Origin of the sequence: Mycobacteroides sp. CBMA 271, assembly GCF_009729205.1 — a bacterium.
Classification (GTDB): Bacteria; Actinomycetota; Actinomycetes; order Mycobacteriales; family Mycobacteriaceae; genus Mycobacterium.
This window is the reverse complement of sequence record NZ_VTHB01000009.1, coordinates 112550-169415: the sequence shown is the minus strand read 5'-3', so window position 1 is coordinate 169415 and position 56866 is coordinate 112550. Positions and strand designations below refer to the sequence as shown.

Here is a 56866-nt window from a genome sequence, read left to right as displayed (position 1 = left end):
GATGCCCGGTCCACGGGCATGAGGCCGCAGCCGTCATAGGTCACTCCATTGTTCGCGTTCATTTTTATCTCTCGTCTGCTACTTGCACTAATCAGTTGAGCGGCCGAAACCACTGACAACGGGACCATCGGTCAGATTGATTTCCACTAGACCTCGTGCCGGGCAACGGAGACATGCGACGGATATGTCGTCGCAAACGGCGTGCGCTGCCGATTCGATGGAGAGGTCAAATACTTCCCGCCATGGCTCCTCCCGTTTCAAACGACCGCCAAATGAGGCTGGCGCCAAGGAAGCTCGTCGAGTAGGCGAACACCTCCCGCTGCCAGGTTTCCCTGCAGCCGGAAGGTTTCGTCAAAGCATGCCCTGACGGCAAGACGACTCTTGGGATCACCACGCCCTTCGACAATCTCTCTATGTTACTAATGTATCTGTATCAGTATCATTAGTCAATCATGGTTGGGACTACGGCCTCCCAACATGCACATATGCAGCGACCGGAAAGGGTTGGTTGCCGATGAGATCACCAGTCGACGAGGCGCGGTGCGGGCCAAGTGCGCACACATGCCTAACTGACTTCCTGCTTGATGCCCACGTCGCGGCAAACCCCGATGGGGTGGCTGTGAGATACGAGTCCAACGCCTGGACGTGGCGACAGTGGCATACGCGGATCGCTTGTCTTGCAGGTGGACTGGCGGAAATAGGTGTAGGCGCCGGCCATCGGATCGGGTTCCTCGACAAGAATCACCCTTCCTGCCTGGAGCTCGTTTTGGCCGCGGGATCGCTGGGCGCGGCCGTCACCATCGTGAACTGGAGACAGGCCGATGATGAGATCTGTCATGTCATCTCGGATAGCAAAATTCGTGTCCTATTCGTGGGCAGCGAATTTCGCGGGTGCACTGATCAGCTTGATTCCATCAGTGCGCCCATGGACGCGATCATTACCGTCGGCGGCGCGGATGACACCTACGAGATGTTCATCGCGTGCTCGGAGCCACGGCCGCGCACTGCGCCAACTGATCCCGAATCGATCGCGCTCATCATTTACAGCTCGGGCACTACCGGCCGACCTAAAGGCGTCATGCTGAGCCAGCGTGCTCTGATCTCACACACCCTCAATGTCGAACCTGCTATGGGATTTTCGGAAAATGACGTCAACCTTGCTGCCATGCCGCTGTTCCACGTTGGCGGGATTTGCCACGCGTTCATGGGAATTCATGCCGGAGCCGTAACCACTATAGTTCGAGACGCACGTCCGCAGCAGCTGTGTGAAATCATCGCCAGCGGAGTTACCCACGCATTTCTCGTGCCGCCGGTTATCGCAGCACTTCTCAATGACGGCCCGCGCGGCGTCGAGTCGATTGGCCGCTTGCGGCGTCTGGTCTACGGGGCAGCGCCCGCACCCCAGCGGTTACTGGTGAAAGCACTGGCAACCTGGCCCGATCTCGACCTCGTCCAGGTATATGGGCAAACGGAACTCTCAGGGGCAATCACCGTACTCTCACCAGCTGATCACCGCGACGACCGGCGACCTGATCTGTTGCGTTCGGTTGGGAAAGCCGTTGCTGGGTGCGAAATCAGGGTCGTGAACCCAGAATCGGGCGAGCAATGTCCCTGTGGGCAGGCCGGTGAGATCCTGGCCCGAACCAGTCAACACCTAACCGGCTATCTCAACCAACCTCAGGCGACACAAGGAACAATCACTGGCGACGGATGGGTGCGTACAGGCGATATCGGACGAATCGACAACGACGGGTACCTCTTTATCGAGGACCGAATCAAGGACATGATCATCACAGGCGGCGAGAACGTCTACAGCGCCGAAGTCGAACGGGTACTTCTCGAACATCCCCAGGTCCTCGAGGCAGCGGTAGTTGGCCTGCCGCATAACCATTGGGGCGAGACAGTCAAGGCATTCGTCATAGCACAACCAAGCATCACCGCTGAAAACATCATTGCCTTCTGCCGATCAGCGCTCGCCGGGTACAAATGCCCAACCGTGGTCGAGTTCGTTAATGCCCTCCCTCGCAACGCCAGCGGAAAGGTCCTCAAAGACCAGCTTCGCCAGCACCTGCCGGCCGTCGCAGCCACGAAGCGCATCTGAGCGAGCGCCGTCCCGAATACCCCCCCACCAGAAATGTGGAAGAAGCCGAACATGACCGCGACAGAAGAAACCAAGCGCGCACAGCCTAAACAACTTTCAAACGCACAGATACAACACGCAACAGCCGCTCTCGTGGCTAACGGGCCACCGGTCGCGGTCATCGCACCCTTCACCGGAGAAGTGCTGACCGAGCTACCTACCTCGACGCAACAAGATGTACATACGGCCTTCGAGCGCGCACGCCAAGCACAAAGTAAGTGGCGGACAACGCCCGTGCGCGAACGGGCCCGTATCTTTCTGCGCTTCCATGACCTTGCGCTTCACAACACTGAACTGATGGACATCATCCAGGCCGAAAGCGGCAAGTCACGCAACAGCGCCTTCGAAGAAACGCTCGATGTGGCTGGGCTATCGCTCTACTACGGCAGGAATGCGCCGCGATACCTCGCCGCACGGCGTCGCAAGGGCGCGCTGCCTCTGGCCACCCGCGCGGTGGAGCTACGACATCCCAAGGGCGTCGTCGCAGTTGTGTCCCCATTCAATTACCCACTTTCCCTTGCTGTTTGCGATACAGTGCCAGCCCTCATCGCAGGCAACGCGGTCGTACACAAACCCGACAACCAAGCAGCACTGACAGCTCTGCGCGCACGAGCGCTCATGGTCCAAGCAGGACTACCAGAGGACCTGTGGCAGATCGTGATCGGCGATCCCCATACCCTTGGCGCCACATTGATCGACCTTGCCGACCAGATCAGCTTCACCGGTTCAACCCAGGCCGGCCGCAGACTCGCGCAAGCCGCAGCAACCAGGCTCATCGGGTGCACACTGGAACTCGGCGGAAAGAACCCAATGATCGTGCTAGACGACGCAGACCTCGACAAAGCGGCTAAAGGTGCTGCACGCGCCTGCTTCTCAACGACAGGTCAGCTGTGCTTGTCTATCGAAAGACTCTACGTCCACGAATCCGTGTACGATAGATTCCTTGACTTCCTGATCCGCCATACCTCAGAACTCAAGCTAGGCAATACGTTTGATTTCAGCTACGACATCGGAACACTAAGCACCCAACGCCAGCTTGATAAAACTCGACAACACGTGGATCAAGCCGTTGCCGCCGGCGCAATCGTTCGGGCAGGCGGCAAACCGAGACCAGACCTGGGACCCTACTTCTACGAACCGACCATCCTTACCGGTGTGACACCCGAGATGGCCGTGCATTCAGAAGAAACATTCGGACCGGTCGTATCCGTGTACCCGTTCACGTCCGACGACGCCGTGATCGAGATGGCCAACAACAGCCAATACGGCCTCAACGCCAGTATCTGGAGCCGAAACCTATCTCGCGCCCGCCACATCGGAGCCCAAATCTCCGCTGGCACAGTCAACATCAACGAAGGACTCGCATCGGCCTACACCTCCAACGACGCACCCATGGGCGGAATGAAAGCATCCGGACTCGGACGACGACACGGAGAGCACGGCCTACTCCAATACTGTGAACTACAAACCATCGCGAGCCAGCACCTGATCGGGTTCGACCCACTCCCCGGAATATCGACAGAACAAAACGCCTCGCTCCTCACACAGCTCTACCGCCTCATGAAACTGATAAGGATCAAATGAACGGGCCACTCAAGCCCGTGCTTGTGGGAAGCCGAGAAACTTGCGAAGTTCGCCCATGACAAGCAGGAAGTCGCCGCTACCTCCAATCCCTAAGGCCCTAGATGCATTTTGGCGTTGTTGACGGTTAGCCATTGCGAATCCGTTTGCTGCGCAACAGCAGATCTCTGAATCCCTCAAGCATGAGCTGAAGTCAAATCGCTTCCGGCACACAACAACCTCTGCCCTAGCATCTGAACCGTCCAGGCATGTCGGGGGACTGCCTTACGCGGCCCGTCTCGCGCCCTCACAAACTCCGCGAGAGCCAGCGAGGGGCGATACTGCGGTTAGGCAGTGGTCGAGATCTTCATCGCACGCCGCGCAGAACCCTCGGCCAACCGCCGAGGTTCATCGGCGCCAATCACTCCCGCACCGGCCACGTAAGCGGACTTATCATCGACCCCGGCAAGCGTCTACTCTTGCGCGACAACATGAACGAGCACCAGAACGTCCGGACCTCGCCCCACAGCCGGATATACATCGCCGCCACATGCACAGGCCATCGCGTCCTTGCCCAGCGACAGCGACCCCAGAGCATCGGCGGACCGCCTGTTGCGCCGCGCCACCCTGGAGCTCGGCGACCAGCTGCACCAGCTGACCGCTCGTCATCCGCTCCAGTTTTTACAACACACAGTCGATTCTCTCGAGTCGCGCCAGCCTCCACAGGCGACTAAATCTATCATTACTGATACGATCGTCATGTGTTTGATAGTAAATCTCGCCGGGTGTGGACCGCGGCAGTATGTGCAGTGGCCCTGGTCTTGAGCGTCGGCGGCTGGGTCATCTACGCCAACGACTTCGCGATCCGGCAGGAACGGTTGACGATTCCCGGCTCGACGCAGCCATTGCACGCGACACTTGCACTGCCCAAACACGGCAAGGGACCGTTCGGTTTGGTGGTGTTCGTACACGGTGACGGAGCGGCGAACGCCACGCGGGACGGCTTCTACGAGCCGATCTGGGAGTCGTTCGCGAAGGCGGGATATGCCTCGCTGTCCTGGAACAAGCCGGGAATCGATGGTGCCCCAGGCAATTGGCTGAATCAAAGCATGCATGACCGCGCCGCCGAGGCCGAGGCGGCGATCGACTGGGCGCGCCAACGGGCCGATATCGATCCACAACGGATCGGCATGTGGGGCATCAGCCAAGGCGGATGGGTAGTGCCGGAGGTCGCGGCACATCGACCCGATCTGCAGTTCGTGATTCTCGTTGGCGCGGCGGTGAATTGGCAACGGCAGGGGAAGTTCAACCTACTCGCCGAGCTACGGCATCGCGGGGCCTCACCATCGGAGATTGAGGCAGCACTGGACCGCCGCAACGCCGGGTTACCTCTGCTGCGCGACAAAGCAACCTACGAACATTACTTAGCGGCCCAGCAGGATTCGGATCCTATGTCGGCTGATCGCTGGAACTTCGTACTCAAGAACTACCAGTCCGACGTCACCGAGATGCTGCCGCAGGTCAAGGTTCCGATTCTCCTTGCCCTTGGCGACGAGGATCTCAATGTTGACGTCGACGAGACCGAACAGGTCTACCGCCAGATACTTCCGTCGCAGCAGTTGACGGTGCAGCGATATCCGAACGCATCACACAACATCGTGAAGGCAGATCTCGACAACAACCAAAACTGGCGCTCGATGCTTGTCGCGGTGTTCTCCCCTCGCTCGCTATATGCCCCTGGGTATTTGGATAATCTCCGACAGTACGTCGCAGGGCAACCAGTGCGCTGAGCATGCACATCGCGCGACGTTTGGTCGTCTACGAAGCGGTGGGTGCCGTGATGGTGGCCGCGGCCACCGTGCCATTTTCGAAGCCGTGGGCGGGCACCCCGCCGCTGTGGGTGCAGCTGCTCGGCCTAACATTCCTGCTCGCCTCGATCGGCGCCAACCTGCTTGTCTTACATAGAATTCGCAACGCGGTGACGCTTGTACGCCTCAACGACGTGCTGCGCCTGCGAATCGCGATTGTCCTGTACTCGACGGCGGCGTTCGTGCTGTTTCCGCTGCCGCCGTCGTGGGGTTGGTTCTGGTTCGCACTGACGATTCTTGGCGCCACTCTGGGCCTTGTTCAGACGATCCGATTGATCACCTCGGCGTACCAGCGGAAGAGGCGGATCGGCTGATCAGCTTCGGTTTTCAGGAATTCAGCCCAGCACGCGGCGACCGCAGCGCGGGCGGCCGTGCCTACCCATGGCTGCGGGAGCAGCTGCGGCGGCAGCAGCGGATCGGGTTCAACCGCCTGAGTGAACTCTGCCGCTAGCGCGACGGCCAGGGTGAGACGTTCGATCCGTGTCGCGGTACGCAGCGCGAGAAGCGTTTCTTCTGCCACCGTGAGGAGCCGCCGATGGCGGTCGGCGATGGCGTCAATCGGCCACAATCGTTCGGCGAGCTGGCGCGCGCCACCCTTGCCGCCAATCGCAATATTGGCGGTCGTGAACGTTGTGACATGATCGGCCACACCGAGTTGTGTTGCCGTCGAATCGATCCGATCCTCCCAGGGATTGGCGCTGGCATACAGGCCGCCTTGGATCGGCGCTCCCCCTAGCCGCAGGATCGCATCGCGCATCGCGTCGCGGGCGGGGCGAGCAGACTCGGGTACCGCGAACGCCACCAGATGCCATCGGCCATCCCACGGCGCAAGGCCGCGATCCTGTTCGTACATGAAGCGTACGAACTCCAGATCAGGTTCGAGCGTCCTCGCCATCGTCTCGGTCGCACGCAGTATCGCCTTGCGCCCCCGCCCGTCCTGCACAAAGCGACCTTCCGCGACAAGACGTTTGATACACAGCCGGACTTGTTGATCGCTCATGCCAAGGAGGTTGGCGACGTCGTAGAGCTCGCCGGCGTCAATGGTCGCGTCCTCGCGAATCATGCTCTCGACCACACTGCGAGTGGAGACCTCGGCGTTCATGCTCAACAATCCTACGTTCGGTTGACTGGTGATCGAATCAAGGCAGCGATTCCTCCTCAACCAGGTATGGCGAAACACCGCTAGCACACCCGAGCGCCACGCCAAGGTCTGCGAAGAATCGTCCGGGGTCAATGACGGCCTCGGGCGGGTGAACCCCTGGGCGGCATGCCGTTCCGTCGATTACTTGCGCCATGCCCAGCGCTAGTGGCACACCCGTGATGAGCGCCATGTCGAACAGCGCGCTGTCCATCGGTTTCGATTGCGGACCAATCAGATTCAGCCGCGCGAGCACTACCCGTCGATCCCCACCCATCTCGCCGGTGACCGCGGCGAAGAACGGAGGAAGCGAGCCGGGCCCCCGCAAGCGCAACACGGAGGGCATGGAGCGCGCTATGCGCCCTAGCCCGGGGGAGGCGAATGCCCTCGCCGCTTGTTCCCGGGTAAGGCGACCAGCATCGATATCGCGGCGCAGCGTATCCAGGTATGCCACTGTCCACGGCTTGATGACCATGAGATTCAGCGCATCGCCGGTCGGTTTCAGGGTGCGCTGCAACGTAATCGGCTCCGGATGCCCTATCGAGTAGGCGGTACCCCCGCGCCCTCCCGGCAGTTTCAGCACAACCGGGTTCAACGGGCGCTGCTCGGCGAGTCGCCCGGCGCTCACGGCGGTGATCATGCCGCTGGCCTGTTCCATCCAGTGCACCGCCGCCGCAGTTGGGTGTCCGTCGGGGCCCAGCAACTGCGCTTCTCCCCCGGCGTCCTCTCCATCGTTGCCGACATCCACCGGCCACGCCGTGTAGACGTCCTGAACCGAATCGAGCCTCGCGGCGGCGACGGTGGCAAGCATGTTGCTGATCCCCGGGCTCGCGCCCATGCCGATCACCGCGCAGACTCCGCGTTTCCGTGCGGCCTCATCGAGTCCGAGCATCTGCAGGGTCGGCTCCCAGTCGTCGCAGATGTCGAGGTAGTGGGTCTTGGTCTCGATCGCCGCACGCAGCACTGCCAGTCCGAAACGGAAGTACGGCCCAACGGTGTTCAGGACCAGGTCTACCGGTTCGAGCACCCCACGCAGCGCCGCCTCGTCAGTGACATCGACCTCAAGTGCTCGGACCGGAAGACGGCCCTCACCCAACCGCCGCGCAAGATCTTCGGCGGCGCCGAGATCACGATCGGCGATGACGATTTCCTCAACGCCCGGCACGTCCAGCGCGGTCCGTACAGCGACAGCGCCCATGGCGCCCGCCCCGCCCAAAGCAAGAACCCTCATCATCACTCCTCACATTATCTATCATCTCAATTACGATCGTATAGTAATTGATAGCTTCGTGGATGGCGGGTAACTTGAGCGAGGTGACAGAACCGCCCGAAAATCACGAGGTCGACTACCGCTTCACGCTGGCCAACGAGCGCACGTTTCTGTCCTGGATCCGTACCGCGCTGGGACTACTGGCCGGCGGTGTCGCGGTGCAGACCCTGGTCCAACCGTTTCACCATTCCGGGGTCCGCCATGTGCTTGCCGCCTCCTGCCTGGCATTGGCTGTCGTGGTCTCGATAGGCGCCTATCTGCATTGGCGCGATATCAAGGAACGCATGGACCGAGACCAGCCGCTCAAAGGCACGATGCTGGTACCGCTCCTTGCTGTGAGCATCGGGCTGATCGCGATCCTCGCGTCCATCGCGGTCTTCTACCGATGAAAGCGGCACCCGAGACCCATGCCGTCGAGCGCACCGCACTGGCCTGGCGCCGTACCGGGCTGGCCGCCGCCGCAACTGCCGCGGTGTTCATAACTCACGCGCTCATCAACAAGCAGACCGCGGGGGCATCGCTGATTGCGACCGCGGTCGTGCTCGGCATCGTCGCGATCAGCACGGTGCGCCACTATTCATTGGCCCGCGGACACTGGAACGGCGGCGGCCGAGTCATCGCGTGGACCAGCGTCACAGTGGTCGCGGTGGCCCTACTGTCGGCCGGTATCGACATCGCAAATCTGGTCACATAGGTATATCTGCAATTCCCCAGACCACAGCCGGTCGCCACCCCATACTTTGTCCTGTTCTGCTCCACCCCTCATCACACAAAGGAGAACGCTATGAAGCGTGGGCTTGTGGTCGCCATTGGCGGCGCGGCGGTTATCGCCGCAGGTTTGGTCGGCTGCTCGAGCGATAAGGACAAGTCAGATACCAAGGGCACCACCGTTAGTGGCAACGCCGGCTCTGTCGCCACCAACAGCACTGCCAAGGTGACCATCGACGGCAAGGAACAAAAAGTCGAAGGTTCTATCGCCTGCAGCGCGGCCGGCGGCAAGATGAGCATCGGGATCGGCAGCGGGATGCAGGCCATCGCGGCCGTGCTCTCCGACGGCGACTCCCCGTCCGTGACCTCAGTAGGCCTCGGCAACATCAACGGCGTCACGCTCGGCTATACCGAGGGCGCGCCAGGCGGGAAGGCCACTGCCAAGAAGGACGGCAAGAAGTACACCATCTCCGGCACCGCCACCGGCGTCGACATGGCCAACCCCATGCAACCGGTCGAGAAGCCATTCGACATCGAAGTCAGCTGCCCCTGAGACACCTCACCGATCTAGCCGGGCAGCACAATGTGTTGCCCGGCTAGCCTGTTTGGGACAGCAAGGGGGACAAGGTGAAACACGCAACCATCACCATCGCACTGGTCGTCGCCGGACTCACCGCGTGCTCTACCAACACTGGCATCACAAAGGTCACGGGCACCTCCCCGCCCACCACTTCCCGGGCAACCAACACCGGGACGTCCACCATGCCAGTCGCCACCACAACGAGCACAAGTACACCTACTGCGACCGCCAGACCGAAGGACGGCACCACCTCGATCACCCTTGACAGGAAGCCGGTGGTGACAGGGGCTGTAACTACGTGCACGACGGGCCCCCGCGGCCGGACATTCATCAAGTACGGGCAAGACCCTGGCCATCGCGAAGTGATCCTCATCGGCGACCCCCCGACCACCGTCGAAGGCGCTGATCTGGGCGTCGTCGATGGCGGCACGTACATCTACCTCGACATGGTCAAGAAGAAGGGGGAGAGCGCCGCCGTCACCAAGGACGGCAAGCGCTACACCGTCACCGGAGCCGTCTGGGGAAACGCACCGGGCGGGGGCGCGATCAAGCCCTTCGTGTTCGACGCCGTATGCCCCTGACGGCAAACAACACCTGCCACTTGCGTCACATAGCGTGAAGTGCCCACAAAAGCAAGTAGCCCATACCCCCGCGTGTCACCGCGGAATGGCCTTCTACCTGCACTAAGGTCCCCAAGAACTGGGTCATCCAGTCCAGGGCGAGGAGGGCATCGTGCGCGAACTGAAAGTCATCGGTCTGTCAGCCGACGGCAAGCGAGTGATCTGCCAGGACGCCAACAGCGCCGACAAGTTCGCACTCGATGCCGACGACCGACTCCGTGCGGCCGCGCGGGGTGATCTGTCCCGCCTTGGACAGATTCAGATCGAAATGGAGAGTTCGTTGCGACCCCGGGAAATCCAGTCGCGCATCCGTGCCGGCGCCACCGTCGAACAAGTAGCGGCCTCCGCCGGAGTTGATGTCTCCCGGATTGAACGATTCGCTCATCCCGTGCTGCTGGAAAGGCAGCGCGCCGCCGAAATGGCCACCGCTGCCCACCCCGTCCGCAACGATGGCCCCACGGTCAGCACACTCGCCGACACCGTCGCCACCGCGATGTTCGCGCGCGGGCTCGACCCCGACGCCATCGAGTGGGACGCGTGGAAGGTCGAGGACGGTCGGTGGACCGTCCAGCTGCAATGGCGGGCCGGCCGGTCCGACAACAAAGCCCACTTTCGGTACACACCGGGAGCCCACGGCGGCACCGTAACCGTGCTCGACGATTCCGCTCGCGAGCTGATCGATCCGGCGTTCACTCGCAGCCTGCGCCCCCTCGCCCCGGTGGCGCCCCTACTGCCCGACTCCGAGCCGGAGTTGTTCGACGAGCACCCCGCGCCGCGGCCTGAGCCCGAACCGATCCAGGCACCGGAACCTGCCGCTGACGAGCAGGCCGATGCTCAGCCGGTTTCCGCTCCGCGGCGCTCGCGCCGAAACAAGCCTGCGGTACCCGCCTGGGAAGACGTCCTGCTGGGAATTCGGTCCAGCGGCCAAAATTAAGTGGCCGACGCCTCCGACTCGATCGATCTCACTCTCGACGAAATCCGGCAGGTAACCGCATGGTCAGTTGCGTGCGCGCAGCCCTCGCTCGGGATCTTTGAGCGCATCCGGCCCGACGACCCGCGGGCACGCCACGCGATGGACGTGGCGGTCGCTTTCGCCGCAGGGGCCAAGCGGACAAAGCCAATCCGCGATGCCGCATGGGATGCGCACCGCGCGGCGCAAGAAGCGCGCGACGCCCAGCAGCCGGCCGTGTACCACGCCGCACGAGCGGCCGGTCACACCGCCGGTGCGGCGTTCCTGCACCCCTTGGCCAAAGCCACTCAGGTGCACCACATCCTGGGCTCCGCCGCGGAAACCGCACGCGCCCTCGAAATCGACGGCAGCACCGCGGCGGGCGCGGCCTTCATCGATACCGCGATCAACGATGTGCCGCGGGTTGTGGTCGATGTCTTGCGGCGCTATCCGGTCGCACCGCCCGGCGGCGGACCCGTCGGTGACATCACGCGCACCCTGGATGCAGCGCTGCGCCTCAGGTAGCCGGCTAGGTGATAAGCCCCGTCACGACGGTAGCCACCCATCCGGCGGCGATTCCAATCGCGATACCCAGCACGAACCACCGCAACACCGGGCGTTCCCGCCACCCCCACAGCGTCGGCGAAAGTCCGCCCACCGCCACAATATTGAGCAGGACCGCCCAGACCGGGTGCACGTGCGCCAGGCCGAGGCTCAGCACCACCACACCCACCGCGACCACTACCGCCACGCACATCGCCGACACGATGCCCTCGGCCCACGGCGTCTCCGTGTCCGTCATGGCGCGAGCCTAGCGCGTTCGTAGAAGGCCAGCGCAGCGGCAGTGGCGACGTTCAACGAGTCGGTGCCGTTGGCCATCGGAATGCGCACCCGTACGTCGCTGGCCCGTAACGCAATATCGGTCAACCCCGGTCCCTCCGCGCCCACCATCAGTGCCACCTTCTCGTCCCGCAAGGGCGGTATGGCATCGGCCAATTCCTGCGAATCGCCAGCTGGTGTCATAGCCAACAATCGGAACCCGTTGTCCCGCAACCTGTACAACGACTTCGGCCATTCTGGAAGACGCGCGAACGGCACCAGCAGTGCGTGCCCCATCGACACCCGCACTGCCCTGCGGTACAGCGGGTCGGCACAACCGCTGCCGAAAAGCACCGCATCCACCCCCATACCGGCCGCGTTGCGGAAAATCGATCCCAGATTCTCGTGGTCGTTGACGCCCTCCAGCACCGCAACCGTGCGTGCGCTCTCCATCAGCTCGACCGCCGACAATTCCTCGGGACGGCGCGACGCCGCGAGCACTCCACGATTGAGGTGAAACCCGACGACCTGCGCCATCACCTCTGCACTTGCCCGGTAGTACGGCACCTCAACGGACGCGAGATCACTTGCCAGCTCGGCTAATCGACGGTCGGTGCCCAAAAGCGCGAAGGGTGCGAATCTAGAGGCCAGCATGCGCTGCGCGACCAGCACACCCTCCGCGATCACCAAACCCTTGCCGCTGGGCAAATCGGGCCGGCGATCGACGCTGTTGAGATCGCGGAAGCTGTCCAGCCGCGGGTCCGCCGCGTTGTCCACGTCAATGACCAGCATCTAGCGTCGCCTCGCCAGCGGGGTCGGCTCACACACCGGGGTCGCCGCGGGAGCAGGTGGCACCGGGCCGTTCAGCACGTCGTCAGTCCCCGAAATATCCTCGGCGACAACCAGACACGGATGACGGCGCAAATAGGTCGCACAGGCTAGCCCCGCCGCCACCGAAACAACTCCGCCGACCAACAGTGGCATCCGCCCACCATGCAGATCCGCCAGCCAACCGACCAACGGGCTGCCCAGCGGTGTGCCGCCCAGGAAAGCCACCATGTAAATCCCCATCACCCTTCCCCGCAGCTGCGAATCCACGGATAGCTGAATGATATTCATCGCCGCCGTAGTGAACGTCAACGCGAGCAGTCCCGTCGGCACCAGGGCGACCGCCACCGCGAAATAGGTCGGCATCACACTGACCACTGCCTCGGATATCCCGAAAGCTACTGCCGCGCCAAAGAACAAACGCATCCGCACCTGTTTAGTGCGACGGGCTGCCAGTGTCGCGCCGAGCAGCGTACCGAACGCCAAGCATGTGGACAGCATTCCGTAGGACGCGGCGCCGCGCCCGAAGGTTTCGCGTGCCAGCACCGCCAGCGTCAGCGAGAAGTTCAACCCGAACGTCGCCACCACAAATACCGTCAGCATGACCATGAACAGGTCGCGGCGATTCCACACGTACGAGAAGCCTTGACGTAATTGGCCCTTGGCGGCCGGAATCGGATCGCTGGGACGTAGTTCCGCCGGACGCATGCGCCACAACGCGACACCCACACCGACGAAACTGATGAAGTTCAGCAGGAAGACGCAGCCAGTACCGATCAGCCCGATCAGCACCCCGGAGATCGCCGGCCCGACGATGCCGGCCAGGTTGAACACCATCGAATTGATTCCGACGGCGTTGGGGAGGTGCTCCGGACCCACCATCTCGATGGTGAAGGACTGCCGAGTGGGGGCTTCGATCGCCGCCACACACCCCATCGCTAGGGCTATCGCCATAACATGCCAGATGCGAACCAACCCGGTGACCTGCAGAACGCCCACACTCAACGCACACAGCGCCATCAGCGCCTGGGTGACCATGAGCATGCGCCGCTTGTCATAGCGATCGGCCAACACCCCACCCCATGCCGACAACAGCAGGGTCGGCCCGAATTGCAGCGCCATCACCACGCCGAGCAGGAAAGCGTTGCCGTGTGAGAGGTCCAGCACCAGCCAGTCCTGCGCCACGCGCTGCATCCAGGTGCCGATGAGCGACACCATCTGGCCGCTGATCCAGAGCCGGTAGTTACGTGTGCGCAGCGATACGAAGATTCCGCCGCGATCAGCCACGGGATATTATTTTAGAGCCTAACTAGTTTGGTAGCTAACCGTTTTCATTGACCAGGGCCGACAGCAGGTTCGTTGCCTGCCGCAGCACCGTCCGTTGATCCGGCGTGAAATCGTCCAGGTGCTCGCGCAGCCACTCCTCACGGGCATTGCGATCCGCCTGCACGATGTCGGCGCCGGCCTCCGAAAGCGAGACAACCACCTGACGTCCATCGGTCGGATGCGCCGAGCGTTCCACCAACCCGAGCTCAGCCAGCGAGGCGATCACGCGCGTCATCGAGGGAGGCTGCACACGCTCGCGCGCGGCCAACGCACCCGGGGTCATTGCGCCCTCGTTGAGCAACGTGGCCAGCGCCGACAACTGCGTCAGGGAAACCGGCGAGTCCGCGCGACGGAACCGCAGATGCCGAGCCAGGCGGACGACAACGAGTGACAGATCGCTGGCTAACCGGGCATCGGGCTCGCTCACGGCCCAAACCTTACGGCACGTCCAGGGCTTACACAGGGAGCTAGCCCGGTCTAGTTCTCCCCACGTATGCTGCGGATCTAGTGGACACCCCCGCGCCCCAACCGCCCCCGCTCCCGGCCGCACTGCTCAATCCGTGGCCGGTCGTCGTGGCAGGCACCGTGCTGTGGCTGATCGCCAACGTCCTTACCTTCACCATTCCCGCGTTCGAAAGCGGGCGTCCCATCACGCTTGCCGGGCTCGGTACCGGCGCGCTGGGCACCGCAATCGTCCTGCTGCAAGTGCGCGCCGCCCGGCGCGGTTCACGCGGCGCCCAAACCGGCTTGTAACCCGACACGAACCCCGTAAGACCGACAACCAGAAGGAGTCCCCATGCCTAACGCGTCACTGCTGGAAACCGCCGTCGAGATCAACGCGCCCGTGGACAAGGTATGGGGGTTGCTCGCCGACCTCAACAACATGCCGAAGTGGAGCCCGCAGACCCGCAAGATGTTCATCCGCGGCCCCGTACAGGCGGGCACCAACGTCATCAACTACAACCGCAAGGGATGGAAGGTGTGGCCGACGCGAGCGGTGCTGACCGCCGTCGAGCCCAACAAGCGGCTGGCCTGGTACATCAAGGACAACTTGAGCGAATGGAGCTACGACCTGGAGCCCACCACTGCCGGTGGCACCCGGATCACCGAGCGCCGGGTGCTGGGCGACAAGCGGTCGGCGATCTCGACCAATCTGCAGAACCTGATGTTCGGCGGCACCGAGGTGTTCGACGAGGTGCTGCTTGAGGGAATGCGGACCTCGCTGTCCAAGATCAAGGCAGCCGCCGAAGGGGCCTAGTCCCCCGCAGGTGAGGCCTCGATGTCCAGGACGCCGTCGTCGAACGGCTCGTACAACGGCATCGAGGAATTGACCGGCTGCGGCGTATCCGAGTGAGCGCCGCAGCCGTAGTCAATGTGCACGACGCGCCCGTCGGCCGACATCGAATTGGCGCACGCACCAAATGTCACGCCCAATGATCCGGCCAGCGGTAGATAGAAACCGCAGGATCGACAGACCCGGCGGGTAGCACGCGCCATCTCGGTGTCCGGGCCCCAGTCTCCATCGAACCACCGCTGCGCGGCGTCGAGGCGGCCGTCAAGGCTCATGACCTGCTTGCGGCCCAACCCGATCTCGCCGGCAGTCTCAGTGACCTGCGCATCCCCGCTATCGGTGTACCCGGGCACCAGCCGCGGGTCATTGGGCGGCGGCGCGAGCAGATCGCCCGGCCCCAGATCTCCCGGGCGGATGCGCTCATCCCACGGCACCCAGCTCGGCGCGCGCAGCGCCTCGGCGCCCGGAACAAGCACCACCTCACTGATGGTGGCAGCGGTCGCGCCCGGTGAGGCGGCCATCACCACCTCCCAGTGCCAACCGCGGTACCCGGGCAGGTCGGCCTCGAAGCGGTGGGTCAACGCATGTAGATCGGTCTCGACGGACGAGGCCCCGAGGTACTTGCCCACGGTCTCGCCGCTGAACTCGATGATGGCCGTACGCGCCTGCTCAATACAGGTGTAAAGGGCGTCGTGGCCGGAGATAGTGATGTCCATCGCTGACCATCTTCTCACCGTGAGGGACAATCGATGCGTGCGGGACGACTACGCGCGGTTCGGGAACCGCCAAGGCAGTAGCGAGTCCCCCTCTCGTCGCCATGAGCAGGACCCGCGTGACGCCAACTCCCACCCGGGAATGGCCAACTATCCGACGGGCTCATCGAACCGCTACCTGCCGCCGCTCGGCGAGGAACGTCGGGAGCGGGTACGGCGACGGCCCCCGCCCGAGCAGGAGAACCCGTCGAAGCTGACAGTCACCCGGGTCGCTGCGATGCGCGGTCGCGAGATGGGCTCGCGCATGTACGGGCTGTTCCACAAGGCCGCTACCGCCGACGGTGCCGACAAGTCGGGACTGACGGCGCTCACCTATCCGGTTATGGCCAACTTCGCGGTGGACGCCGCCATGGCTGTGGCCCTCGCCAACACGCTGTTCTTCGCGGCCGCGACCGCCGAATCCAAGAGCAAGGTGGCGCTCTATCTCGTCATCACCATCGCGCCGTTCGCCGTGATCGCTCCCCTGATCGGTCCCGCATTGGACCGTCTGCAGCACGGACGCCGGGTCGCACTGGCCGCCTCGTTCGGGCTACGCATCCTGCTAGCCATCATCATGATCGCCAACTACGACGGCGCCACCGGCAGCTTTCCGCCGTGGGTGCTGTACCCATGCGCGCTGTCAATGCTGGTGCTCTCCAAGTCCTTTGGCGTGTTGCGCAGCGCCGTGACGCCACGAGTGCTGCCACCCACCATCGATCTGGTTCGGGTCAATTCGCGTCTCACCACCTTCGGACTGGTCGGCGGCACCATTGTGGGCGGCGCGATCGCCGGAGCCTTCGAGCTCGCGTTCACTCGGCTGCTCCATTTGCCCGGAGCGCTTTTTGCCGTCATGGCGGCCGCGGCAGTAGGCGCCTGGGCATCCATGCGCATCCCGAAGTGGGTCGAGGTGACCATGGGCGAGGTTCCGACCACCTTCGGCTATCACGGCGACGACGGCGAACACCCGACCGTCCTGCTGCGGCGCTCCGCTAAGCAGCAGGACAAGGTCCGGCAGCCGCTGGGCCGCAACATCATCACCGCGCTGTGGGGCAACAGCACCATCAAGGTGATGGTCGGGTTCCTCACCCTGTACCCGGCGTTCGTCGCGAAATCCCATGACGCGCACGGCTTCCAGCAGCTCGCGATATTGGGGATGATCGGCGCCGCCGCCGGCATCGGCAACTTCGCCGGGAATGCCACCAGCGCCCGGCTCAAGCTCGGCCGTCCCGCGCTGCTCGTGGTGCGCTGCGCCAGCGCGGTGACGGTGGTGGCATTGGCCGCGGCAATCGCCGGCGTCCTGGCGGTCGTGGTGTTCGCGACACTGGTGACGTCGGGTGTCAGCGCGATCGCGAAGGCATCCCTGGACGCTTCCCTGCAGGACGACCTACCCGAGGAATCCCGGGCATCGGCGTTCGGTCGGTCCGAGGCACTGCTGCAGCTGTCCTGGGTGCTGGGCGGCGCGATCGGCGTGATGATCTACACCGACCTATGGGTGGGGTTCACGGTGGTGTCGGCGGTACTCATTCTCGGCCTGGCCCAGACCTTGGCCAGCTTCCGCGGCGCCTCACTGATTCCGGGTCTGGGCGGTAATCGCCCGGTGATGGCCGAACAAGAAGGTGGGAAAGTAGCCGCGTGAAGGTGAAGTTGGCGGCGCTGGCCGCCGTCCTGGTACTGACCGCTGTCGGCATGGTCGGGTTCATTGCCTGGCAGCTGCGTGGACATGAGCAGGAACGACCGGAAGTCAGCGCATTCACCCATGGCAGGTTGGTGCGATTCGGCCCGGTGCTCTACTGCGACAGAACGCTCACCGAGTGCGACGCGCCCGGCAGTATCGCCGAGCTGCCCGTGAAAGACACTGCACCCGTTCAGCTTTCGATTGACAAGCAGATCACAATGGGACCGTTCGGGGTCAAGCCGGTGTACGCCGAACTAGCGAACCCGTCGGTGCAGTACGCCCACGGAGTCACCTACTTCGACCACCGCACGGCACTCACCGTTCCCACGGTCGACGAGTCGGGGAGAAAACTGGTGGGTATCGAGGTGTCCATACCGACAGTCGGCATCGACGAACTCGGCCAGCAGGATTTCCGGGCTCGCGCCGTCTGGTCGGTGGCCACGGTCTGGAACTCCTAGCGCCGGGAGCGGTATTCCGCGCGCACCTCGGCGTCCACATGTTCGGTGGCGTAGCTCAGCGCGGTCCGTCCCATCGCCGCGGCATGCGCGTCCAGATATCCGAGCAGTACCTCGGCGCCACAACGCTTTCCGGCCTCGCGCAGCATCCAGCCGTAGGCCTTCTGAATGAGATCACGACGGTCGTCGATCACCAAAGGTGCGACCTCAAGTAGCGGCCCCACATCCCCGCGTTTGGTGAAGGCGAAGGTGCCGATGATGCCCACCCGCCGCCGCCAGAGATCGTCTTCGGCGGCCAGCTTCCGCAGCAGCGAATAGTCCTGTCCGACAAGGAATTCACCGAGAATCTGCTCAGCGGACGAATCGACCAAATCCCAGTTGTTGATCCGCCCGGCGTGGACCTGTTCGAGGTAGGTGTCCACCCAGGCCTGCCGATCGGCGCCCGTCGCATGATCGAACTCCCAGCCCGCCAGGATCAGCGCCGTCAATCGATGCTCGTGCACCTCACTGGCCAGCAGCCGCACCACCTGGTCACGCCCGATGCCGCGGAACCCCCGCGCCAGCGTGCGCTGATCCGGCACGGACACGCCGACGAAGACATCGCCCTCGCCGTATTCACCGGGCCCGGTCTTAAAGAACCGCGCCGATTTCTTGGCGCGGTCGGGATCGCCGGCGGCATCGAGCGCCGCCATCACATCGTCGGCGCGAATCGCCGTCAGATCAGGCGTCCAGCTCGGCCGCGACCGCGCGTACAACCTCGGACACCTTGCGGGCGATCTTGCGGTCCGGGTAGCGCCCCTTGCGCAGCTCGCTCTGCACCGTGCCCTCCAGCAGGGTGATCATGTCCTCGATCATGCCGTGCAGCTCGTCGGTGGTGTGCTTGTGATTGACCGGTCCGCTGCTCTCGCGGCGCGGCTTGGACTGCACCGACGGCGGCGCGTCGATCAGCTTGAGGGTCAGCGCCTGCGGCCCACGACGGCCGGCGGCCATGCCGAACTCGACCTTCTGTCCGGCCTTGAGCCCTTCCACGCCAGCAGGCAGCGCCGAGGACCGGACGTACACGTCCTCGCCGTCCTCCTGCGACAGGAAGCCGAAGCCCTTTTCGGCGTCGTACCACTTGACCTTGCCGGTTGGCACTGCACTCACCTCACATGATTAACGCGCCCCAGATAGGACGCGGTGACTGGTCATCTTACGCGGGCGGCGCAAGCGGTCGCTACGCTGGCAGTATGGCGCCTCTCCTCGATTCTCACGGTCGGGTCGCCGCCGACTTACGGGTGTCGTTGACCGACCGATGCAATCTGCGGTGCACGTACTGCATGCCCGCCGAGGGACTCGACTGGCTGCGCAGCGACGCCCTGCTCACCACCGACGAATTCATCCGGCTCATCGCCATCGCGGTGACGCAGCTCGGGATCCGCAGCGTCCGATTCACCGGTGGGGAACCGTTGATATTTAAGGACATTCACCGGCTCGTCGCCGCCGTCGCAGCGCTCACGCCTCGGCCAAACATCGCGCTCACCACCAACGGCCTTGGTCTGGACCGGCACGCCTCCGCACTCCGGGAGGCCGGGCTGGATCGCATAAACGTGTCGCTGGACACGTTGGACGCGAGCCGCTTCACCGAAGTTACCCGCCGCGACCGACTGCCCGAAGTCCTCAAGGGACTTGAGGCCGCCACCGCAGCCGGGCTGGCCCCGATCAAGATCAACGCGGTTTTGACGCCCGAACAATACAAAGAGGACGCGGTCACGCTGCTGCGGTTCAGCCTGGACCACGGATACGAGCTGCGGATCATCGAGCAGATGCCGCTCGATGCCGGACACAGCTGGAACCGGGACCTGATGGTGACGGCCGACGAGGTTCATGCGGCGCTGAGCCGCCAGTTCTCATTGAGTGAGGATCCTGCACCACGCGGAAGTGCCCCAGCCCAACGCTGGCTGGTGGACGGCGGCCCCGCCACCGTTGGGATCATCGCGTCGGTGTCTCGCCCGTTCTGTGGAGACTGCGACCGCACCCGACTGACGGCTGACGGTCAGATCCGCAATTGCCTATTCGCCACCACGGAAACGGACCTGCGCGGGCTACTGCGTTCGGGCGCGGACGACGCCGCGGTCGCGTCGGCATGGCAGACGGCCATGTGGGGCAAGAAGCCGGGCCACGGCATCAACGACCCGTCCTTCCTGCAGCCGGACCGGCCCATGAGCGCAATCGGCGGCTAGATCTGCATGGTTGCGAGCATCACCGTCAGATACTTCGCCGCCGCTGCGTCCGCGGCCGGCATCCAGGAAGAGACCGTTGAACTCCCCGCGGGGGCGTCCTTCGACGATCTGACCCGTCACCTGGCCGCAAAAGGGGCGGAACTGGAACACGTTTTGGCGCGTTGTTCCTTCCTCTACGACGGCGTGGCCGTCCGCAACCGCTCTGAACGGCCCGAATCGGGGTCTGTGGTGGATGTTCTGCCTCCGTTCGCTGGCGGATAGAACCGCGCAGGCACACCCATTTCCTAAGGAAGCTCTAAGGCAATTCTGAGAGTCGCATATAGAGATGCCCACACAATTTCGTGATCTGCGACACACCTCGAAAGGTCACAGTAGGGTCACGGCGTGGACACGGGGCGGTGGAGCTGCGCATCAACCTGCGACAACCACACCTCGACGGGAATAAACGCATCCCATCGACGGCGAAACACCGACATGCGACCAACATGACGAGACGCACGGGGGCACGTACCGTCATCCAGAGTCCGTACCCGCGCACCGAGCTCCGTCCCTCGGGTATGGCACCCAGCTAGAACTATCTGGGTCGGTAAACCAAGGGACGGAGGCGGGGGACCCATCCGCCGGAGATCTGCCGATCTCCAGCACGAACCTTCATGGTTCTTGGGGTGAAGCCCGGGAAACCGGGCCGAGCGAACCTCTCGTTCGAACCCGACAGCTGACTTCGCAGGTGCGTCATAGAGAGGAACACGACGGACATATGAGTGGACGGCACAACAAGCCCACCAAAGTAGGCGCCAAGGCGGCCAAGGTCGCAGTAGCAGGCGCGGGCCTCGTCGGAGGCGGCCTCATGATGGCCGCGACGGCCAGCGCGGCCACCGACGGCGAGTGGGACCAGGTCGCACGTTGCGAGTCTGGTAACAACTGGGCCATCAACACCGGCAACGGGTACCAGGGCGGGCTGCAGTTCTCGCCCAGCACCTGGATCAGCAGCGGTGGCGGCCAGTACGCCCCGTCCGCTCACCTGGCCACCAAAGAGCAGCAGATCGCGGTCGCCGAGAAGGTGCTCGCGGGTCAAGGCCGTGGCGCCTGGCCGGTCTGCGGTCGTGGCCTGTCCGGCTCCACCCCGCGGACTGCCCCCGCAGCAGACATCACGCCCGCCGCTCACCACGAGCAGCAGGCCGCCGAGCCCGCACCGGCACCCGAACCCGCTCCGGCTCCAGAGGCCGACGAGCAGATCGTCGCCGAGGCCCCTGAGGCTCCCGTAGTCGAGGACATTCCCGCTCCCGAGGCACCTGTCGCCGAAGTAGCCCCGGCCCCCGAGGTCCAGGAGGTCGATTTCCAGTCCGGCCCCGCACCGGCCGAGCCCGCCCCGGCACCCGAGCCCGAGGCTCCTGTCGACGAAGCTCCTGCCCCCGAGATCATCGCCGCACCGGCACCTGAGGCGCCCGTCGTCGACGAGGCTCCCGCCCCGGAAGCTGCACCGGCTCCCGCGGACGAGGTTCAGCCGTACGAGTTCCAGTCGGGCCCGGTGCCCGCAGACCCAGCACCCGAGCCCGCTCCCGCCGCCGAGCTCCCACTTCCGGCCGGCGTCCCGGACACTGCGGACATCGGCTTCGCCGCCGGCAAGGCCGCCTATGAAGCCGGCCCGACGGCCTCCAACGGCCTGCCGACCAGCCCCGAGGCGATCTCGGACGTGGTTCGCCACCTGCCCGACCCGAACAACCTGCCTCCCGGCACCACCACCGAATCGAGTGGCGACAGTCGCGGAGTGTCCTACCTGAAGGACATCGTCTTCGCGATGCAGACGCAGGACGTCAAGGCCAGCGACGCGATCTTGGCCCTGGCTCAGCGCTAACTCACGTATTTCGTCAATCGCCCCGGTCAACACGACCGGGGCGATTGTCGTTGCGGGCAACTAGTCCGGCCAGCCCCCAGCCCCGCAAACGCATGCCGATCTCGCGTCCGGCGCCGAAGCTTCATGCGCGCACGCGAGATCGGCATGCGTTTGGCCAGGAGGCGCTGGCCACCGAGGTGCCAGCTCTCCAGAAACATTGCGGGGTAACCCTTTCAGCGGGCGGATCAAGGCGCCTTGTGCTTGTTGTCAATGGAGTTGACACCTCGGCTTCGAGGCGTACGTTGGTGACCATGACGGCATCGGCCACTCCCCCGGACGTACCAAGTCAAGAAACATTCGAAGCGGTCTACAACGGCCAACCCATGTTCGAGGGCGCCCCGGCCGCCGGCGTCCCCTGGGATATCAAAGACGCGCAGCCCAGGGTCAAAGAGCTCGCCGCATACGGTGCGCTGCGCGGCGACATCTTGGACATCGGCTGCGGCCTCGGCGAAAACTCCATCTACCTCGCCAAGCAAGGCCTGTCCGTCACCGGCCTGGACTTCTCACCGTCGGCCATCGCACAGGCCAAGCAGCGCGCCGCCGCGGCCGGAGTGAACGTCAATCTTGAGGTGGCCGACGCCACCACACTCGACGGGTGGGACGGAAGGTTCGACACCGTCCTCGACAGCGCCGTGTACCACTGTTTCGACCACGACGGCCATCAGCAATACGCCACCGCGCTGCATCGGGCCACCCGGCCGGGAGCGCGCTGGTTCATCGCATGCTTTGGCGATGGCACCGTCAACGGCATCGCGATGCCCTTCGGCGTGCAAGACCCCGAGGAAATCAATAGCGTGCTAGCAGAAGCCCGCTGGAACATCCAATACTTCGGTCGGACAACATATCTCGGATCCCGCGCGGCATTCGTCGGCGCCGCGCTCGCCGGCATCGACCCCGAGCAGATGCCCGCCGACATGCGTGAACGCTTCGAGCAGCCGGGCGTGGCCGAGCGGGCACAGCGGACCTTCGAACGTCTGCAACAACTCGACGACGACCTGATCCACATGCCGTTCTTCAACATCGTCGCGGAAAGAGGCTGATCGACATGACTGCACCCACTCAGAACATCTTCGAAGATCTCTATCGGGAGAGCCTCAAGGACGGCGGTCCCATCATCCCGTGGGACTCCAAGGACGCCAAGCCCCGCATCAAGGAACTGGCCCTGCTCGGCGCCGTCCGTGGCGATGTTCTCGACATCGGCTGCGGGCTCGGAGATAACGCCATCTACCTTGCCCAACAAGGCTTTACCGTCACCGGACTGGACTTCGCCCCCTCGGCAATCGACCAAGCCAAAGGCCGGGCAGCAGCGTCCGGTGTCACCATCGACTTCCAGGTCGCCGATGCCACCACACTCGACGGCTGGGACGACGCATTCGACACCGTCATCGACAGCGGTGTCTACCACTGCTTCGACGGCGACGGACACGGTCGGTACGCGAGTGCGCTGCGCCGCGCCACCCGCCCCGGAGCACGTTGGCACATCTGGTGTTTCGCCGAGGGCGGGGTGCATGGCATCCCGACCCCGTTCCAGAACGCGATGCGGAGAGAGGAGATCGAGCAGGTGCTGCCCGCTAACGGGTGGACGGTGCTGCAGCTGAACCCGACGACAATGAGTGCGCCAAAGGCCGAGTTTCTCAACGCGATTCGCGACAGCTACCGGGGAGACCCCGAGAACCTGGACCGTCTCGAACAGGATGTCGACGATCCGCTGCTCTACATCCCGATATACACGGTGATCGCCGAACGGGCCTAGGCCGAGCCCACCCATTCATCGCTGCCGTTGGCGAAAAACTGGTGCTTCCACACCGGCAGCGCCGCCTTCACATCGTCGACCAGGCGCTGACACGTCTCAAACGCCTCACGGCGGTGGTCGGCACTCACCGCGACGACAAAGGCCGCCTCGCCGACCGCCAGCGCGCCAACGCGATGACTCACCGCCACCGCACGCACACCCTGAGCCTCGGCCGCGATGCCTTCCACCACATCGGCGAGCACCTGCCCCGCCGACGGATGCGCCGAATACTCCAGTCGCAGTACCGTCTTGCCGCCGTCGTGGTCGCGCACGTTACCCACGAATCCGACTGTGGCCCCAGCCGATTCGTGATCGACAAGCTGCTCGTGCTCAATCAGCGAGATGCTCTCCTCGGTGAGCAGCGCGCGGGTCACCACATGGGATCCTCTTCGCGCAAGCGGCTCATCGGCGGCACTCACCGGTGATCACCGCCGACGATCTGGTCCAGTGCATGGTCCAGCACACCGTCGAGCACCGCCAGTCCGTCACGCACCCCGCCCGCGGATCCGGGAAGGTTGATCACCAGCGTGGGGCCTGCGACTCCACACACGCCGCGCGACAGGATGCTGGTGGGCACGGCGGGCAGTCCTGATCGCCTGATGGCATCCGCCAGGCCCGGAATCTCGTAATCCAACAACCCTGCGGTCTGTTGCGGGGTGACATCGGTGGGCGAGAGCCCGGTACCGCCCGTCGTGATGACGAGCGTTCCGCCCAAAGCGACACCGATCGCTTCCCCCACCGCGTCACCGTCGGGCACCACGATCGGTTCCCCGACGTGAAATCCATGTGCAACAAGCCATTCCGCAATCAACGGTCCGGTCTTGTCGGCATACTCACCGGTGGACGCCCGGGTGGAGGCCACGATCACCGAGGCCGTTCTCACGACCGCGTCCACGTTCCGGTCTTACCGCCCGCTTTGCGCAACACCCGGACGTCGTCGATACGCGACGCCGGGTCCACCGCCTTGACCATGTCGTGCAGAGTCAACCCGGCGACGGCCACCGCGGTCAGCGCTTCCATCTCGACGCCGGTGCGATCGTTGGTGCGGGCGATTGCGGTGATCTGAATCGCCCCCGCTACCGCATCAATCTCGAAATCCAAATCGATGCCGGTGAGCGGTATCTGATGGCACAGCGGGATCAGCTCGCTGGTGCGCTTGGCCGCCATGATGGCCGCCAGACGCGCCGTGGCGATGGCGTCGCCCTTGGGCAGCGTGCCGTCCGCTAGAAGTCCGATTACTTCGGAAGTGGTGACGAACCGTCCCGCCGCGACGGCCTCGCGTGCGGTGGCGTGTTTGGCCGACACGTCGACCATGTGCGCCGATCCGTGCTCGTCGATATGGGAGAGCCGGTCGGTCACACCGCGCTACTTGTTGATAACGGTGACGGGGTGCACGTAGGGCACCGACTCCACCGGGAACTCGATGTCACCGAACGGCGACAGCGCGCCGGTGCGATCGGTCGCGAGCTCGCTCACCGCGTGCTCACCATCCGCGTGCGCGGGCCAGCCGTTGTCGACGTACTGCTTCTTGTCAGCCACGAAGCCATTGTGGCAGGCCGGGGGGCCGACGGCGAACTCAACCCGCCTCTACGCTTGTCATCGATGAGTGATGACGCGGCGTTGGCCACCTGGCTTCGCCAACAGCCCGATGACAGCCTGGTCGCCTTGCTGCGTGCACGGCCCGATCTTGCCTCGCCGCCTCCCGGCTCGCTGGCGGCCCTGGCGGGTCGGGCGCTGTCACGTCAGTCGGTGCGCGCGGCCACCGACAACCTCGACTTCTTGACCCTGACGGTCCTGGACGCGCTGCTGGTGGCCCGCGCCGATATCACCGGTGCCCCGGTCTCCGATGTGCTGGCCCTGGTCGACGGTCGCGCCACAGAGCTGCAGGTGCGCGCCACCCTAGACCGGCTGCGTGGCCTCGCGCTGGCATGGGGCGAGGGCACCGTCCACGTGGCCGCTGAGACCCGGCTGGGTCTGCCCTGGGTGGTCGGGCAGGTGATCAGTGAGGAGACCCCCGACTCGTACGACGCGGCGCGCGCCGAACTGGCCGTGACCGACGAGCGCGGTATGGAGCTGCTGCGCGCGCTCATCGCGGGATCCCCCATTGGGCGCACCCGCGATGCGGCCCCTGATGCCCCACCGGACCGCCCGGTGCAGCGTCTCCTGGCGGCGGGCCTGCTGCAGCGCATCGACGACGAGACGGTGCTGCTGCCCCGGTTCGTCGCACAGCTGTTGCGTGACGAAGAACCGGACCGCCTGCAGCCTCCGGTCCCGGAGACGACGGCGGCGACCCAAGCTGCGGCCGATGCCGCGGCGGCGGGGGCGGCCCTGGATCTGGTGCGCGAGGTGGGTCTGCTGCTCGACGAGCTGGGCGTCAACCCGGCACCGCAGCTGCGCAGCGGCGGGCTGGGGGTGCGCGAGGTCAAGCGGCTCACCAAGGCGACCGGGATCGACGACTCCCGGATGGGTCTGCTCCTGGAGGTGCTGGCGGCCGCCGAGCTGATCGCGGTGGGCGATCCCGATGTGGAGACCGACGCCGACGGCTGGCACTGGGCTCCAACCGTGCAGACCGACCGATACACCGAACTGCCTACCGCGGTCCGCTGGTTCCGGCTGGTATCGGCTTGGCTGCTACTGGCGGCCCGCCCCGACCTGATCGGCAAGCGCACCAGCGAAGATAAACCGATTGCAGCCCTATCGGATTCGTTGCGATCGACGGCGGCACCGTATGACCGCAAGTTGCTGCTGGAAATCCTCGGCGAGCTGGATCCGGGCCACGGATTGACCGCGCCTGCCATGTCCCGGGTGATGCGGTGGCGCCGTCCCCGATGGGGCGCCCGGCTGGGGGCGGAACCGGTGGCGGCCCTGTTGTTCGAAGCGACCACGTTGGGGGTCATCGGTCGTGGCGCGTTGACCACGCATATCCGCACCTTCCTGGACTCTGCCGGCGATGAGACAGCGACGCTGGCGGCGATGGAGAAGGCGCTACCCGCGCCCATCGACCACTTCCTGGTGCAGGCCGATCTCACCGTCGTCGCCCCCGGACCGCCGACGCGCGAGCTGGAGCTAGATCTCATGGCGGTGGCCAACCTCGAATCTGCGGGAGCGGCCAGTGTCTTTCGGGTCAGCGAGGCAAGCATCCGCCGAGCTCTGGATTCGGGACGAACTGCCACCGGACTACACAGTTTCTTCGGGTCACGCTCGAAAACTCCTGTCCCCCAGTCATTGACGTATCTCATCGATGATGTGGCGCGCCGTCACGGCCAGCTGCGCGCCGGACTGGCCACCTCGTTCCTGCGCTGCGATGACGTGGCACTGCTGACACAGGTGATGGCGTCTCACCTGGCCGAAGACCTCAGCCTGCGACTGCTGGCCCCTACCGTTGCGGTATCGCTGGCACCGTTGGCGGAGCTCGTCGCCGGGTTGCGCGGCGCGGGGTTCGCCCCCGCGGCGGAGGACGCGTCGGGGACGATCGTGGAACTGCATGCTCGTCGGGCGCGGGTGACGCCGCAGCCGCACCGGACGGGGTGGACGCCGCCGGTACTCAGCGAGCCCGCGGCTACTGCCGTGATCAAGGCGCTGCGGGCCGCGGGCGACCGCTCAGATGGAGTTCGCATCGAGCCGTCGCTGGCGGTGGCGCTGCTGCAGCAGTCGGCAAAGGCGCAGACCAGCGTGCTGATCGGGTACGTCGATCCGGCCGGGGTGGCCTCTTCGCGGGTGGTCAATCCGATCAGCGTGCGCGGTGGGCAGTTGTCGGCCTTTGATACCGCCGCGGGGCGCATCCGAGACTTCGCGATCCACCGGATAACCGCGGTCTCACCCCCGGGGTGACACGTCAGCGGATGGGCTCGAACGGGTTCCAAGACTCGCTGTGCCGCACCCAATGCAGGTAGTACGCCCGATTCGCGGTGAAGGTGTACACCAGCGCAAACACCACTGAGACCGCCAATGTCCAGCCGCTCGATGCGTGAACGATGTACAGCACACCCATGGCCCCAGCCGCCATAAGCGCCAACGTTATCCCCTTGCGCCACATGCCCTTGACGAAGAAGTAGATCGGACCGAGAAAGAACGCCCACGCATTGGTGGTCATCCCCGACCGTGACAGGTATGCCAGCGCGCGATACAGACGGTTGCCACCGACAGGCCGCGCCTCAAGACGCTCGTCATAGAAAGCAAACCGCCGCTGCCAGACCTTCGGCAAGCTGACACGGCCTGGAGTAGTCACGGCGGCAACCGTAGCAAAGCAGCTCCGATGCCGGCAGCGCCAGTGTCGGCAGGGGTCACTATCCTGGATCGAATGACCGATGGACCGCTGATCGTCCAGTCCGATAAAACCGTGCTGCTGGAGGTCGATCATGACCAGGCCGACGCCGCGCGCCAGGCGATCGCCCCCTTCGCCGAGCTCGAACGCGCGCCCGAGCATGTGCACACCTACCGCATCACCCCGTTGGCGTTGTGGAATGCCCGTGCCGCCGGACACGATGCCGAACAGGTAGTCGACGCGCTCGTCACCTTTTCGCGGTACGCGGTGCCACAGCCCCTGCTGGTGGACATCGTCGACACCATGGCGAGATACGGGCGCCTGCAGCTGATCAAGCATCCCGCCCACGGGCTGACCCTGGTCAGCCTGGATCGCGCGGTGCTCGAAGAGGTGTTGCGGCACAAGAAGATCGCTCCGATGTTCGGCACCCGCATCGATGACGACACCATCCAGGTCCACCCCAGCGAACGCGGTCGCATCAAGCAGATGCTTCTCAAGATCGGCTGGCCCGCAGAGGATCTCGCAGGCTATGTGAATGGCGAGGCGCACCCGATCGAGCTGGCGCAGGATGGCTGGGAGCTGCGCGACTACCAGCAGATGGCGGCCGACTCGTTCTGGGCCGGCGGTTCCGGCGTGGTGGTGCTGCCCTGTGGTGCCGGTAAGACGCTGGTGGGCGCGGCCGCGATGGCGAAGGCGAAGGCGACCACCCTCATCCTGGTGACCAACACCGTCGCCGGACGGCAGTGGAAGCGTGAGCTCATCGCTCGAACCTCGTTGACCGAGGAAGAGATTGGTGAATACTCCGGTGAACGCAAGGAGATTCGGCCAGTCACCATTGCCACCTATCAGGTGATCACTCGGCGCACCAAGGGCGAGTACCGCCACCTTGAGCTGTTCGACAGCCGGGACTGGGGCCTGATCGTCTACGACGAGGTGCACCTGTTGCCCGCACCGGTCTTCCGGATGACGGCGGACCTGCAGTCACGGCGCCGCCTCGGACTCACCGCCACCCTGATCCGCGAGGATGGCCGCGAAGGCGACGTGTTCAGCCTCATCGGCCCCAAGCGGTACGACGCTCCGTGGAAAGACATTGAGGCACAAGGGTGGATCGCCCCCGCCGAGTGCATCGAGGTACGGGTCACGCTCACCGAGAACGAGCGGATGATCTACGCCACCGCGGAGGCCGAGGAGCGATACAAGCTGTGCTCGACGGCGCACACGAAGATCAATGTGGTGAAGTCCATCCTGGCCCGGCACCCGGGGGCTCCCACGCTGGTGATCGGCGCCTATCTGGATCAGCTCGATGAGCTGGGGACCGAGCTCGATGCCCCGGTGATCCAGGGCTCCACCAAGAACGCCGAACGCGAGGCGCTCTTCGATGCGTTCCGCCGCGGCGAAATCGCCACCCTGGTGGTCTCCAAGGTGGCCAACTTCTCCATCGACCTTCCAGAAGCCTCTGTTGCGGTGCAGGTTTCGGGAACATTCGGATCACGCCAAGAAGAAGCGCAGCGGCTGGGCAGACTGCTGCGGCCCAAGGCCGACGGCGGGCAGGCCTACTTCTACTCGGTGGTGTCCCGAGACACCCTGGACGCGGAGTACGCGGCGCACCGACAGCGGTTTCTGGCCGAGCAGGGCTACGGCTACCGAATCACCGACGCCGACGATCTGCTGGGGCCGACGATCGGTTAGACGGCGGGCGGCGCTACCTTCCGGCCGCCGCGAGTTTGGTGAGGTGCCGCTGGGTGCGCTTCATGCCGAGCCCGACGATGACGCGCACCACCGGCGCCACGTGGCGCACGAGCCCCGAACCGTCGATGGCCCACACCCAGGTGAACTCGGAGCCCTGCGGAGTCGGCGTCACCACATAGTCCTCGGCGAATGCCCGCAGCCCGGGCAGCGGAAGCGGGGGCTTCACCATGTAGAAGGCCTTGCGCCGCCCCTCCTCCCAGAGGAAGTACTTCTCGTGCGCCTTCGGTCCGACCACGGGCCCGATCCGGCGGACCGCACCGACACCGGCCCGCGGACTGCCCCAGATCACTCGAAGACCGGGGACCAACCACCGCAGCGTGGTGTCGTTAGTCAGCTCGCGCCACACCACATCGGCAGGCAGCGGAACCGAGATCGTTTCGCTGACCACGACGGGAGCGGTGGCCAGGAATGTTTCGTCGACGGACTCGAGTGCAGGCATAGCCTGTAACTTACGATACCAGGAACTTACGTAAACAAGAGGGTCCTGATCGAGTCAGGACAACGCCGAAACAACTTCGCGCACGAACAAATCAACTCCGGAGCGGTCGTAGGCGGCCTCCGGAAAATTGCATATCGCGTAGCCCAGACCGAGCCGGCGGAACTCGGCGAGACGTTCGGCGATCTGCTCGGGGGTACCGGCGGTCGCAGCCAGGTTCCCCACCATCACTTCGGCAACCTCATCTCCGAGGATCGGCACGAGCCGCGCCTTGATCGACGCCAACCGGTCGGCAACCTCGGCATCGTTCGCGCCGATGACGACGTTCACGTTGGTGCTACGAATAATCGCATCAAAGTCGGTGCCAATGTCTTTACAGTGCGCCGCAAGAATTTTCGATTTATGGTCGAATTCCTCAAGCGTTTGCCCAAAGTTGGTGTACTGGGCATAGCGTGCCGCGATTCGTAGCGTCACCTTCTCGCCGCCGCCGGCGATCCACATTGGAATCCCCTTGGGTTGCAACGGTTTGGGCGCCACGATGGCGTCGTCGACCTGGTAGTAGGTCCCGTCCAGGGTGACGCGGCCATCGCGCCAGGCGTCGCGCATGATGCGTACCCCTTCGCGCAGCCGGCCCAAGCGCTCGGCGGCATCGGGAAAGCCGTAGCCGTATGCGCGCCACTCGTGCTCGTACCAGCCACCGCCGATGCCCATCTGGGTGCGCCCGCCCGAGATGAGATCCACCGTCGCGGCGATCTTGGCCAGGTACACCGGGTTTCGGTATCCCATCGCCGTGCACATCTGTCCCAGTTTGATCCGCGAGGTGACGGCGGCGAATGCGGACATTAGCGTCCACGCCTCATGGGTCGCCTCATCGGTGGGCACCGGCACGGTGTGAAAGTGGTCGTACACCCACACTGAGTCCCAGGGACCATCCTCGGCGTACCGGACCAGATCGCGCATGACATCCCATTGACGCTCGGGCGCAATGCCTACCAGGTCCAGGCGCCAGCCTTGCGGAATGAAGACTCCGAACTGCAGTGTCTCGGCCACCCGGGTCACATTACGCCCGACGAGGTGATCCCACCCATCGGGTAAGCGCCTCGCGCAGGCCGTCATCGGAACCCTTGCCTACCCAGGCGACGTACCCGTCCGGTCGCACCAGGACCGCATCTGGAGCGGGCACCTCACCCAGGACCGGAAGTTCCCACACACCTGAACATTTGGCGTCAACTAGCTGAACCACGTCCGTCCAGCCGTCCAGGCCGAGGCTCCCCGGTTCACCGAAGTTCAACAGCACGGGACGGGCCTCGTGGAGGTAGGGGTAGATGCGCGACGGCCCCTGCGCGGTCACCACCTCGAGGTCGGGTATGCGACGGCCCAGCAGCGGGTGTCCTTCACCTAGCTCGTAGTGGATGTCGAGCCCGCTCATCATTCCGGCGATACGTTTGCGCGGCTCGTCCATGGCCAGCAGGTCGGCGAAGATGTCGCGCAACGCGTCCACGCGCGGGCCCGCATCGGACAACGGTGTCTGCGCCATGGTGTTGTGCAGCACGCGCTCGGCCACCGGATGCCGCTCGCTGTGATAGGTGTCCAACAACGCGTCCGGCGCCTGCCCCTTGAGTACCGCCGCGAGTTTCCATCCGAGGTTAACCGCATCCTGGACTCCGGTGTTGAGCCCTTGCCCACCGAACGGGAAGTGGATATGCGCGGAATCGCCGGCCAGGAACAGGCGCCGGTCGCGATACTGCGCGGCCTGTCGGGTGTTATCGGAGAAGCGGGACATCCACCGAGGATTGTGAATGCCGAAATCCGTTCCGGCGATGGCGATAAGCAGCTCCTTGGCCTCCGCCAAGGTCGGCTCGATGCCCAGCCGCGAGACGTCGCTGCTCATGACCAGGCGATACCACCCCTCCTCGAACGGCAGGATGCCGAGGAATGCTTGGCCTGGTTTGCGCAGCAACCCGAATTCGAGCGGATCCTCGGTGAGCTCGGCATCGACCAGGATCGCCGTGGTGGAGGCGGCGTGGCCGGGGAATCCGATCCCCGAAGCCTTACGGATTGCACTGCGCCCGCCGTCGCAGCCCACGAGATACTGCGCCCGCATGGTCTGCCCGTCGGCAAGCTCGACATCCACTCCGTCGTCATCCTGGCGGAAACCGACAGCCTCGGCGCCGTAGTAGATGGGCACACCGAGCTCGGCGATCCAGGCGGCGAGCGTCTTTTCGGTGTAATGCTGAAGCAGGCCCAGCGCATACGGGTGGCGGGTGGGAAAGTCTTCGATGCTCATGAACAGGCCCGAGAAATGCGTCACCTGCCCGGTGAAACCCTGCGAAAGGAATCGCTCGGCGATCCCGCGCTGATCGAATACTTCGATGGTGCGCGAATGAATCCCGGCCGCGCGGGAGCCCACTTCCTCGTGGCTAATGCGGCGTTCCAGGACGGCGACGTCGATGCCGGAGAGGGCCAGCTCACCGGCCAGCATCAGCCCCGTTGGTCCACCACCCGCGATGACCACAGCGTGCTCGGTCATGATTCTCCTTAACGTCGTTATCGGTATTACAACCACATTTACTTTAATGTTGTTAAGGTGTCAATGTGTCCCTTGATCGTGAGACCATCGCGCGCGCCGGCCTCGTCCTACTGGACCGCCACGGCGCCGAGAACCTGACCATGCGGTCTGTCGCGGCGGCCCTGGGCGTCCAGGCACCCGCGCTGTACTGGCATGTGAAGAACCGGCGCGATCTCGTCGACGCGATGGCCGACGAGATGTTCGGTGATGCCGTGAAGAACTTCGATCTCTCGACGCCTCAGTGGGATCAATTCCTCGCCGAGGGCGCGCGCGTGTTACGTCGCGAAATGCTGCGTTATCACCAAGGGGCACGGATTCTCGCCGGCACCGCCACCGCACGCGCCGCCGATATGACCGAGCCGATGCTCACAGTGATGACGAAGGCCGGCTTCACTCTGCGCGACGCCGCGCGGCTCTCACCCACGATCTTTCACTACACCATCGGATTTACCATCGAGCAGCAGACTCGCGACGGATTCGAGTATCCGGAATCGAATCCCTACAGCGAGGAGAACATGCGGGCGCACGTCGATATGAGCACGCATCCCACCGTGGCGCAAGCCTTTTCCGAGCTCTATGACCCCGACTTCGATGCCGACTTCGAAGACGGACTCCAGGTCATCATCGACGGCCTGCGAGCTCGACTTCCCGCGAAACGGAAGCCTGCGGGTCGTCCTCGATAGCTTCCCACTTCTGGTCGCATTCCGGTTCCAGGTTCTCCTCGACATCCGGCTTGGATTTCGAGAACCGTTGACGGAACCAAGATTCCACGCTCGCCGAAGGCCACCAGTTCGCCTGTCCACACAGCACGACCAGGGCGGGAATGGTGATGGTGCGTACCAGGAACGTATCCAACAACAGACCCATGCCGATGATGAAGCCCGCCTCGACCATCGACTGCAGGTTGCCGATGAGCAGACCGAACATCGATGCGGCGAAAATCACTCCCGCAGAGGTGATTACGCCACCGGTCGACTTGACCGTCTTGATAACACCGGAGCGGATACCATCCGGGGATTCGTCGCGAATACGCGAGATGAAGAGCAGGTTGTAGTCGGCTCCCACGGCAACCAGCACGATGAACGCCATCCCGGGCACACTCCAACTCAAGGGCTGCCCGCCGATGAATTGGAAGGCGATCACCCCGATGCCAACTGCCGAGGCATACGAAATAATCACCGAGCCAATGAGATACAGCGGTGCCACGATCGCCCGCAGTAGCGCGACGAGGATGAGCAGCACCACGATCACCGTCAACACAATGATGAATCGCAGATCCTGGGTGTAGTAGTTGCGGATGTCGTTGTACATCGCCGACAACCCGGCCATCGAGATGGACGCATCGGACAGCATGGTGTTGGGTTGCGCGCTGCGGGCTGCATCTTGAATGGCGCGGACCTGATCCATCGCCTCGGGGCTGAACGGGTTCAGATTACTCTGCACCAGGTAGCGCACCGCATGCCCATCGGCCGAAACAAATGCCGCCGCAGCAGTTTTGAACGAGTCTTGGGTGAGCACCTGCTGCGGGATGTAGAACCCGGACATCGAACCGGGTGCTGCATCGCGCTTGGCGGCCACCAGCAGCGTCGACGCATCGCCCAGCTGGCCGCCCATCTGCTTGGTCTGGTCCACCAGCATCTGCACACCCTCGGCGAGCTGCGCGCTGCCATCGGCAAGGGCGTTGACGCTGTTGAGAGCCTCGGAGAATTGCCGCGAAATGCTGCCGCTATCGGTAAGGCCGAGCCGCTGCATATGCGAGTCGATGGCGTTCAGCGCCGTACGCAGGCGCGCAATGGTTCCCGAGATCTGCTTATCGCCATCGGCTGCTTTCAATTCACGACCGAGTTCGACGATCCTGTCCCTGGTGCCATCCTGTTTGGTCTCCAGGAACTTGTTCATCTCCTCGCGTGAGGAGCGGCAGGCGGGGTCCATCTCGCAGGCCGGGTTGCCGACCAACACACGTGCAACGGGTTCGATCCAGCCGTACACCTCGCTGGCACTCTGGGCATTGGCCTCGATGGCATCACCCAGTTGGTGCATGCTCGCAATCAACTTGTCGACGGAAGCCAAGTCGGCCAGCGTGCCGGTCTTTCCATTACCCCGCAGCGTGGCCAACACGTCGACCAGTGCGCGCGCCGTCCCGAGATTGCCCTTCACCGCATCACGCACCTGACCGAGCTTGTCGGCCAAGGTATGTCCACCGGTGGCGAGCTTGTCTAAGTCTTGGGTTCGGGCGTCGATCAGACTAGAGGCATCGCCCAGCTTCCCGCCGACCTCACCGGCCTGGTAGGACAGCTTGGCTTCTTCGAGCGGTTCACCCGTGGGACGGGTAATGCCGCGAACTTTGTCGACACCGGGCACCTGGCTCACTCGTGCGGCCATCTGCTCCAGGTCGGCCAGCCCACGCGGGGTGCGCAGATCTTGGGGTGACTTGATGTAGAGATATTGCGGCAGCGTCGAATTCACCGGGAAGTGTTTCTCGATCGCGGCATAGCCGAGATTGCTGTCGGCCCAGGCCGGCAGGTTCTTGCGGTCGTCGTATCCGAATTTCACCATGGCGCCGCAGGTGGCGAGGATGATCAGGATAAGCAAGCTGACTGCCAGGTGCGCACCCGGACGTTTGACGATGTTGATGCCCGAACGGTGCCAAATCTTGTTGGCGTAGGCCTTTCTCGGCTTCACCCAGCCTCGACGTCCCACCAGCACCAGCACCGCGGGCAGGAAGGTCACCGAGGCCACGAAGGCGATCAGGATGGACACACTCAGCGCCGGACCGATGGTGGACAAAATGCCCAGCTTGGTGAAGCCCATGCCCAGGAAGGTCACCGCCACCGTCGCCGCGGACGCCGCAACCACCTTGCCGATCGATTCCAGCGCGGCGGCCACCGCACTGTCGGAATCCATGCCCTGCTTGACGTATTCGTGATATCGGCTGATGAGGAAGACCGCGTAATCGACACCCGCGCCCATCATCATCGCCGTCATGAATGTCAGCGTCTGATTCGAGATACTCAGGCCGAGCTGTGCCAATCCTCCGACGGCCGCCTGGGCGATGCCCAGCGAGACACCGACCACGACGAGAGGCAGCATCATCGTGACTGGGTTGCGATAGACGATCAGCAGAATGAGCAGAACCAATGCCGCGGTAGTGATCTCGACCTTGTGCAGGTCACGCTCCCCCACCACCGTCAGATCCCCGACGGTGGCAGTCGGCCCCGTCGTGAAGGCATTCAGGGCGGTACCCGCGGTGGCGTCCTTGATGATCTTCAGGGCCCCGACATACGCCTTACCGGATTCGGGGGTGGCGAGCTCACCCTGCAACCCCACCGGCAGATACCACGCCTTGCCATCGGTACTCGACATCATCTCGCGCAGCATCGGTTTGGTGACGAAGTCCTGCACCATGCTCACATCGCGGGTGTCTTCACGTAGACGGGCAGCGAGCACCCGATAGGTCTGTTCGTCGGCGGGGGTCAACCCGTTCTCGTTGGTGAGGACGATGAGCAGGATGTTCTGCGCACCCGATTCCTGGAACGACTCGACCATCTGCCGGGTGGTCTCCATGACGGGAGCGTCCTTGGGCAGCAGATCGACGGGATGGTCCTCGATGGCCTTCTGCAGCGACGGCGCGGTGAGAGCCAAGATCGCCGCCAGCCCGATCCAGAATCCGATGACGACGACAGGGGCCTTCCGGACGATCCGAGCGATCAGTCCGTAGATACCACCTGTGTTGTCCGCCATGTCTACTCGATCACGGCGTGCAGGCCGAAGTCGTCAAGCGTCTCGGTCAGCATGTTGGTCAGGTCGCTACGTGACTCGATCACGCCGGGTTGGTATCCGACGACCGCCAGAAAGATCTTGTCGTTGATCCGCCCGGAGGCAACGAAGAGCTGGCCGTAGGTGCTCAGCACCTTGTCGGGCCGGACCCGCTGCTCGGCCAGTTTGCAGAACACGTAGTCGGCGGGCGTCCCGTCGGGACGGTTCACCTCTGGATCCAGCGGCCCGACATTCGAACAGCCCACGGGATAGTCGTTGTATTCCAGTGCCACATTGGCCAATCGGCGTGCCGCCGCCTTCGGGATGAAAGGGGTCAGCGGTAGCAGGGCCCACTTTTCGTCGGGTGTGTCCCGCAGGTCCGATAACACCTTCTTGGTGGCGCCGCGGATTCCGCCCAGGTCGGTGGTCAGCTCTACCGGATCGATCGCGAACATCACTGAGGTCATCGCGTTGGCGCGGACGTCTCCCTCAGTGCGCTCGTTGACGGGCATGGACAGCGTCACCTTGCCGTCCGGGCCCAGCCGGCCAGCCTTGGCGGCAAGCCGCGCTGCGAAGGCGCCGACCAGCGAGTTACTGGTGCCGCCGCGGCTGTGTGCGTTGGTGTCCCACTCGGTTTCGTTCAGATAGACGGTCACCGACGGGATCTGGTCGATGTGCGCCTCGGTCGCGGGCATGCCCGCATGTTTGATGTCCTGACGTCGGTCGGTCAACATCTTGGTGGCCTTGCGGAAGGCCCGCGCGGTGTCCGGCATGTCCCGCCTGGTGCGCCGGAAGTCTTCCCGAATGCCTCGGAACCGCTTGCGCGATCGCGGCAGCGCATAGCCCAACGGGAGGGTCGCGTCGTTGGCGGCATCGGCGATAGCCCGGCACAGCCCGACGCCGTCGGCGATGGTGTGGGAGACAACCAGACTCACCGCGGTGGCGCCGTCGGTGAACCTCGTGACCCCGAGTCGCCATGACGGACCGTGTTCCGGATCGACCGGCAGCTGGGCATGTCGATGCACCCAGTCCTGCAGTTCGGCGCGCGGCAACGGCGCCAGTTCGACGTCGATCGGATGGCATGCGGAATCGAGCACCCAGCGGTGACGGCCAAAGGGTAAGCGGGAACGTTCGATTCGACGCCCGAACAGTCCCTGTCCGAGGTTGCCGTGGAATCTGCGCAACCTGTCGGCATCGATATCGCGTTCGTAGATCCAGACCATCTGTCCCAACGTGGACAGCTCGGTGGCACGCAACCCCAGGAAGGACGCCTGATCGACGAAGTCCACGTGGTCGCTCGCAGCCGGCTCCCGGGTGATCGGGACGGTCTGTATCTGCGGGATCGTCGTCGTCACAGCGACTCTCCTGCTGGCGCCACCCCCAACGTGGTGTAAAGCTCGTTGATGAGCCGCACACTACGAGGATCGGCGTCCGCCTTGGTCATATCGAATTGGTTCATCACGTACGAGTATCCGATGCGGTGCTCCAGGTCGGCAAAAGCGTAGGAACCACCCGAACCGCCGTGCCCGAAGATCTTATGGTTGGGCCCGGCGTAGCAGCGCTGATTGAGCATGTAGCCCAGTCCCCAACCGTGGTTCGCGACCCGCGGCCCCAGCACGACGTCCGGATCGAATCCACCCTGGGATACCCGTACCACGTCCATATGCTCACGGCTGAGCAGCTTTTCGCGTGCCATCGCGTTGTAGAAGGTGGCCATGCCCAGCGCCGACACGTGCGCATTGGTGCCCGGGAATTCCAGCGCGCGCCACATCCCGATATCCCTGCGCGCGATCTCGTCATCGGGAATGAAATCGCCAGCGATCAAGGTACCGGCGAGCGGGTGATCGCTCATGGCCTCAAATTCCGAAGGGGCACCTTGAAATAGGTCGCGCAGATACGGTTTGTTGACCATCTCGGCGCAGCGATGGTGCTCGCTGTGCGGCAACCCTACGTGCACGTCGAGACCGTACGGTTCGGCGACCTCGGTGCGCAGGAACTCGCCGAGCGTCCTACCGGTGGTGCGACGGACCACCTCGCCGAGAATGAATCCGAATGTCGCCATGTGATAGCCCTGCGCGGTGCCCGGTTCCCACCACGGTGTGGTTCTGACAAGGTGTTCGCAGACCTCGTCCCAGTTGGCGGCCTGCTCCGGCGTCAACCGGGTACGCGGTCCGATGACACCCGAGCGGTGGCCGAGCACCATGGCGAGCGTGATGGATTCCTTGCCGTTCTGCCCGAATTCGGGCCAGTACTGTGCGACCGGCGCGTGCAGGTCGAGAACGCCGCGCTCGATCAGCATGTGCACGCAGGTACTCATCAATCCCTTGGTGCCCGAGTACACCGGCGCCAGAGTGTCTTCCGTCCACGGACGAGTGCGGGCCTCGTCGGCCCAGCCTGCCCAGAGATTGACGACCAGCTCTCCGTCGACCCAGATCGCTACGGCCGCGCCCAGCTCGTCGTTCTCCAGGAAGTTCAGCGCGAACGCACGCCGGACGTTGTCGAAATCGGGTGAGCTGATGCCGTTCACCGCGATATCAAGGCTTGTGCTCATGCCAATGCCACCTTTCACTGCTGCTCAATGCTGCTACGTGCTGCATGGTGCGGCGCCAGCGCCGCATTTTCAGGAAACGAGCTGTGACTGCGCCACGCGCTGGTAGACCAGGCGCGCAACTTCGAAGTAGCGCGACACAGACTCACGGGCGACGGCATTGTCGGGGAACGAGATGGTCAGATTGGTTTCGTTCTCAAACCTGTTGACCCACATGCACACCTGGTCGGACGAACGGCTGTCGCCGTAGATTCCGCCATTGATGCGATCCCATTCAGCACTGACCGGGATCTTGCGTGCGTCCAGAAAGGACACCATCGGGACCACATAGTCGGGTGCGGCCAGGCCCGACTCCGGCCCCGCCAGTTCTAGTACTCGCTCGAACGGCACCTTGGCCAGCGGCTGACATTCGTCGAACGACTTCTGGGCGGATCGTGCGACGGTCGCGAAGGATCCGTCCGACATATCGGCAGGCATGTCAACCACGAAGGGGATGAAGCTCGCGTACCAACCCACCGACAGCTGCTCCTCCGGCGTGCTGCGGGTGTCATACGGGGTGATGCCATAGAAGGTGTCTGCCCCGCCGAGCTCGCGGTCGATCAGCGCGGTGCATGCGAAGACTCCACCGCTGAACCGCACACCCGCCTGTTCGCAAGCCTTCTCGAACGCCACCGTCTCCTCGGCGGTCAGCAGCGGGGCGGCGACCATGCCACCGACATTCGGCTCGGATCGGTCGCCCAGTGGCAGGACGAAGTCCGGCAGGGTGCCGCCGTTGTCCTGTGCGTACCTGATCCAGGTTTGCACCTCGAAGGAGTCCAGGGTCATCGACTGGTTGTGTGCGCGCTCGCGGTCGGAGAAGTCGAGGTAGCCCGCGGGCGGCGGCAGCTGCAGCGCCGAACCGTGCACCAGGCTGGCGTACATCAGCTGGATCTCGACGTAAATGATCCCGGTGGACATGCCGTCGGTGTGCAGATGATCGACGCTGATGTACACCGTGAAGTGGTCCGCACGCTGGATGACCCCGAACGTGAAGCAGTCCCAGGTAAGCGGAGTTCCCGAGGTGCGCAGTAGGTGAGCACGGATCTCGTCCGGTCCCTGCAGCCCGTGATCCTGTGGCACGAAGTCGATGCCTTCCGGATCATCGATGACGTGCCGGACGATGGTGTCCGTCGTGTCGAACTCGAACCACGAGTGGTAGGTGTCGTGGCGCCGCAGGTGTGCGTTGATGGCCGCCGTCATGGCGTCGATATCGCAGACACCCTGCACATCCCAGGAGCCGATTCCCAGTCGTGCCATCTCCCGGTCATCGCGGGCAAGCTCACGGTACGAGCGCACGTGCTGCGCCTGCTGGTAGCTCGGGGGAACCGCGTTGGCGGGCGCCTGCGCGGCTATCTCGCGGGCGCGTGGTGAAGCGCTCCAGGAGATGACGGTCCCAGGCTTAGGGCGCCAATCGTGGATCGTTCCAAGTGCAACCATCGTCCCTATCCCTGTGCAGTGATCTTGAAAATGCGCCGAAGGAAATTCGGCCGACCTGCCACATTGCGAGTGGCAAAGATATTACTCATCGCGCGAAGCGTAGCGAATAAATATCTCGCAAAGGTACGTTACGTGGAAGAAATAGCTAGTGAACTGTGGGTAACACTGCGCTACGTCAAGTTACAGCTACTTCCCGAAAGACTTACGGTAACCCAATATTGGCAAATATAAATTCCGCCTCGAAATACCCTATGACCTGGCGATTGCATGTGGGCACGCGAAGTACTCACTCACTATGCTTGTAGTACCACCAGAGAACCTACGGGATCCCCCATCATTTGTGTGGGCTACCACCCTGGGCTACCGGCACTGTGGCGCAGACCACTCAATCGTGGCGATCATTTCTGACAACAGCATCTAAATCTCTGGGAATGCTAGGGCATCCAACTTCCGTGCGGCCACTCGTACTGGCCCCAGAACGCCCTCAGCCGCCCACCCCGGAGGGTGAGCGGCTGAAGGGTCGTAGAGCCTTTTTACGCGTCCAGGAGCGACGCGGGCGGGTTGAATCGGTCACCGTAGGTGGCGGCCAATTCCTTGGCGCGCGCCACGAAACCGGCCGTGCCGCCGGGGTATCCGACGATGTACTGGTGTACACCGCCGGTCCATGCGGGGTATCCGATGCCGAAGATCGATCCGATGTTGGCATCGGCGGTCGAGGTCAGCACGCCCTCGTCGAAGCACTTCTGCGTCTCGATGGCCTCGATGAACAGCATGCGCTCGATGAGGTCCTGCAGCGGCGGGTTGGCCACGTCGGCACCATTGCGGGTGTTGAACGTCGACCGCAGCCCCGCCCACAGCCCGGTGCGCTTGCCGTCCGCATAGTCGTAGAAGCCGGCACCACCCAGACGGCCCGGACGGCCCGCTTCCACCAGCGTGTCGATGACCCGGCCGGCCGGATCGTCGGGCAGGTCCTTGCCCTCGGCCTTGGCGGCCTCGACGGTCTCCTTGCGGATCTTCTGCATGAGCGTCAGGTTCAGCTCGTCGGACAGCTGCAGCGGCGGCGCGGGGTATCCGGCCTGGCTGCCCGCCTGCTCGATGGTCGCGGGCTCAATGCCCTCGGCCAGCATGGCGACGGCCTCATTGACGAAGGTGCCGATGACTCGCGAGGTGAAGAAGCCGCGGCTGTCGTTGACGACGATCGGGGTCTTCTTGATGGCCAGCACGTAGTCGAACACCCGGGCCAAAGCTTCGTCAGAAGTCTTCTCACCCCGGATGATTTCCACCAGCGGCATCTTGTCGACCGGCGAGAAGAAGTGGATGCCGATGAAGTCCTCTTGGCGCTTCACACCCGCGGCGAGCCCGGTGATGGGCAGCGTGGAGGTGTTCGAGCCGAGTAGCGCATTGGGCTCCACGACGTCTTCGATCTCCTGGAACACCTTGTGCTTGAGCTCGGTGTTCTCGAAGACGGCCTCGATCACGAAGTCGACACCGGCCAGGTCGGCGGGATCGGCGGCCGGAGTGATCTTGGCCAACAGTGCGGCGGACTTTTCGGCCGTGGTCTTGCCACGCGAAAGGGCCTTCTCCTCAATCTTTTCCGAGTAAGCCTTGCCCTTCTGAGCCGCCTCCAGCGAGACGTCCTTCAGGACAACGTCATATCCGGCCTTGGCCGAGACGTACGCGATACCGGCGCCCATCATGCCCGCGCCCAGCACACCGATCTTCTTGATTGGGGTCGGGGCGATTCCCTCCGGACGACTGCCGCCGCCGTTGATGGTCTGCAGGTCGAAGAAGAAGGCCTGCGTCATGTTCTTGGCGACCTGACCGGTGGCCAGGCTGGCGAAGTAACGACTCTCGATGCGGCTGGCCGTATCGAAGTCCACCTGTGCGCCCTCGACCACGGCGGCCAGGATGGCCCGCGGCGCGGGCATCGGCGCGCCCTTGAGCTGCTTCTTCAGGTTCGACGGGAACGACGGCAGGATCGCCGCCAGCGCCGGGGTGGCCGGGGTGCCGCCGGGGATCTTGTATCCCTTGACATCCCAGCGCTGCACGGCCTCGGGGTTGGCCTTGATCCACGCCTTGGCGGCGGGGATCAGCTCGTCGACGGAGCCGACCAACTCATCGATCAGACCGACTTCCTTGGCCTTGGTCGGGTTGAAGCGGGTGCCCTGGGCCAGCACGGTGACGAAGCCGTTCTGAATGCCGAGCATGCGGGTCACGCGAGTGACGCCACCGCCACCGGGTAGCAGACCCAGCGATACCTCGGGCAGACCGATCGCAGATCCCTTGACATCGGCCGCGATCCGGTAATGGGTGGCCAGCGCGATCTCCAAGCCGCCTCCCAGCGCCGCGCCGTTGATGGCGGCGACAACCGGCTTACCGAAGGTCTCCAGCGTGCGCAGGTCCTTCTTGATCTCCTCGACCTCGTCGAAGGCCTGCTGGGCATGCTCGGGCTGGATCTGGATGATCGCAGTCAGGTCACCACCGGCGAAGAAGGTCTTCTTGGCGCTGGTGATCACCACACCGGTGATCGAATCCTTCTCTTCCACAAGGCGCTTGACGGCCGCGGCCATCGACTGCTTGTAGTCGTCGTTCATCACGTTGGCCGAACCGTTGGGGTCGTCCAGGGTGAGGGTGACGATGCCGTCGGCGTCCTTGTCCCACTGAATGGTGTTTGCAGACATGTTCTTTCGTTCTCCCTACACTCGCTCGATGATGGTGGCTACGCCCATGCCGCCGCCGACACACAGCGTGATGAGGGCGCGACGGAGGCCGCGGCGCTCCAGCTCGTCGACCATGGTTCCGGTGATCATGGCGCCGGTGGCACCCAGCGGGTGGCCCATCGCGATGGCGCCGCCATTGACGTTGAGCTTCTCGTCCGGGATGTTCAGATCCTTCTGGAACTTCAGCACCACGGAGGCGAAGGCCTCGTTGAGCTCAAACAGGTCGATGTCATCCACGGTCAGTCCGGCGCGGTCAAGCACCTTCTTGGTGGCCGGGGTCGGACCGGTCAACATGATGAGCGGCTCGCTACCGGTAGTGGCGGTGGCCACGACGCGGGCGCGCGGGGTCAGGCCCTGCGACTTACCGGCCTCTTCGGAACCGACCAACACCAGGGCTGCGCCGTCGACGATGCCGGAGCTGTTGCCGCCGGTGTGCACGTGGTTGATCTTCTCGACATACGTGTACTTGATGCGCGCCACGTCGTCGAATCCACCGAGCGCCGCCAGGCCCTCGAAGGCGGGCTTGAGCTTGCCCAGGTCCGCGGCGGTGGTGCCGGGACGCATGTGCTCGTCATGGTCGAGGATGAGCAGACCGTTCTGGTCCTTCACCGGCACAACAGACTTCGCGAAGTAGCCACCGGACCACGCGGCCGCGGCGCGATCCTGCGAACGGGCGGCGTAGGCGTCGACATCGTCACGCGTGAAGCCCTCGATGGTGGCAATCAGGTCGGCACCGATGCCCTGCGGCACGAAGGACACGTCGTAGTTGGTGGCCGGGTCCGAGGCCCAGGCACCACCGTCACTGCCCATGGGGATGCGCGACATGGACTCCACACCACCGGCGAGCACCAGGTCGTCCCAGCCGGAACGGACCTTCTGTGCGGCGATGTTCACGGCCTCCAGGCCGGAGGCGCAGAAACGGTTGAGCTGCACGCCACCGACGGTGTCGGGCAGGCCCGCGGCCAGCACCGCGGTACGGGCGATATCGCCGCCCTGGTCGCCGACGGGCGCCACGACGCCGAGCACGACATCGCTGATCAGGTTCTCGTCCAGGTCGGGGAAGCGGCGGCGGATCTCGTCGATCAGGCCGACCACCAGGTTCAGCGGCTTGACCTCGTTGAGGGCGCCGCCGCGCTGCTTGCCGCGAGGCGTACGGATGGCCTCGTAGATGAATGCTTCAGTCATGGGTATACGTCCTTATAGGGAGGTGCGTATGGGGCATGTATTACAAGGTGCCCCGGCCCGTGAAGCCGGATTGACTCCGGGTCAGTTTCGCCGAGACAGCCCTACGTTAGACCAGGTGTATGTCTGGGCGGTACGCAGCCCTCCCAACCCGTTGGTTGGGAGGGCTGCGTAGGTACGTTATCGGTGTGCTGCAGATTCTAGATCCGACCGATAATACGTGGTCATAGCAATCTTTGCGCTTCCAACGATATTCGCGGTGTGGTTTGCGTGAGCTCCGCGATCGCATGACGCACGCTCGTGACAGGTGCAATCCGTCGACCGGCGAGAACAACGACCGCCGAAACATCCCAACCTGGTCGGCACCGGCCCACCGACGAAGCTGAGACACTTGCTCGGGTGAGCCCCGCACGCACCGTCGCCCGATTGCGCCCCTTCGGTGCGACGATCTTCGCCGAAATGTCCGCCCTCGCCGTCCGGCACGACGCCATCAATCTGGGACAGGGCTTCCCCGACGAGGACGGTCCGGCGTCGATGCTCGACGCTGCGCAACAGGCCATTCGGTCCGGTCTCAACCAGTACCCGCCCGGGCTGGGCACCCCCGAACTGCGCCGGGCCATCACCGCTGACCGGCTGGCCCGATACGGCGAGGAGCTCGACCCGGAAACACAGGTGCTGGTGACCGTCGGCGCCACCGAAGCGATTGCCGGAGCCGTGCTCGGCCTCGTCGAACCCGGCTCCGAAGTCATCCTCATCGAGCCGTACTACGACTCCTATGCGGCAGTGGTCGCGATGGCGGGAGCCATTCGCGTCCCGGTACCGCTCGTACCCGACGGCGCGGGCTTCGCGCTGGACACTGACGCACTCGCCGCCGCCATCACACCCCGAACGGCGGCAATCGTCATCAATTCGCCGCACAACCCGACGGGCAAGGTATTCACCGACGGCGAGTTGGCACGGGTGGCCGCCCTCGCCGTCGAACATGACCTGCTGGTCATCTCCGACGAGGTATACGAGCGGCTGCTTTTCGACGGGCGCACGCAGACCCCCATGGCCAGCCTGCCGGGAATGGCCGATCGCACCGTCACCATCTCCAGCGCCGCGAAGACCTTCAACTGCACCGGCTGGAAGATCGGATGGGCTTGTGGTGCACCGGAATTGATCGCCGGAGTGCGCGCGGCAAAGCAGTTCCTGTCGTATGTGGGCGGCGGCCCCTTCCAGCCGGCGGTGGCGGTGGCACTCGACACCGAACAGACATGGGTCAGGAACCTCCGCGAATCCTTACAGCGCAGGCGTGATCGCCTCTCCGCCGCCCTCACCGACCTGGGCTTCGAGGTGCACAGCAGCGAAGGCGGATACTTCGTCTGCGCCGATCCCCGGCCCCTCGGGTTCAGCGACAGTTCACAGCTATGCCAGCGCCTGCCGGAAACCGTTGGGGTCGCAGCCGTTCCGGTGAGCGCCTTCTGCGATCCCGACACCAGCACAGCCGACCAATGGAATCATCTGGTGCGATTCACCTTTGCGAAACGCGACGAAGTGATCGATGAGGCGATTGCCCGGCTGGCGAGGCTAGGACCCTAGGCCCAGTTCCGCGGAATCCGGGCGGCGTCGCTGTTTCGCCAAACCTGGTAGTAGCTTGACGAATTCGGTGATCTCGCCGACCGCGCGCCGGGCATCCGGGTTGGACAACGCAAACACCTGGAACACGTGGATGGCGCGGTCAAAGATCTGCAGTCGCACCGGAACCCCGGACGCAGCAAGGCGTTCCGCGAGCAGCTCGGAGTCCGGTCGCAGCGCCTCCTGCGATCCCACCTGTAGCAGAAATGGCCCCAACCCGGTCAGGTCGGCCTCCGCCGGGCACGGGCCGGGCTGGCGGGCGCCGTTGCGCAGCAAGAACACCTCGTTGATCATCCGCAGGAAACTCACCGGGAACATGGCGTCGCCGATGCGTTTGCCCACTGCGTATTTCGGCTCCATATTGTTACTGGTGGCCGCCGAGATCAGCACGCATCCCGCGGGTGGCGTTAGGCCCTGATCGCGCACCGCGATGGCCGTCATGGCGGCTAGGAAACCGCCGGCGGAATCACCCGCGAGCACGATGTTGTCCGGATCGACACCCTGGCTTAGGACGTAGCGGTACGCGTCCACCCCGTCAGCGACTGCGTCCTCAACCTGATTCTGCGGGCACAGCCGGTAACCCACGCTGAGCGCGCGCGCCCCCGAGTCCCGCGCGATGTGGCTGACCAGCGGCCGATGGCTGTTGATGCCCAGCGCGATGAACGCCGACCCATGGAAATAGATGACCACCGGCTGAGAGTCAGTGTCGGAGCGGTCGGCATTCCTTGCGTTCCAAGTCCATTCGGCCGGGCAATGCGGCAGCTGCACTCGCTCGGTCCGCGTTCCCGGCACCCCGGGTACCCAGCCCATGAAGCGTTCGAGCCCGTCGTAGGAACGGTTGAGCAAGAACTGCGGAAAGCGGCGATTAACGGCCAGCATCACCTGCGTCAACGCGTACAGACCGGGCTTGGTCAGCGCCTTGAGCAGATACGTCTCTGCTACCGAGTGCCAGTTGGCCTTGCCCATCCACTCCGGACCCGTATACGTCACGGTGTCCAGTTGGGACTCGGCATCTTCTCGGGCAGTGGTCATCGGACCTCCTCATAGCGCCATTGCTTGATATGAGACTATCAGTACCTAGTACTATCTGTACCGGTTAGCTCACCAGCCGATATCGGCGACGTCCGTGGTGTCCTTCGGCGGCGCCTCGATGGGTCCGCTCGGCGTCCGTGAGAAGCGCGGCGCGGGCGCGGCCTGCGTCACCCCGTTGACATCGACGATGGTGCCGCGATCGCGTAGATGCTCATTCTTCTTAGCCTCGGCCCAGGTGAGCACTGGCGATACACAAGCGTCGGTTCCGATGAAGATCTCGGTCCACTCGTCGCGCGTCTTGGTCTGGAAGGCGTCGACGAACATCTTGCGCATCTCCGGATAACGCGCCTTATCGAGCTGGAACGGCACGCTGTCGGGGTCTAATCCCAGGCCCTGTACCAAGATCGCGAAGAATTGCGGCTCAATCGACCCCACCGCCATGTACTTGCCGTCCGAGGTTTCATAGGTGCCGTAGAACGGCGAGCCACCGTCGAGCAGCGCTGACTCCCGCTCGTCGAACAACATGCCGCTGTTGTACATCGTCCACTGCATCTGGGCGAGCTGGCTGACACCGTCGACCATCGCGCCGTCGATAACCTGCCCCTTGCCCGACTTCTCGCGCTCGTACAGCGCGGCCAGGATTCCCTGCACCAAAAGCATTGAGCCTCCGCCGAAGTCGGCCACCAAGTTCATCGGCGGCATCGGCGGGCGGTCCTTGTAACCCATCGAACCGAGGGCGCCGGTCAGCGACAGGTAGTTGATGTCATGCCCGGCGCGCTCTGCCATGGGGCCGTTCTGACCCCAGCCCGTCATCCGCGCGAAGATCAGCCGCGGGTTGCGCTCGGCGCACTCCTGGGGCCCAATCCCGATCCGCTCGCATACGCCGGGCCGGAACGGATCCAGCAGCACATCGGCCTTGTCCACAAGCGCGAGCAACGACTCGGGGTCTTTCTTGACATCCAGGTTGACCAGTCGCTTTCCGCGATGGAACAGGTCCGACTCCTCGGCAGGGATCGCCAGCCCTCCGGGACGACGCACCCGGATGACGTCTGCGCCCAAGTCGGACAACATCATCGCCGCGTGCGGCCCTGGGCCAATGCCCCCGAGCTCGATCACCTTTACGCCCGCGAGGGGGCCTGTCTTGACGCCAGTGTCAGCCATGGAGGCCACCCTAGCCAGTCAACCCGTTGGTTGGGAAGTGTGGCTACAGCGACGAGGAGATCGCCGGTGCCGAGGTTGGTGCGGGAACGGGTGTCGGGGTCGGGAAGTTGGGAATCGGCACCCTCGAGGTGGTCGGAGCCTCCGGCGCCGGCGCTGGTGGCGGCTCGGGCGGTGGGGTGTATTCGTAGGCGGGCAACGGCGCGGGTGGCGGATCATCGTCGCCCTCGCGCCAGTGCGTGGAGCGGTACAGATCGATCACCTTGCCGAGGTCGTGCAGACGCAGCGCCGGTGGCCTGCCCCCACGCGCATCGCGGATGCGCTGGGCCTCCCAGGAGACGAGGCATTGCGCCGTCGGGGTGTTGTACAAGCTTTCCAAGAAGGGGGTCAACGCCTTTGCGAGATCACCCTCGGCCTTGAGGACATCGTTCCGGTAGGGGCCGTAGTACGGGAGGATCGCTTCGAGGACTCGCACCATGACGGTCTGGAATCGGGTAACAAACTGGTCGATCATCCACGGATGCCTGGACAGCAACGGTGAGATCCGCGCCAACACCGGGCCCATCATCTTCAGGATCGGCTCGTAGGCGGTGGCCGGGGCGAACGCCTCCGAGGAGAACACACCCGCCGCCGGTGCCACGTCGATCAGCGAGGCCAGCCCGCCCTGCTCATCCGGCCCAGGAGCCGGCCAGCCGAAAGGGCAAGGCTGAGCTACGGATATCGGAAGGCCGCGGTCGGTCACCGAGGGCAGCGCACCAAATGGTCCGGCGGCCTGACCCGGTGGATGCGAGGGCGTTTGCGGACGCGGTAGCGGAGCGATCAACTGCGGCCCCGGCGGAGGCACCGGAATCGGAACGGCGCCTTCGGGAATCGATCCATCGCGGTTAACGATCTGATACCCGATGATGGGTGCTCGCGGAGGAGAGTACGACAGCTGGGTGATGGCGGCCACGCTGCCAATCACGGTGATGGCCGCGAATGTCCTTACCGCGATACCGAATACGCGTTCCCTGGTGGGCGTCCGGCGGGCCGATGCGATCGGAGCCGTCTCCTCTGCGGGGGTGACAGTCATCGGTCCTTCACCACGCCTTCGAGGTGCCAGACCCCCGTGAAGCTATTGAAGGGCCCACCCACAATCAGGCTTGTCCAATCGAGGGTGAACTTCTTGGTGTCCTTGTTGTATGTCCCGGTGGCCTTGGGGCTTTCGCCGTCCACGGAATCACGGCCGACCCAACGCCCCGCGACGAACTCCCACACCTGCTTGGCCCGAGCCTCACCGGGAATTTGCGCCTGCTCCTTGGGCTTCGGCTTGGGCGCTCCCTGGTTGAACTCCTGCCGATTCCAGGATGCGGCCCAGGCGGACAGATCCACCGTGAGCTTGTCCCCCGAGACTGTGGCGGTGGGCGCCAACAGCTCGCGCTGCGTCTGTGGATCGATCTTGTTGGTGGAGATGCCGAACTCGATGTTGAAGAACTTCGTCGGCTGAGTCACCCTGGCGGCCAACGAGTATCCGGTGGCCTCGTCGAACGCGGGGTCCGGTTCCCCCTGGTAATCGCCGAGCACCAGCCCACCATCGGCACCCGGGGCAAGTAAGGTTGCAGACCCTTGCGGCACAGGAGAATTCGCGTTGGGCATGAACGGACCCTCTTGAGGGTTGCCGCCCGGTTGCACCATCTTGAACCAGGTACCGCTGAGCTTGGTCCCGTCGATCGCACCGGGCTCCAATGCCAGCAGCCCGGTGAGCGCGGACTCAGCCGGCTTCTCCGAACCACATGCGGGAGTCGCCGCCAGCACCGTAGCGATTACCGCGACACCGAGCACGCCGCGCATCATCTTTTGCCGGGCCATCGAAGCACCCCTTTCACATCGATTGCGGCAGCCGCCGCCAGTACACCGGGTACGAGGAAGAACCACCCGAAATAGTCGAACGACCGAAATCCCAGCGGGGCGGTGAGGCGATCGAGAGCCACCACCCTGCCGAAGTTGTCCACGTTGTCAGCCATCACTCCGATGAGAGACGCGAAATCCGCTGTCATGGGCTGCCATTGAGCGACAAACGCATCGACACCGGGAACTGCACGATCCGGCTGATGCCGCCGCAGGTCGCCGAGAAACTGGGTGTCCAATTCCCCTTCCGCCGCGACGAGCACCACGAAATGGCGCTGCACCGCCGCTACCCGCTCGTGGTTCATGATCGGGGTGAAGGCATCGATGAGGTGGGTGCCCGCCGGCGCACGCGTGAAGAGCCCGTCCGCGAACGGCACGGCAATCAGCACACCCGCCGCCAGGATTGCGAGACCCCGCGCACCGAGCGCCTTTTCACCGTTGCGGACGCGACGCAGGCCCCATACGCCAGCACCTACCAGGACCAACCCCGGCACCGCCAGCAGGAAGGGCAGCACATCGAACGGACCAATGGCGCGCAGTTCCTGGTAGTTGCCCACAGAGGCGTCCACGGCATCCAGCAGCGAGGTCATCTCTTGCTTGATCGACGGATACTGCGCGACAAAGGTATCGAGCCGCTCGTAGCGTCCGCCCGCGACCACTCGGGTCGCCTGCACATCGGAGCGAGCGGCATCCACGGTATCGAGATAGCCCCGGAACGTCGTGATCTCCGCCGAGGACACGAACGGGCGGAACTCGGTGAGCAGCTGCTGTCCTCCCGCCGCACGGGTGAACATCCCAGTGACGATGGGTACCGCGAAAAGCAGGACGCCGAGAGCGACGAGGACGACAAACGGCCACCGGGGTTGACGAGCCGGTCCGGCCTCGGCCGCCACCGCCTCCTCGCCGACGATGTCGGCGTACGAGGGCAGGGCCGCAAGCGGCTCAGCGGCCACGACTGAAGATCCGCTCCCCCACCACAAACAGGACTCCGCCACCGATGGCCACGAAAACCAGCAGCGCGATGACCCACGGCGGGGTCACCGTGCGGGGGGTGTCGTCAACAGGAAGCGCAATGAGCTGCTGCCCGGCCGACAGTGGGGGCGGCGCCACAACCTGCTGTCCGGCGGGCACCACCACTTGTCCCGGGGCGGGCGGTGCCGGTACGGCGGCGGGCGGTGCGTCGGCGAGCGGCGGAGTGCCCGGCGCGGGAGGCGGCGGGGGCTCTGCCACCGCGCCACCGGGGCCACCACCGACCTTGCCGACCAGATGCCACAGCCCGGTGAAGTCGTTGAACGGTCCGCCCACGATCTGGCTGGTCCACTCGATGATGAACGCGCCGGTACCGCGGTCGTACGTACCCGTCACCGGCGTGGTCTTACCCGGCAGTGCGCCACCAGGTTTCGGCGCCCCCTGGTTGAATACCTGGTTGTTCCACGTCACCCCGAATGCGCTGAGATCACCGCCGAGCTTGTTGCCACTCACGGTGATCTGGGGCGTAGCGGTGCCTTGACTGGTCTGCGGATCGGTCTGATTGGACGCGGTGGCAAATCCGACGCCGTAGAACTTGACCGGCTGAGTGATACTGCCGGACACCGCGTTTCCGTTTCCGTCGAATGCGCTGGCAGGCTGCGGCTGATACTCGCCCGACTTGAGACCACCATCGGTACCCGGTGACAGCAGGGTGACGGTGTTATCCGAGCACGTCGAGTCGCCGTTGGCGAGGTAGGGGCCGGACGCGTCGCCGGCAGGCAGGATCATGCGGAAATAGGAACCGGTGGCGCGGCCGTCCGTGCAGCTGCCGGGCGTCAACGCGAACAATCCATTAAGCGCGGTGGCGGTATCCGCCATCGCCGGATAGGCGGCGGGCGAGATCGCGGCGGCTGCCACGACAAGGACGACCGTCGCGCGGCGGGTGAGATGCTTGATCATCGGCGCTTCCTACTTGAACTAGTGCTTCTGACCCGTAGCACGAGCTGGGAACGGCGCAAACGTATGAACGTCCCGACCGTGCGTCAATGGCAACGTCCAGCGATCACCATCCCGCCTGGTGGCGTTCCCGCAGGTGGCGGGCGTGCAATCCGACGGTCGGCCGTTCCGTTCACCCCGAGCGGATTTGGGTCACATTCGTTTACCGCCGCCGCCCGGTGGTAGTTTGCTCGGCATGGCAACTGCCGCGTGGCGCATGATTGCCGCGCTCGTGACGCTGCTGGTTCTCGTGGGTTGTTCCCGCGATCAAGGTCCGGCACCCGCTTCTTCGGCGCCTCCGGGCCCCGACGGTTTCCCGCTGAGCATCCCGCACAGATACGGGGGCACATTCCTGTCCGCGCGACCCACCCGCGTCGTCACACTGGGGTGGAATGACCAGGACTTCGTTCAGGCCTTGGGCATCAAGCCCGTCGGCATCCGCTCCACGCTGCCGGAGTACCCCGTCTACCCGTGGGTGGCTCCCGACCTTTCGCAACCACCCATCGTCTCGGGCGCCGACCTGAACTTCGACGCGATTGCCGCGGCCAAACCCGACCTCATCCTGGCCATCGGTGCCGATATCGACAGGCCGACCTACGACAAGTTGGACAAGATCGCACCAACCGTTGTCTCCGCGGAGCGTGTAGACAAGTTCGGAATACCTTGGTATTCCCAGCTCTTCACCACCGGACAGGCCCTGGGCAGGTCAGGGCAGGCCCGCCGTGTATCGGAGGAAGTCGGGGCCCGCTACAACGAAGTACGTGCCAAGCACCAGTACTGGGTCGACCGTATCGCCGTCGTCGACTGGATGGTGGACGGGCAAGGCAACTATCTTGTGCCATTTGGAGATCCCCGCCGGGCGGTGTTCGACGGTCTCGGGTTCCACAGTCAGAAGTACGACGGTGTGGTGCCCGATAACGAGCTCAAAGCCAAGGCGGACGAGGATCTCCTGGTCGTGGTCGGGGCGAGTGGACAGCAGGTGCAATCCATGGGCGCTCTCGCCGCATTCCGCACCGTCATCGAGGGTCGCGCCGTCTACATCCCGGCGGACAGCCCTATCGTCAGCGCGCTGCGATTCGGTGGACCGCGGGCCCGGGTCTACGCCCTCGAACAGCTGATACCGCAGCTCGAAGCGGCATCGAAGCCGCCGCCCAAACGCTAGCGGCCCCATCCTTTTCGCCCACTCGGCGTTTTGCCGAGTTCTGGGCACCACGTAGATCTGTGGCGCCAGTCACTCGCGTGTTACGGTCCTGGGGCTCGATTCAATCATTTGATAGAACGCGATTCGGGAGGCCCGTGATCGACCAATCCGCCGAGTCCCTACGCGCTCCGTACACCATCGAATTCGGATTTGAACGCACCGTCGGCCCCAAGATCGGCACCTTTCTCGGCGGTCTGCGCGATGCCCGATTGTTCGGGGTTCGGACCGCGAGCGGCCAGGTGCTGTGTCCGGTACTCGAATTCGACCCAGCGGATGCGAGCGCCACCGGCGAGCTGGTCGAGCTGGAACCCAAGGGCGTTGTCCTGCAATGGACCTGGGTGCCGCGACGGCCGACCGACGAGCTGGAGACCGATTTCGCGTGGGCACTGATCCGCATCGCCGGAACCGACAACGCGATGTTCCATGCCGTCGACGTCGGAGGTAAAGCCAAGACGATGCGGAATGGACTGCCGGTTGCCCCACGCTGGCGCCCCGACCGCATCGGCGCCATCACCGACATCGTCTGCTTCGAACCGGTGGGCAAACGATGACCCCACTACCCCAACCGGTCGCCTCGATCGCCAGTCCATTTCACATGGACTACACGTACGTGGCGGGTGTAGGGCGGTCGGTGTTCCTGCGAGGATTGGCGCAGCGGCAGCTGCTCGCACGCACCTGCCCAAGCTGTGAACGCGCGTACTGCCCTGCGCCCCAATTCTGTTCGCGATGCCTGACCGAGCTGGGCGCAGCGTATCCGCTCGCGGGGACGGGCACGGTGCAGACCTTCTGCATCGTCAGCTTTCCGTTTCCGGGCCAGGTTTTCACCCCGCCCTACGCCGTGGCTCATATCCAGTTACACGGTTCCGATACCAGGCTCATGCACATGATCGGGGACACCGAACCCGACCGGGTGCACATCGGGATGACGGTCGAGCCGGTCTGGGTGCCCGACGAGGACCTTGGTGCCACCATGCAAAGCATCCGCTACTTCCGCCCGCTGCCGGAGGAGGCCGCCCATGCGTGACGTGGCCGTGGTTTCATTTGCCCAATCGCCCTGTACCGCAGCCAATCTGCGAGACGATATGGCCGAGATTCTGCTCCCGGTGGTTCGCCAGGCCCTCGAGCAGGTCGAGCTCCGCCGTGAGGACATCGACTTCTACGCATCCGGCAGCCACGACTTCTTCGAGGGGCGCACCTTTGCCTACATCGAGTCTCTCGACGCCGTAGGTGCCTGGCCGCCGATCTCAGAATCCCATGTCGAAATGGACGCCGCCTGGGCGTGTTACGAGGCGTGGGCGTGGCTACAACTGGGGCACGGCGATATCGCGCTGGTGTACGGCGTCGGCCGTGGTGCGTTGCCCGCCGATCTCGACCAGGTGATGCCAGCCTCGCTGGACCCGTATTACCTGACTCCACTGCATCCGCACCGGCAGGCGCTCGCCGGTTTGCAGGCTGCGGCCGTCATCGAGGCCGGCATCACCACCGAGCGCGAGATGGCCGATGTGGTGAACCAATCGTTAACCGATGCAATATCAAATCCCTTTGCGCTCAAAGCCGGTGCCCCGGGAATCGAAGCACTGCTGGAGGAGCCGTACATCGCCTCCCCGCTGCGCCCGCACGACACGGCGCCGATTGGCGATGGTGCGGCGGTGTTGATCCTGGCCGCCGGTGATGTGGCGAAACGCCTCGCTCGGCGGCCGGCGTGGATCCGGGCAATCGATCACCGGATGGACACGCACTACCCGGGATCCAGAGACCTCGCCGTGCTGGATTCGGCCCGTATCGCCGCCGAAAGAGCGGCCACCATGGCGGGTTTCACCGCCTCCAGTGTGGAGGTTGCCGAACTTCACACCGAGTACAGCTACGTCGAACCGTTGCTCACTAAGACTTTCGGTATCGAAAATGCGCTCGTCAATCCTTCCGGAGGTCCGCTGGCGGGCGCTCCCGCCACCGCCACCGGGTTGATCCGCATCGGCGAATCTGCCCGCACCATCATGCAGGGCCGCGCTACCCGCGCACTCGCGCACGCCACCAATGGTCCTGCACTGCAGCACAACCTGGTGTGTTTGATGGAGGCGAGCAGATGAGCGCCGGTGTCGCGGTGACTGGCGTCGGGCAGAGCAGGCAGGCCAAGAAACGCGAAGTGACCATAGCGGCACTGGTCCGCGAAGCGGTGGACGGTGCACTGGCGGACGCGGAACTGACGTTCGGGGACATCGATGCGATCGTGCTCGCCAAAACCCCCGACCTGTTCGACGGGGTGATGAACCCCGAGCTATACCTCGCCGACGCAATGGGCGCCCGCGGCCTCCCGGTCACCCGGGTGTTCACCGGCGGCAGCGTCGGCGGACACGCGGCCATCTATGCCGCGCACCTGGTGCAGGCGGGGCTGGCCCGACGGGTTCTGGTCGTGGCCTATTCCAAAGAGTCCGAGGGAAATTTCACCTGGGCGCTGTCGCGACCGCTGCCGTTCAGTACCCAGTTGGGCGCCGGGGCCGGCGGACATTTCGCACCGGTGATTCGTGAGTACATTCGCCGCTCGCAGGCACCCGAGCACATCGGCTGGCGGGTGGCAGTCAACCACCGGCTCAACGCGACACGAAACCCTTACGCGCATATTCAAAAGCCCGGCATCACTATCGAGGAGGTCCGCAACTCCCCAATGCTGTGGGATCCCATCCGTTTCCTGGAATCCTGCCCGTCATCCGACGGCTCGTGTGCCGTCGTCATTTCCTGCGCGCAGTTCGCGAGGCACTCCGCACGCCCACCCGCCTGGATCCATGGAACCGGATGGCGCACCGAAACAGGGCATTTCGCAGGGCGCGACGAAGTCAACCCGCGGGCAGGGCAAGAATGCGCCGTCGCCGCGTATCGCGAGGCCGGGATCAGCAACCCCGACACCGAAATCGACGTCTCTGAGCTCTACATCCCCTACAGCTGGTATGAGCCCATGTGGATGGAGAACATCGGGCTGGCACCAGAGGGTGCGGGCTGGCGCGCCGTCGATGAGGGCCACACCGCATTCGGAGGTAGGCATCCGATCAACCCCTCCGGCGGCGTACTGTCGGGCAACCCTACTGGCGCGACGGGGCTACTTCGGTTTGCCGAGGCGGCATTACAGGTGCGGGGTCTCGCCGGGGAACATCAGGTAGAGGGCGCCCGACGGGCGATCGGCCACGCCATGGGCGGCGCCTCGCAGTTCCACGCCCTGTGGGTAGTGGGAAGCGAGAGACCGTGACAGCAGAACGTGAACTACTCGTCGAACGTGAGGGTCCCGTCGTCGTGGTGACGATGAACCGCCCGCACCGACGAAACGCGCTGTCTACCACTATGGTCGGTCAGCTAGCACAAGCCTGGGACGAGATCGACAGCGATGACACCATTCTGGCTGCGATCCTCACGGGTGCCGGTGACGCCTA

At 64.3% G+C, this 56866-nt stretch carries 60 protein-coding genes and 1 riboswitch (2 of these 61 cut by a window edge); of the genes, 29 read left to right on the top strand and 31 right to left on the bottom strand.

Translation table 11 applies throughout. The features are described 5' to 3' along the window. Positions 1–37 carry the beginning of a cytochrome P450 gene (locus FZI91_RS22785; RefSeq protein WP_155941355.1) on the bottom strand. It extends 1433 nt beyond the left edge of the window, so 37 of the gene's 1470 nt are visible here — the first part of the coding sequence; its start codon is at positions 35–37; the stop codon falls past the left edge of the window. 477 nt (positions 38–514) lie between these two features. Between FZI91_RS22785 and FZI91_RS22780 the strand changes: the two genes are divergently transcribed. The 4 genes from FZI91_RS22780 (at position 515) to FZI91_RS22765 (ending at position 5882) form a co-directional block, all read left to right on the top strand. After that, the gene (locus FZI91_RS22780) at positions 515–2101 is read left to right on the top strand and encodes an AMP-binding protein (protein WP_155941448.1); all 1587 of its coding nucleotides are present in this window, start codon (positions 515–517) and stop codon (positions 2099–2101) included. A gap of 51 nt (positions 2102–2152) precedes the next feature. Beyond that, positions 2153–3724, top strand: coding sequence for a succinic semialdehyde dehydrogenase (locus tag FZI91_RS22775; protein ID WP_155941354.1), 1572 nt, complete (start codon positions 2153–2155; stop codon positions 3722–3724). A 761-nt stretch (positions 3725–4485) separates the two neighbouring features. Continuing rightward, positions 4486–5490: a S9 family peptidase gene (locus FZI91_RS22770; protein ID WP_162525568.1), complete on the top strand. Its 1005-nt coding sequence runs from the start codon at positions 4486–4488 to the stop codon at positions 5488–5490. Positions 5491–5492: 2 nt separating this feature from the next. Then, positions 5493–5882 (top strand): hypothetical protein, encoded by a 390-nt coding sequence (locus FZI91_RS22765; protein ID WP_155941353.1) that lies wholly within the window; start codon positions 5493–5495, stop codon positions 5880–5882. On the opposite strand, the gene FZI91_RS22760 is transcribed toward FZI91_RS22765, so the two are convergent. Together FZI91_RS22760 and FZI91_RS22755 are read right to left on the bottom strand one after the other, a co-directional pair. After that, complete coding sequence (locus FZI91_RS22760) at positions 5828–6670, bottom strand: PaaX family transcriptional regulator C-terminal domain-containing protein (RefSeq protein WP_155941352.1); 843 nt, start codon at positions 6668–6670, stop codon at positions 5828–5830. The two genes, FZI91_RS22765 and FZI91_RS22760, sit on opposite strands and share 55 nt — an antisense overlap. A gap of 37 nt (positions 6671–6707) precedes the next feature. Then, positions 6708–7937 (bottom strand): saccharopine dehydrogenase family protein, encoded by a 1230-nt coding sequence (locus tag FZI91_RS22755; protein WP_155941446.1) that lies wholly within the window; start codon positions 7935–7937, stop codon positions 6708–6710. 83 nt (positions 7938–8020) lie between these two features. On the opposite strand from FZI91_RS22755, the gene FZI91_RS22750 reads away from it, so the two are divergent. From FZI91_RS22750 to FZI91_RS22740, 3 genes are all read left to right on the top strand, one after another. Further along, entirely contained in the window at positions 8021–8365 is a 345-nt protein-coding gene (locus FZI91_RS22750; RefSeq protein ID WP_162525544.1) for a DUF202 domain-containing protein, read from the top strand. Then, positions 8362–8670, top strand: a complete 309-nt coding sequence (locus FZI91_RS22745) for a DUF202 domain-containing protein (protein ID WP_155941350.1) — start codon at positions 8362–8364, stop codon at positions 8668–8670. The genes FZI91_RS22750 and FZI91_RS22745 overlap by 4 nt, the downstream gene beginning before the upstream one ends. A 90-nt stretch (positions 8671–8760) precedes the next feature. Beyond that, entirely contained in the window at positions 8761–9237 is a 477-nt protein-coding gene (locus FZI91_RS22740; RefSeq protein ID WP_155941349.1) for a lipoprotein LpqH, read from the top strand. Between the two features lie 43 nt (positions 9238–9280). On the opposite strand, the gene FZI91_RS24070 is transcribed toward FZI91_RS22740, so the two are convergent. Further along, positions 9281–9514: a hypothetical protein gene (locus tag FZI91_RS24070; protein WP_243734035.1), complete on the bottom strand. Its 234-nt coding sequence runs from the start codon at positions 9512–9514 to the stop codon at positions 9281–9283. Between the two features lie 28 nt (positions 9515–9542). Here FZI91_RS24070 and FZI91_RS22735 point away from each other — a divergent pair, with 28 nt between their 5' ends. From FZI91_RS22735 to FZI91_RS22725, 3 genes are all read left to right on the top strand, one after another. Beyond that, a complete protein-coding gene (locus FZI91_RS22735) occupies positions 9543–9845 on the top strand; it encodes a lipoprotein LpqH (RefSeq protein ID WP_313884544.1) in 303 nt (100 codons plus the stop codon). Between the two features lie 151 nt (positions 9846–9996). Beyond that, the gene (gene sepH / locus FZI91_RS22730) at positions 9997–10818 is read left to right on the top strand and encodes a septation protein SepH (RefSeq protein WP_162525543.1); all 822 of its coding nucleotides are present in this window, start codon (positions 9997–9999) and stop codon (positions 10816–10818) included. Then, positions 10819–11358, top strand: coding sequence for a putative immunity protein (locus FZI91_RS22725; RefSeq protein ID WP_162525542.1), 540 nt, complete (start codon positions 10819–10821; stop codon positions 11356–11358). It abuts the gene before it with no gap. A 4-nt stretch (positions 11359–11362) separates the two neighbouring features. Here the strand turns inward: FZI91_RS22725 and FZI91_RS22720 are convergent, their stop codons facing one another. The 4 genes from FZI91_RS22720 to FZI91_RS22705 are packed head-to-tail and all read right to left on the bottom strand — an operon-like array spanning position 11363 to position 14233. Further along, positions 11363–11635 (bottom strand): DUF2537 domain-containing protein, encoded by a 273-nt coding sequence (locus tag FZI91_RS22720; RefSeq protein ID WP_155941346.1) that lies wholly within the window; start codon positions 11633–11635, stop codon positions 11363–11365. Then, a complete protein-coding gene (locus FZI91_RS22715; RefSeq protein ID WP_155941345.1) occupies positions 11632–12444 on the bottom strand; it encodes an RNA methyltransferase in 813 nt (270 codons plus the stop codon). Before FZI91_RS22715 ends, FZI91_RS22720 begins: the two co-directional genes overlap by 4 nt. Beyond that, positions 12445–13767, bottom strand: a complete 1323-nt coding sequence (locus FZI91_RS22710) for an MFS transporter (RefSeq protein WP_162525541.1) — start codon at positions 13765–13767, stop codon at positions 12445–12447. It abuts the gene before it with no gap. A 34-nt stretch (positions 13768–13801) separates the two neighbouring features. Then, positions 13802–14233, bottom strand: a complete 432-nt coding sequence (locus tag FZI91_RS22705; RefSeq protein ID WP_162525540.1) for a MarR family winged helix-turn-helix transcriptional regulator — start codon at positions 14231–14233, stop codon at positions 13802–13804. A gap of 80 nt (positions 14234–14313) precedes the next feature. On the opposite strand from FZI91_RS22705, the gene FZI91_RS22700 reads away from it, so the two are divergent. Continuing rightward, entirely contained in the window at positions 14314–14559 is a 246-nt protein-coding gene (locus FZI91_RS22700) for a DUF2530 domain-containing protein (RefSeq protein ID WP_162525539.1), read from the top strand. A gap of 43 nt (positions 14560–14602) precedes the next feature. Then, positions 14603–15064, top strand: a complete 462-nt coding sequence (locus FZI91_RS22695; RefSeq protein ID WP_155941344.1) for an SRPBCC family protein — start codon at positions 14603–14605, stop codon at positions 15062–15064. On the opposite strand, the gene FZI91_RS22690 is transcribed toward FZI91_RS22695, so the two are convergent. Then, on the bottom strand, positions 15061–15813 hold the full coding sequence (locus FZI91_RS22690; RefSeq protein WP_155941343.1) for a DUF3027 domain-containing protein: 753 nt from the start codon (positions 15811–15813) through the stop codon (positions 15061–15063). The genes FZI91_RS22695 and FZI91_RS22690 overlap by 4 nt on opposite strands. A 139-nt stretch (positions 15814–15952) precedes the next feature. On the opposite strand from FZI91_RS22690, the gene FZI91_RS22685 reads away from it, so the two are divergent. Next, on the top strand, positions 15953–17485 hold the full coding sequence (locus FZI91_RS22685) for an MFS transporter (protein WP_162525567.1): 1533 nt from the start codon (positions 15953–15955) through the stop codon (positions 17483–17485). After that, positions 17482–17982: a DUF2771 family protein gene (locus FZI91_RS22680; RefSeq protein ID WP_162525538.1), complete on the top strand. Its 501-nt coding sequence runs from the start codon at positions 17482–17484 to the stop codon at positions 17980–17982. The genes FZI91_RS22685 and FZI91_RS22680 overlap by 4 nt, the downstream gene beginning before the upstream one ends. Here the strand turns inward: FZI91_RS22680 and FZI91_RS22675 are convergent. Further along, positions 17979–18671, bottom strand: coding sequence for a DNA alkylation repair protein (locus FZI91_RS22675; protein ID WP_155941441.1), 693 nt, complete (start codon positions 18669–18671; stop codon positions 17979–17981). The two genes, FZI91_RS22680 and FZI91_RS22675, sit on opposite strands and share 4 nt — an antisense overlap. Before the next feature lie 28 nt (positions 18672–18699). Further along, a complete protein-coding gene (locus FZI91_RS22670; protein WP_162525566.1) occupies positions 18700–19116 on the bottom strand; it encodes a cold-shock protein in 417 nt (138 codons plus the stop codon). Between the two features lie 92 nt (positions 19117–19208). Between FZI91_RS22670 and moaA the strand changes: the two genes are divergently transcribed. The 5 genes from moaA to FZI91_RS22640 all read left to right on the top strand — a co-directional run bounded on the left by moaA (position 19209) and on the right by FZI91_RS22640 (position 23848). Continuing rightward, a complete protein-coding gene (moaA, locus tag FZI91_RS22665; RefSeq protein WP_155941341.1) occupies positions 19209–20201 on the top strand; it encodes a GTP 3',8-cyclase MoaA in 993 nt (330 codons plus the stop codon). 6 nt (positions 20202–20207) lie between these two features. Beyond that, positions 20208–20462: a MoaD/ThiS family protein gene (locus FZI91_RS22660; RefSeq protein WP_155941340.1), complete on the top strand. Its 255-nt coding sequence runs from the start codon at positions 20208–20210 to the stop codon at positions 20460–20462. Between the two features lie 304 nt (positions 20463–20766). After that, a riboswitch (cyclic di-AMP (ydaO/yuaA leader) is annotated at positions 20767–20948 on the top strand. 10 nt (positions 20949–20958) lie between these two features. Continuing rightward, positions 20959–22056 (top strand): transglycosylase family protein, encoded by a 1098-nt coding sequence (locus FZI91_RS22650; protein WP_155941339.1) that lies wholly within the window; start codon positions 20959–20961, stop codon positions 22054–22056. Positions 22057–22340: 284 nt separating this feature from the next. Continuing rightward, positions 22341–23135 carry a class I SAM-dependent methyltransferase gene (locus tag FZI91_RS22645; RefSeq protein WP_162525537.1) on the top strand — a complete coding sequence of 265 codons (795 nt, stop codon included), beginning with the start codon at positions 22341–22343 and terminating at the stop codon, positions 23133–23135. Between the two features lie 5 nt (positions 23136–23140). Then, positions 23141–23848: a class I SAM-dependent methyltransferase gene (locus FZI91_RS22640; protein WP_155941337.1), complete on the top strand. Its 708-nt coding sequence runs from the start codon at positions 23141–23143 to the stop codon at positions 23846–23848. Here the strand turns inward: FZI91_RS22640 and FZI91_RS22635 are convergent. From FZI91_RS22635 to FZI91_RS22620, 4 genes are read right to left on the bottom strand one after another with little or no spacing between them, the layout of a single operon-like run. After that, complete coding sequence (locus tag FZI91_RS22635; RefSeq protein ID WP_375234332.1) at positions 23845–24306, bottom strand: molybdenum cofactor biosynthesis protein MoaE; 462 nt, start codon at positions 24304–24306, stop codon at positions 23845–23847. The genes FZI91_RS22640 and FZI91_RS22635 overlap by 4 nt on opposite strands. Continuing rightward, a complete protein-coding gene (locus tag FZI91_RS22630) occupies positions 24303–24755 on the bottom strand; it encodes a molybdenum cofactor biosynthesis protein B (protein ID WP_162525564.1) in 453 nt (150 codons plus the stop codon). Before FZI91_RS22630 ends, FZI91_RS22635 begins: the two co-directional genes overlap by 4 nt. A gap of 11 nt (positions 24756–24766) precedes the next feature. Then, positions 24767–25246: a cyclic pyranopterin monophosphate synthase MoaC gene (gene moaC / locus FZI91_RS22625; protein ID WP_162525536.1), complete on the bottom strand. Its 480-nt coding sequence runs from the start codon at positions 25244–25246 to the stop codon at positions 24767–24769. Positions 25247–25252: 6 nt separating this feature from the next. Next, positions 25253–25426 (bottom strand): hypothetical protein, encoded by a 174-nt coding sequence (locus FZI91_RS22620; RefSeq protein ID WP_166548273.1) that lies wholly within the window; start codon positions 25424–25426, stop codon positions 25253–25255. Between the two features lie 63 nt (positions 25427–25489). Between FZI91_RS22620 and FZI91_RS22615 the strand changes: the two genes are divergently transcribed. Continuing rightward, on the top strand, positions 25490–27718 hold the full coding sequence (locus tag FZI91_RS22615) for a helicase-associated domain-containing protein (RefSeq protein ID WP_155941336.1): 2229 nt from the start codon (positions 25490–25492) through the stop codon (positions 27716–27718). Positions 27719–27722: 4 nt separating this feature from the next. Here the strand turns inward: FZI91_RS22615 and FZI91_RS22610 are convergent, their stop codons facing one another. Continuing rightward, entirely contained in the window at positions 27723–28115 is a 393-nt protein-coding gene (locus tag FZI91_RS22610; protein ID WP_309224049.1) for a DUF2628 domain-containing protein, read from the bottom strand. Positions 28116–28187: 72 nt separating this feature from the next. Here FZI91_RS22610 and FZI91_RS22605 point away from each other — a divergent pair, with 72 nt between their 5' ends. Then, positions 28188–29840, top strand: a complete 1653-nt coding sequence (locus tag FZI91_RS22605; protein WP_155941334.1) for a DNA repair helicase XPB — start codon at positions 28188–28190, stop codon at positions 29838–29840. Between the two features lie 13 nt (positions 29841–29853). Here the strand turns inward: FZI91_RS22605 and FZI91_RS22600 are convergent, their stop codons facing one another. Genes FZI91_RS22600 through FZI91_RS22590 form a run of 3 tightly spaced genes read right to left on the bottom strand, consistent with a single transcriptional unit; the run spans position 29854 to position 32866 of the window. Next, complete coding sequence (locus tag FZI91_RS22600) at positions 29854–30339, bottom strand: SRPBCC family protein (protein WP_155941333.1); 486 nt, start codon at positions 30337–30339, stop codon at positions 29854–29856. A gap of 54 nt (positions 30340–30393) precedes the next feature. Continuing rightward, entirely contained in the window at positions 30394–31395 is a 1002-nt protein-coding gene (locus tag FZI91_RS22595) for an LLM class F420-dependent oxidoreductase (RefSeq protein WP_162525535.1), read from the bottom strand. A 1-nt stretch (position 31396) separates the two neighbouring features. Continuing rightward, the gene (locus FZI91_RS22590; protein WP_155941331.1) at positions 31397–32866 is read right to left on the bottom strand and encodes an FAD-dependent monooxygenase; all 1470 of its coding nucleotides are present in this window, start codon (positions 32864–32866) and stop codon (positions 31397–31399) included. Positions 32867–32931: 65 nt separating this feature from the next. Between FZI91_RS22590 and FZI91_RS24280 the strand changes: the two genes are divergently transcribed. Beyond that, a complete protein-coding gene (locus FZI91_RS24280) occupies positions 32932–33588 on the top strand; it encodes a TetR/AcrR family transcriptional regulator C-terminal domain-containing protein (protein ID WP_162525534.1) in 657 nt (218 codons plus the stop codon). On the opposite strand, the gene FZI91_RS22580 is transcribed toward FZI91_RS24280, so the two are convergent. From FZI91_RS22580 to FZI91_RS22555, 6 genes are all read right to left on the bottom strand, one after another. Further along, on the bottom strand, positions 33527–36646 hold the full coding sequence (locus tag FZI91_RS22580; RefSeq protein ID WP_155941330.1) for an RND family transporter: 3120 nt from the start codon (positions 36644–36646) through the stop codon (positions 33527–33529). The two genes, FZI91_RS24280 and FZI91_RS22580, sit on opposite strands and share 62 nt — an antisense overlap. A gap of 2 nt (positions 36647–36648) precedes the next feature. Beyond that, positions 36649–38004 carry a hypothetical protein gene (locus tag FZI91_RS22575; protein WP_162525562.1) on the bottom strand — a complete coding sequence of 452 codons (1356 nt, stop codon included), beginning with the start codon at positions 38002–38004 and terminating at the stop codon, positions 36649–36651. An 8-nt stretch (positions 38005–38012) separates the two neighbouring features. After that, positions 38013–39212, bottom strand: a complete 1200-nt coding sequence (locus FZI91_RS22570) for a serine hydrolase domain-containing protein (protein ID WP_155941329.1) — start codon at positions 39210–39212, stop codon at positions 38013–38015. 69 nt (positions 39213–39281) lie between these two features. Then, positions 39282–40685 (bottom strand): condensation domain-containing protein, encoded by a 1404-nt coding sequence (locus FZI91_RS22565; protein WP_155941328.1) that lies wholly within the window; start codon positions 40683–40685, stop codon positions 39282–39284. A 533-nt stretch (positions 40686–41218) separates the two neighbouring features. Then, positions 41219–43366: a 3-hydroxyacyl-CoA dehydrogenase NAD-binding domain-containing protein gene (locus tag FZI91_RS22560; protein ID WP_155941327.1), complete on the bottom strand. Its 2148-nt coding sequence runs from the start codon at positions 43364–43366 to the stop codon at positions 41219–41221. A 15-nt stretch (positions 43367–43381) separates the two neighbouring features. Continuing rightward, positions 43382–44590 (bottom strand): acetyl-CoA C-acetyltransferase, encoded by a 1209-nt coding sequence (locus FZI91_RS22555; RefSeq protein WP_155941326.1) that lies wholly within the window; start codon positions 44588–44590, stop codon positions 43382–43384. A 396-nt stretch (positions 44591–44986) separates the two neighbouring features. On the opposite strand from FZI91_RS22555, the gene FZI91_RS22550 reads away from it, so the two are divergent. Then, positions 44987–46168, top strand: a complete 1182-nt coding sequence (locus FZI91_RS22550) for a pyridoxal phosphate-dependent aminotransferase (protein WP_162525533.1) — start codon at positions 44987–44989, stop codon at positions 46166–46168. Here FZI91_RS22550 and FZI91_RS22545 read toward each other — a convergent pair. The 6 genes from FZI91_RS22545 to FZI91_RS22520 all read right to left on the bottom strand — a co-directional run bounded on the left by FZI91_RS22545 (position 46157) and on the right by FZI91_RS22520 (position 52210). Beyond that, positions 46157–47236 carry an alpha/beta hydrolase gene (locus FZI91_RS22545; protein WP_155941325.1) on the bottom strand — a complete coding sequence of 360 codons (1080 nt, stop codon included), beginning with the start codon at positions 47234–47236 and terminating at the stop codon, positions 46157–46159. The two genes, FZI91_RS22550 and FZI91_RS22545, sit on opposite strands and share 12 nt — an antisense overlap. Before the next feature lie 69 nt (positions 47237–47305). Continuing rightward, positions 47306–48397 carry a CaiB/BaiF CoA-transferase family protein gene (locus FZI91_RS22540; RefSeq protein WP_155941324.1) on the bottom strand — a complete coding sequence of 364 codons (1092 nt, stop codon included), beginning with the start codon at positions 48395–48397 and terminating at the stop codon, positions 47306–47308. A 43-nt stretch (positions 48398–48440) separates the two neighbouring features. Continuing rightward, positions 48441–49466, bottom strand: coding sequence for a hypothetical protein (locus FZI91_RS22535; protein WP_155941323.1), 1026 nt, complete (start codon positions 49464–49466; stop codon positions 48441–48443). After that, positions 49463–50227 carry a hypothetical protein gene (locus FZI91_RS22530; protein ID WP_375234337.1) on the bottom strand — a complete coding sequence of 255 codons (765 nt, stop codon included), beginning with the start codon at positions 50225–50227 and terminating at the stop codon, positions 49463–49465. The genes FZI91_RS22535 and FZI91_RS22530 overlap by 4 nt, the downstream gene beginning before the upstream one ends. Beyond that, positions 50224–51174 (bottom strand): hypothetical protein, encoded by a 951-nt coding sequence (locus FZI91_RS22525; protein WP_309224052.1) that lies wholly within the window; start codon positions 51172–51174, stop codon positions 50224–50226. The genes FZI91_RS22530 and FZI91_RS22525 overlap by 4 nt, the downstream gene beginning before the upstream one ends. 49 nt (positions 51175–51223) lie before the next feature. After that, entirely contained in the window at positions 51224–52210 is a 987-nt protein-coding gene (locus FZI91_RS22520; protein ID WP_155941321.1) for a hypothetical protein, read from the bottom strand. Between the two features lie 232 nt (positions 52211–52442). On the opposite strand from FZI91_RS22520, the gene FZI91_RS22515 reads away from it, so the two are divergent. The 6 genes from FZI91_RS22515 to FZI91_RS22490 all read left to right on the top strand — a co-directional run. Beyond that, on the top strand, positions 52443–53408 hold the full coding sequence (locus FZI91_RS22515; protein ID WP_155941320.1) for an ABC transporter substrate-binding protein: 966 nt from the start codon (positions 52443–52445) through the stop codon (positions 53406–53408). Positions 53409–53542: 134 nt separating this feature from the next. Next, positions 53543–53998 carry an OB-fold domain-containing protein gene (locus FZI91_RS22510; protein WP_162525531.1) on the top strand — a complete coding sequence of 152 codons (456 nt, stop codon included), beginning with the start codon at positions 53543–53545 and terminating at the stop codon, positions 53996–53998. Then, positions 53995–54471 carry a Zn-ribbon domain-containing OB-fold protein gene (locus FZI91_RS22505; RefSeq protein ID WP_155941319.1) on the top strand — a complete coding sequence of 159 codons (477 nt, stop codon included), beginning with the start codon at positions 53995–53997 and terminating at the stop codon, positions 54469–54471. Before FZI91_RS22510 ends, FZI91_RS22505 begins: the two co-directional genes overlap by 4 nt. Further along, complete coding sequence (locus tag FZI91_RS22500; protein ID WP_155941318.1) at positions 54464–55534, top strand: lipid-transfer protein; 1071 nt, start codon at positions 54464–54466, stop codon at positions 55532–55534. Before FZI91_RS22505 ends, FZI91_RS22500 begins: the two co-directional genes overlap by 8 nt. Next, positions 55531–56685: a thiolase domain-containing protein gene (locus FZI91_RS22495; protein ID WP_155941317.1), complete on the top strand. Its 1155-nt coding sequence runs from the start codon at positions 55531–55533 to the stop codon at positions 56683–56685. The genes FZI91_RS22500 and FZI91_RS22495 overlap by 4 nt, the downstream gene beginning before the upstream one ends. Beyond that, positions 56682–56866 carry the start of an enoyl-CoA hydratase-related protein gene (locus FZI91_RS22490; RefSeq protein ID WP_162525530.1) on the top strand. 601 nt of this gene lie beyond the right edge of the window, so only the first 185 of its 786 coding nucleotides appear in the window; its start codon is at positions 56682–56684; its stop codon lies beyond the right edge, outside the window. Before FZI91_RS22495 ends, FZI91_RS22490 begins: the two co-directional genes overlap by 4 nt.

Excerpts from the sequence above, each read along its gene's own strand:
- FZI91_RS22780 (WP_155941448.1), top strand. The coding sequence starts at position 515 with ATGAGATCACCAGTCGACGAGGCGCGGTGCGGGCCAAGTGCGCACACA.
- FZI91_RS22775 (WP_155941354.1), top strand. The coding sequence starts at position 2,153 with ATGACCGCGACAGAAGAAACCAAGCGCGCACAGCCTAAACAACTTTCA.
- FZI91_RS22765 (WP_155941353.1), top strand. The coding sequence starts at position 5,493 with ATGCACATCGCGCGACGTTTGGTCGTCTACGAAGCGGTGGGTGCCGTG.
- FZI91_RS22760 (WP_155941352.1), bottom strand. The coding sequence starts at position 6,670 with ATGAACGCCGAGGTCTCCACTCGCAGTGTGGTCGAGAGCATGATTCGC.
- FZI91_RS22755 (WP_155941446.1), bottom strand. The coding sequence starts at position 7,937 with ATGAGGGTTCTTGCTTTGGGCGGGGCGGGCGCCATGGGCGCTGTCGCT.
- FZI91_RS22745 (WP_155941350.1), top strand. The coding sequence starts at position 8,362 with ATGAAAGCGGCACCCGAGACCCATGCCGTCGAGCGCACCGCACTGGCC.
- FZI91_RS22740 (WP_155941349.1), top strand. The coding sequence starts at position 8,761 with ATGAAGCGTGGGCTTGTGGTCGCCATTGGCGGCGCGGCGGTTATCGCC.
- FZI91_RS22720 (WP_155941346.1), bottom strand. The coding sequence starts at position 11,635 with ATGACGGACACGGAGACGCCGTGGGCCGAGGGCATCGTGTCGGCGATG.
- FZI91_RS22715 (WP_155941345.1), bottom strand. The coding sequence starts at position 12,444 with ATGCTGGTCATTGACGTGGACAACGCGGCGGACCCGCGGCTGGACAGC.
- FZI91_RS22695 (WP_155941344.1), top strand. The coding sequence starts at position 14,603 with ATGCCTAACGCGTCACTGCTGGAAACCGCCGTCGAGATCAACGCGCCC.
- FZI91_RS22690 (WP_155941343.1), bottom strand. The coding sequence starts at position 15,813 with ATGGACATCACTATCTCCGGCCACGACGCCCTTTACACCTGTATTGAG.
- FZI91_RS22685 (WP_162525567.1), top strand. The coding sequence starts at position 15,953 with ATGGCCAACTATCCGACGGGCTCATCGAACCGCTACCTGCCGCCGCTC.
- FZI91_RS22675 (WP_155941441.1), bottom strand. The coding sequence starts at position 18,671 with ATGGCGGCGCTCGATGCCGCCGGCGATCCCGACCGCGCCAAGAAATCG.
- moaA (WP_155941341.1), top strand. The coding sequence starts at position 19,209 with ATGGCGCCTCTCCTCGATTCTCACGGTCGGGTCGCCGCCGACTTACGG.
- FZI91_RS22660 (WP_155941340.1), top strand. The coding sequence starts at position 20,208 with ATGGTTGCGAGCATCACCGTCAGATACTTCGCCGCCGCTGCGTCCGCG.
- FZI91_RS22650 (WP_155941339.1), top strand. The coding sequence starts at position 20,959 with ATGAGTGGACGGCACAACAAGCCCACCAAAGTAGGCGCCAAGGCGGCC.
- FZI91_RS22640 (WP_155941337.1), top strand. The coding sequence starts at position 23,141 with ATGACTGCACCCACTCAGAACATCTTCGAAGATCTCTATCGGGAGAGC.
- FZI91_RS22615 (WP_155941336.1), top strand. The coding sequence starts at position 25,490 with ATGAGTGATGACGCGGCGTTGGCCACCTGGCTTCGCCAACAGCCCGAT.
- FZI91_RS22605 (WP_155941334.1), top strand. The coding sequence starts at position 28,188 with ATGACCGATGGACCGCTGATCGTCCAGTCCGATAAAACCGTGCTGCTG.
- FZI91_RS22600 (WP_155941333.1), bottom strand. The coding sequence starts at position 30,339 with ATGCCTGCACTCGAGTCCGTCGACGAAACATTCCTGGCCACCGCTCCC.
- FZI91_RS22590 (WP_155941331.1), bottom strand. The coding sequence starts at position 32,866 with ATGACCGAGCACGCTGTGGTCATCGCGGGTGGTGGACCAACGGGGCTG.
- FZI91_RS22580 (WP_155941330.1), bottom strand. The coding sequence starts at position 36,646 with ATGGCGGACAACACAGGTGGTATCTACGGACTGATCGCTCGGATCGTC.
- FZI91_RS22570 (WP_155941329.1), bottom strand. The coding sequence starts at position 39,212 with ATGAGCACAAGCCTTGATATCGCGGTGAACGGCATCAGCTCACCCGAT.
- FZI91_RS22565 (WP_155941328.1), bottom strand. The coding sequence starts at position 40,685 with ATGGTTGCACTTGGAACGATCCACGATTGGCGCCCTAAGCCTGGGACC.
- FZI91_RS22560 (WP_155941327.1), bottom strand. The coding sequence starts at position 43,366 with ATGTCTGCAAACACCATTCAGTGGGACAAGGACGCCGACGGCATCGTC.
- FZI91_RS22555 (WP_155941326.1), bottom strand. The coding sequence starts at position 44,590 with ATGACTGAAGCATTCATCTACGAGGCCATCCGTACGCCTCGCGGCAAG.
- FZI91_RS22545 (WP_155941325.1), bottom strand. The coding sequence starts at position 47,236 with ATGACCACTGCCCGAGAAGATGCCGAGTCCCAACTGGACACCGTGACG.
- FZI91_RS22540 (WP_155941324.1), bottom strand. The coding sequence starts at position 48,397 with ATGGCTGACACTGGCGTCAAGACAGGCCCCCTCGCGGGCGTAAAGGTG.
- FZI91_RS22535 (WP_155941323.1), bottom strand. The coding sequence starts at position 49,466 with ATGACTGTCACCCCCGCAGAGGAGACGGCTCCGATCGCATCGGCCCGC.
- FZI91_RS22530 (WP_375234337.1), bottom strand. The coding sequence starts at position 50,227 with ATGATGCGCGGCGTGCTCGGTGTCGCGGTAATCGCTACGGTGCTGGCG.
- FZI91_RS22520 (WP_155941321.1), bottom strand. The coding sequence starts at position 52,210 with ATGATCAAGCATCTCACCCGCCGCGCGACGGTCGTCCTTGTCGTGGCA.
- FZI91_RS22515 (WP_155941320.1), top strand. The coding sequence starts at position 52,443 with ATGGCAACTGCCGCGTGGCGCATGATTGCCGCGCTCGTGACGCTGCTG.
- FZI91_RS22505 (WP_155941319.1), top strand. The coding sequence starts at position 53,995 with ATGACCCCACTACCCCAACCGGTCGCCTCGATCGCCAGTCCATTTCAC.
- FZI91_RS22500 (WP_155941318.1), top strand. The coding sequence starts at position 54,464 with ATGCGTGACGTGGCCGTGGTTTCATTTGCCCAATCGCCCTGTACCGCA.
- FZI91_RS22495 (WP_155941317.1), top strand. The coding sequence starts at position 55,531 with ATGAGCGCCGGTGTCGCGGTGACTGGCGTCGGGCAGAGCAGGCAGGCC.